Source organism: Paenibacillus sp. FSL H7-0756 (assembly GCF_038006765.1).
GTDB lineage: Bacteria > Bacillota > Bacilli > Paenibacillales > Paenibacillaceae > Paenibacillus_AQ.
In genome coordinates this window covers 2,249,186-2,306,856 of record NZ_JBBOVT010000001.1, presented here as the reverse complement: position 1 = coordinate 2,306,856, position 57,671 = coordinate 2,249,186, and the positions used below count along the sequence as shown (strand labels likewise).

54 protein-coding genes and 1 riboswitch (2 of these 55 running past the window's edge) are annotated in these 57,671 nt (G+C 55.5%); of the genes, 16 read left to right on the top strand and 38 right to left on the bottom strand.

Translation table 11 applies throughout. The features are described from left to right. On the bottom strand, window positions 1–633 hold the 5' portion of the coding sequence (locus NST04_RS10255; RefSeq protein WP_341182832.1) for an IS4 family transposase. The gene continues 498 nt to the left of window position 1, outside the view; the window shows 633 of its 1,131 coding nt (coding positions 1–633); its start codon is at window positions 631–633; its stop codon lies off the left edge, out of view. Window positions 634–1,072: 439 nt separating this feature from the next. Between NST04_RS10255 and efeO the strand changes: the two genes are divergently transcribed. The 4 genes from efeO to NST04_RS10235 all read left to right on the top strand — a co-directional run bounded on the left by efeO (window position 1,073) and on the right by NST04_RS10235 (window position 5,740). Then, window positions 1,073–1,987, top strand: a complete 915-nt coding sequence (gene efeO, locus NST04_RS10250) for an iron uptake system protein EfeO (protein ID WP_341184158.1) — start codon at window positions 1,073–1,075, stop codon at window positions 1,985–1,987. 4 nt (window positions 1,988–1,991) lie between these two features. After that, on the top strand, window positions 1,992–3,341 hold the full coding sequence (efeB, locus tag NST04_RS10245; RefSeq protein ID WP_341184157.1) for an iron uptake transporter deferrochelatase/peroxidase subunit: 1,350 nt from the start codon (window positions 1,992–1,994) through the stop codon (window positions 3,339–3,341). Window positions 3,342–3,418: 77 nt separating this feature from the next. Then, the gene (locus tag NST04_RS10240) at window positions 3,419–3,694 is read left to right on the top strand and encodes a hypothetical protein (RefSeq protein ID WP_341184156.1); all 276 of its coding nucleotides are present in this window, start codon (window positions 3,419–3,421) and stop codon (window positions 3,692–3,694) included. Window positions 3,695–3,913: 219 nt separating this feature from the next. After that, a complete protein-coding gene (locus NST04_RS10235) occupies window positions 3,914–5,740 on the top strand; it encodes an FTR1 family iron permease (protein ID WP_341185218.1) in 1,827 nt (608 codons plus the stop codon). A gap of 284 nt (window positions 5,741–6,024) precedes the next feature. On the opposite strand, the gene NST04_RS10230 is transcribed toward NST04_RS10235, so the two are convergent. Continuing rightward, complete coding sequence (locus NST04_RS10230; protein ID WP_341184155.1) at window positions 6,025–6,288, bottom strand: hypothetical protein; 264 nt, start codon at window positions 6,286–6,288, stop codon at window positions 6,025–6,027. 84 nt (window positions 6,289–6,372) lie between these two features. Between NST04_RS10230 and NST04_RS10225 the strand changes: the two genes are divergently transcribed. The 3 genes from NST04_RS10225 to nagA are packed head-to-tail and all read left to right on the top strand — an operon-like array spanning window position 6,373 to window position 9,160. Then, entirely contained in the window at window positions 6,373–7,251 is an 879-nt protein-coding gene (locus tag NST04_RS10225) for a MurR/RpiR family transcriptional regulator (RefSeq protein ID WP_341184154.1), read from the top strand. Then, window positions 7,251–7,979 carry a glucosamine-6-phosphate deaminase gene (nagB, locus tag NST04_RS10220; RefSeq protein WP_341184153.1) on the top strand — a complete coding sequence of 243 codons (729 nt, stop codon included), beginning with the start codon at window positions 7,251–7,253 and terminating at the stop codon, window positions 7,977–7,979. The genes NST04_RS10225 and nagB overlap by 1 nt, the downstream gene beginning before the upstream one ends. Further along, on the top strand, window positions 7,967–9,160 hold the full coding sequence (gene nagA / locus NST04_RS10215) for an N-acetylglucosamine-6-phosphate deacetylase (protein WP_341184152.1): 1,194 nt from the start codon (window positions 7,967–7,969) through the stop codon (window positions 9,158–9,160). The genes nagB and nagA overlap by 13 nt, the downstream gene beginning before the upstream one ends. A gap of 201 nt (window positions 9,161–9,361) precedes the next feature. On the opposite strand, the gene NST04_RS10210 is transcribed toward nagA, so the two are convergent. Next, on the bottom strand, window positions 9,362–10,105 hold the full coding sequence (locus tag NST04_RS10210) for a YhcN/YlaJ family sporulation lipoprotein (protein ID WP_341184151.1): 744 nt from the start codon (window positions 10,103–10,105) through the stop codon (window positions 9,362–9,364). Between the two features lie 191 nt (window positions 10,106–10,296). Here NST04_RS10210 and NST04_RS10205 point away from each other — a divergent pair, with 191 nt between their 5' ends. Then, a complete protein-coding gene (locus tag NST04_RS10205) occupies window positions 10,297–11,367 on the top strand; it encodes a glycosyltransferase family 4 protein (protein WP_341184150.1) in 1,071 nt (356 codons plus the stop codon). 110 nt (window positions 11,368–11,477) lie between these two features. On the opposite strand, the gene NST04_RS10200 is transcribed toward NST04_RS10205, so the two are convergent. From NST04_RS10200 to NST04_RS10150, 11 genes are all read right to left on the bottom strand, one after another. Beyond that, complete coding sequence (locus NST04_RS10200) at window positions 11,478–12,521, bottom strand: glycosyltransferase family 4 protein (protein ID WP_341184149.1); 1,044 nt, start codon at window positions 12,519–12,521, stop codon at window positions 11,478–11,480. Then, window positions 12,518–13,240 (bottom strand): glycosyltransferase family 2 protein, encoded by a 723-nt coding sequence (locus NST04_RS10195; RefSeq protein ID WP_341184148.1) that lies wholly within the window; start codon window positions 13,238–13,240, stop codon window positions 12,518–12,520. Before NST04_RS10195 ends, NST04_RS10200 begins: the two co-directional genes overlap by 4 nt. 25 nt (window positions 13,241–13,265) lie before the next feature. Beyond that, the gene (locus NST04_RS10190; RefSeq protein ID WP_341184147.1) at window positions 13,266–13,841 is read right to left on the bottom strand and encodes a class I SAM-dependent methyltransferase; all 576 of its coding nucleotides are present in this window, start codon (window positions 13,839–13,841) and stop codon (window positions 13,266–13,268) included. Between the two features lie 71 nt (window positions 13,842–13,912). Further along, window positions 13,913–14,629, bottom strand: a complete 717-nt coding sequence (locus tag NST04_RS10185; RefSeq protein ID WP_341184146.1) for a glycosyltransferase — start codon at window positions 14,627–14,629, stop codon at window positions 13,913–13,915. Then, window positions 14,626–15,624, bottom strand: coding sequence for an NAD-dependent epimerase/dehydratase family protein (locus NST04_RS10180; RefSeq protein WP_341184145.1), 999 nt, complete (start codon window positions 15,622–15,624; stop codon window positions 14,626–14,628). Before NST04_RS10180 ends, NST04_RS10185 begins: the two co-directional genes overlap by 4 nt. Beyond that, the gene (locus NST04_RS10175; RefSeq protein ID WP_341184144.1) at window positions 15,621–16,460 is read right to left on the bottom strand and encodes a dTDP-4-dehydrorhamnose reductase family protein; all 840 of its coding nucleotides are present in this window, start codon (window positions 16,458–16,460) and stop codon (window positions 15,621–15,623) included. Before NST04_RS10175 ends, NST04_RS10180 begins: the two co-directional genes overlap by 4 nt. Beyond that, window positions 16,457–17,443, bottom strand: coding sequence for a polysaccharide biosynthesis protein (locus tag NST04_RS10170; RefSeq protein WP_341184143.1), 987 nt, complete (start codon window positions 17,441–17,443; stop codon window positions 16,457–16,459). The genes NST04_RS10175 and NST04_RS10170 overlap by 4 nt, the downstream gene beginning before the upstream one ends. Then, window positions 17,433–18,527, bottom strand: coding sequence for a non-hydrolyzing UDP-N-acetylglucosamine 2-epimerase (gene wecB / locus NST04_RS10165; protein ID WP_341184142.1), 1,095 nt, complete (start codon window positions 18,525–18,527; stop codon window positions 17,433–17,435). The genes NST04_RS10170 and wecB overlap by 11 nt, the downstream gene beginning before the upstream one ends. A 51-nt stretch (window positions 18,528–18,578) precedes the next feature. Further along, a complete protein-coding gene (locus NST04_RS10160) occupies window positions 18,579–20,114 on the bottom strand; it encodes a glycosyltransferase family 4 protein (protein ID WP_341184141.1) in 1,536 nt (511 codons plus the stop codon). Window positions 20,115–20,310: 196 nt separating this feature from the next. After that, entirely contained in the window at window positions 20,311–21,444 is a 1,134-nt protein-coding gene (locus NST04_RS10155) for a CgeB family protein (RefSeq protein ID WP_341184140.1), read from the bottom strand. Window positions 21,445–21,476: 32 nt separating this feature from the next. Continuing rightward, window positions 21,477–22,574 (bottom strand): CgeB family protein, encoded by a 1,098-nt coding sequence (locus tag NST04_RS10150; RefSeq protein ID WP_445667883.1) that lies wholly within the window; start codon window positions 22,572–22,574, stop codon window positions 21,477–21,479. A gap of 378 nt (window positions 22,575–22,952) precedes the next feature. Between NST04_RS10150 and NST04_RS10145 the strand changes: the two genes are divergently transcribed. Continuing rightward, entirely contained in the window at window positions 22,953–23,720 is a 768-nt protein-coding gene (locus NST04_RS10145) for an AAA family ATPase (protein ID WP_445667882.1), read from the top strand. A gap of 81 nt (window positions 23,721–23,801) precedes the next feature. Here NST04_RS10145 and NST04_RS10140 read toward each other — a convergent pair whose 3' ends face one another. The 9 genes from NST04_RS10140 to NST04_RS10100 all read right to left on the bottom strand — a co-directional run bounded on the left by NST04_RS10140 (window position 23,802) and on the right by NST04_RS10100 (window position 31,472). After that, window positions 23,802–23,975, bottom strand: a complete 174-nt coding sequence (locus NST04_RS10140) for an aspartyl-phosphate phosphatase Spo0E family protein (protein WP_341017000.1) — start codon at window positions 23,973–23,975, stop codon at window positions 23,802–23,804. Window positions 23,976–24,091: 116 nt separating this feature from the next. Beyond that, a complete protein-coding gene (gene wsfD / locus NST04_RS10135; RefSeq protein ID WP_341184138.1) occupies window positions 24,092–25,504 on the bottom strand; it encodes a glycan biosynthesis hexose transferase WsfD in 1,413 nt (470 codons plus the stop codon). 9 nt (window positions 25,505–25,513) lie between these two features. Further along, window positions 25,514–27,415, bottom strand: coding sequence for an LTA synthase family protein (locus NST04_RS10130; RefSeq protein ID WP_341184137.1), 1,902 nt, complete (start codon window positions 27,413–27,415; stop codon window positions 25,514–25,516). Between the two features lie 310 nt (window positions 27,416–27,725). Beyond that, a complete protein-coding gene (locus tag NST04_RS10125) occupies window positions 27,726–29,063 on the bottom strand; it encodes a 5'-deoxyadenosine deaminase (protein WP_341184136.1) in 1,338 nt (445 codons plus the stop codon). Window positions 29,064–29,125: 62 nt separating this feature from the next. Then, window positions 29,126–29,224: riboswitch (purine riboswitch) on the bottom strand. A gap of 156 nt (window positions 29,225–29,380) precedes the next feature. Next, window positions 29,381–29,908 carry a GNAT family N-acetyltransferase gene (locus NST04_RS10120; RefSeq protein WP_341184135.1) on the bottom strand — a complete coding sequence of 176 codons (528 nt, stop codon included), beginning with the start codon at window positions 29,906–29,908 and terminating at the stop codon, window positions 29,381–29,383. A 196-nt stretch (window positions 29,909–30,104) separates the two neighbouring features. After that, window positions 30,105–30,506: a hypothetical protein gene (locus NST04_RS10115; protein WP_341150401.1), complete on the bottom strand. Its 402-nt coding sequence runs from the start codon at window positions 30,504–30,506 to the stop codon at window positions 30,105–30,107. 19 nt (window positions 30,507–30,525) lie between these two features. Beyond that, entirely contained in the window at window positions 30,526–30,813 is a 288-nt protein-coding gene (locus NST04_RS10110) for a hypothetical protein (protein ID WP_341184134.1), read from the bottom strand. Next, on the bottom strand, window positions 30,810–31,145 hold the full coding sequence (locus tag NST04_RS10105; RefSeq protein WP_341184133.1) for a restriction endonuclease subunit S: 336 nt from the start codon (window positions 31,143–31,145) through the stop codon (window positions 30,810–30,812). Before NST04_RS10105 ends, NST04_RS10110 begins: the two co-directional genes overlap by 4 nt. A gap of 33 nt (window positions 31,146–31,178) precedes the next feature. Then, the gene (locus NST04_RS10100) at window positions 31,179–31,472 is read right to left on the bottom strand and encodes a nucleoside-diphosphate sugar epimerase (RefSeq protein ID WP_081751236.1); all 294 of its coding nucleotides are present in this window, start codon (window positions 31,470–31,472) and stop codon (window positions 31,179–31,181) included. A gap of 268 nt (window positions 31,473–31,740) precedes the next feature. Between NST04_RS10100 and NST04_RS10095 the strand changes: the two genes are divergently transcribed. Then, a complete protein-coding gene (locus tag NST04_RS10095) occupies window positions 31,741–32,265 on the top strand; it encodes a GNAT family N-acetyltransferase (RefSeq protein ID WP_341184131.1) in 525 nt (174 codons plus the stop codon). Between the two features lie 795 nt (window positions 32,266–33,060). Here NST04_RS10095 and NST04_RS10090 read toward each other — a convergent pair. From NST04_RS10090 to NST04_RS10070, 5 genes are all read right to left on the bottom strand, one after another. Next, entirely contained in the window at window positions 33,061–33,792 is a 732-nt protein-coding gene (locus tag NST04_RS10090) for a sugar phosphate nucleotidyltransferase (RefSeq protein WP_339220012.1), read from the bottom strand. A gap of 47 nt (window positions 33,793–33,839) precedes the next feature. Continuing rightward, window positions 33,840–34,577 (bottom strand): glycosyltransferase family 2 protein, encoded by a 738-nt coding sequence (locus tag NST04_RS10085; protein ID WP_341184130.1) that lies wholly within the window; start codon window positions 34,575–34,577, stop codon window positions 33,840–33,842. Then, window positions 34,574–35,566, bottom strand: a complete 993-nt coding sequence (locus NST04_RS10080) for a glycosyltransferase family 2 protein (protein WP_341184129.1) — start codon at window positions 35,564–35,566, stop codon at window positions 34,574–34,576. Before NST04_RS10080 ends, NST04_RS10085 begins: the two co-directional genes overlap by 4 nt. Continuing rightward, a complete protein-coding gene (locus tag NST04_RS10075) occupies window positions 35,563–36,408 on the bottom strand; it encodes a glycosyltransferase family 2 protein (protein ID WP_341184128.1) in 846 nt (281 codons plus the stop codon). The genes NST04_RS10080 and NST04_RS10075 overlap by 4 nt, the downstream gene beginning before the upstream one ends. A 901-nt stretch (window positions 36,409–37,309) precedes the next feature. After that, window positions 37,310–42,244: a WIAG-tail domain gene (locus NST04_RS10070; RefSeq protein ID WP_341184127.1), complete on the bottom strand. Its 4,935-nt coding sequence runs from the start codon at window positions 42,242–42,244 to the stop codon at window positions 37,310–37,312. A 220-nt stretch (window positions 42,245–42,464) separates the two neighbouring features. Between NST04_RS10070 and NST04_RS10065 the strand changes: the two genes are divergently transcribed. Next, window positions 42,465–43,562, top strand: coding sequence for a YheC/YheD family endospore coat-associated protein (locus NST04_RS10065; RefSeq protein ID WP_341184126.1), 1,098 nt, complete (start codon window positions 42,465–42,467; stop codon window positions 43,560–43,562). 91 nt (window positions 43,563–43,653) lie between these two features. Further along, a complete protein-coding gene (asd, locus tag NST04_RS10060; protein WP_341184125.1) occupies window positions 43,654–44,445 on the top strand; it encodes an archaetidylserine decarboxylase in 792 nt (263 codons plus the stop codon). Between the two features lie 146 nt (window positions 44,446–44,591). Here the strand turns inward: asd and NST04_RS10055 are convergent, their stop codons facing one another. The 5 genes from NST04_RS10055 to NST04_RS10035 form a co-directional block, all read right to left on the bottom strand. Then, a complete protein-coding gene (locus tag NST04_RS10055; protein WP_341184124.1) occupies window positions 44,592–45,098 on the bottom strand; it encodes a DUF2569 domain-containing protein in 507 nt (168 codons plus the stop codon). Window positions 45,099–45,156: 58 nt separating this feature from the next. Then, the gene (locus tag NST04_RS10050; protein WP_341184123.1) at window positions 45,157–46,002 is read right to left on the bottom strand and encodes an imm11 family protein; all 846 of its coding nucleotides are present in this window, start codon (window positions 46,000–46,002) and stop codon (window positions 45,157–45,159) included. Between the two features lie 61 nt (window positions 46,003–46,063). Beyond that, window positions 46,064–46,894: an imm11 family protein gene (locus tag NST04_RS10045; RefSeq protein WP_341184122.1), complete on the bottom strand. Its 831-nt coding sequence runs from the start codon at window positions 46,892–46,894 to the stop codon at window positions 46,064–46,066. A 149-nt stretch (window positions 46,895–47,043) separates the two neighbouring features. Further along, on the bottom strand, window positions 47,044–47,793 hold the full coding sequence (gene gpmA / locus NST04_RS10040) for a 2,3-diphosphoglycerate-dependent phosphoglycerate mutase (protein WP_341184121.1): 750 nt from the start codon (window positions 47,791–47,793) through the stop codon (window positions 47,044–47,046). Between the two features lie 426 nt (window positions 47,794–48,219). Then, window positions 48,220–49,005, bottom strand: a complete 786-nt coding sequence (locus NST04_RS10035; protein WP_341184120.1) for an AraC family transcriptional regulator — start codon at window positions 49,003–49,005, stop codon at window positions 48,220–48,222. A gap of 223 nt (window positions 49,006–49,228) precedes the next feature. On the opposite strand from NST04_RS10035, the gene NST04_RS10030 reads away from it, so the two are divergent. Together NST04_RS10030 and NST04_RS10025 are read left to right on the top strand one after the other, a co-directional pair. Next, a complete protein-coding gene (locus NST04_RS10030) occupies window positions 49,229–50,530 on the top strand; it encodes an aminotransferase class I/II-fold pyridoxal phosphate-dependent enzyme (RefSeq protein ID WP_341184119.1) in 1,302 nt (433 codons plus the stop codon). 155 nt (window positions 50,531–50,685) lie between these two features. After that, window positions 50,686–50,799: a YjcZ family sporulation protein gene (locus NST04_RS10025; RefSeq protein ID WP_209875980.1), complete on the top strand. Its 114-nt coding sequence runs from the start codon at window positions 50,686–50,688 to the stop codon at window positions 50,797–50,799. Between the two features lie 213 nt (window positions 50,800–51,012). Here NST04_RS10025 and NST04_RS10020 read toward each other — a convergent pair whose 3' ends face one another. The 5 genes from NST04_RS10020 to NST04_RS10000 form a co-directional block, all read right to left on the bottom strand. Further along, complete coding sequence (locus tag NST04_RS10020) at window positions 51,013–52,233, bottom strand: ABC transporter permease (protein WP_341184118.1); 1,221 nt, start codon at window positions 52,231–52,233, stop codon at window positions 51,013–51,015. A 1-nt stretch (window position 52,234) separates the two neighbouring features. After that, the gene (locus NST04_RS10015; RefSeq protein WP_036701580.1) at window positions 52,235–52,981 is read right to left on the bottom strand and encodes an ABC transporter ATP-binding protein; all 747 of its coding nucleotides are present in this window, start codon (window positions 52,979–52,981) and stop codon (window positions 52,235–52,237) included. Further along, entirely contained in the window at window positions 52,978–54,465 is a 1,488-nt protein-coding gene (locus NST04_RS10010; protein ID WP_341184117.1) for a DEAD/DEAH box helicase, read from the bottom strand. Before NST04_RS10010 ends, NST04_RS10015 begins: the two co-directional genes overlap by 4 nt. 174 nt (window positions 54,466–54,639) lie before the next feature. After that, window positions 54,640–55,416 carry an SDR family NAD(P)-dependent oxidoreductase gene (locus NST04_RS10005; protein ID WP_341184116.1) on the bottom strand — a complete coding sequence of 259 codons (777 nt, stop codon included), beginning with the start codon at window positions 55,414–55,416 and terminating at the stop codon, window positions 54,640–54,642. Between the two features lie 28 nt (window positions 55,417–55,444). Continuing rightward, complete coding sequence (locus NST04_RS10000; protein ID WP_036701585.1) at window positions 55,445–55,900, bottom strand: chemotaxis protein CheX; 456 nt, start codon at window positions 55,898–55,900, stop codon at window positions 55,445–55,447. A 386-nt stretch (window positions 55,901–56,286) separates the two neighbouring features. On the opposite strand from NST04_RS10000, the gene NST04_RS09995 reads away from it, so the two are divergent. Then, window positions 56,287–57,189 (top strand): LysR family transcriptional regulator, encoded by a 903-nt coding sequence (locus NST04_RS09995; protein WP_036701586.1) that lies wholly within the window; start codon window positions 56,287–56,289, stop codon window positions 57,187–57,189. A 45-nt stretch (window positions 57,190–57,234) separates the two neighbouring features. Further along, window positions 57,235–57,671, top strand: partial view of a histidinol-phosphatase gene (locus tag NST04_RS09990; RefSeq protein ID WP_341184115.1) — the 5' portion only. Its footprint extends 373 nt past the window's final position; 437 of the gene's 810 nt are visible here — the first part of the coding sequence; its start codon is at window positions 57,235–57,237; its stop codon lies off the right edge, out of view.

Genomic DNA, 57,671 nt, shown 5'->3' with positions numbered 1-57,671 from the left:
ATGGAGGTTGTCTTTCAGACGAATCACAAAGGACTGACCTTGCTGCACATATTGATCCAATCGACCGATTTTGCCATACGCCCGATCCTGAACTAAAAGGTAGTCCTTATCGGCCAAGACTTCTCCAAATGGAGCGTCATTACGCCGGGCAATCGATTCGACCACCTTCACGGGTGAATGCTGTCCCTGCGAAAAAGCAACGTGCAGTTTAATGCCACCTCTAAATTTTTTATACGGAGCCCAAGACATGCGGGAGTTGGCTGCCGTAACCGTCGTAGAGTCAATCAGCAGCAGATCTTTAGGCAGATTCAGGTGCCGCCGGGTTTGCCGGTTACATTTCTGGACGAGCATTTGAAACAAACGCTTGAAGATATCGTAAGGCACTTCACCGGCTTTGCCCGAAAGGGTGGAGTAATGAACCTTGGGCAAACCGTAGTTCGAGCCCACCCGAGCACTTTGACGAAAGCCATCCCATTGGTGGTAGCAGGCTTGGACAAAGTAGTCGAACAACACACCGACGGTCATTTTGGTTCCCGTATCCTCGTAGTCCTTGGTTTGCCCGCTTACCTTTTGGACTTCTTCCGAAGTTAATACTTGTTTGAACACGGCCAAGAATGGGGTATATTTATTCATGAGGTCGCCTCATTTCGGTTTGGTTTGGTCGTACTTACCATTACCCGAAATGGCGGCCTTTTTTGTCCCTTTTTATGGGAAATCAACACGCTTATAGGTATTACAACTTTGATTCAATAATAGCCGGATGTCCGAGAGGAATGTTGTATAAAAAACAGGAATTTACAAGACTCTCTCCTAAAAACAGAGAAATTGCTGTCTTTTCTACAACAAAACTTGATTTGGACCATGGTTATGAGTAGAGTGTTGCATTTTGTACAGGAATTCAGATAATATCTGCGTCTTCTGGTTAGCCGGAGGCGTTTTTTGTTATTTCATTTGTGCGAATCGGCATGAATATGATAATTATCACATTTTCATTGACAGGTAAAGGTTCGAGAATTATGATAAGTCCATTATTGATAATGATTATCATTAACAGAAGGAGTGTCCATAATCCATGAAGATTAGTCATGCCGTACCTGCGGGTCTGCTTGCAGCGTCCCTCCTGTTCGCCGGATGTGCGGGCAAGGACAACAGTAATAACAATGGCAACGGCGGGAATAACTCCGGAAATAATGCCGCAGCTGGGACCGGGGGCGGGGCCGCCGGCACACCTTCAGCCACCACAGCCCCGGACGGAACAGCGGCCGACTTCACCACTGCCATCGACGAATACCGCAAATACGTCATTGAACAATGCGATGCGTTCGTCAAGCAGACCGAAGGCTTCACGGATGCCGTCAAGGCGGGCAAGCTGGAAGAAGCCAAGGCGCTGTATGCTCCGGCACGTATGCATTATGAGCGGATCGAGCCGATCGCCGAAGCGCTCGGAGATCTGGACCCGAACATTGATGCCCGTGAGAATGATGTAGATGCCGCGCAGTGGCGCGGTTTTCATAAGATTGAACAGGCACTCTGGCAGAATCATACAACGGAGGGCATGATGGATGTCGCGGACCGCCTGCTGAAGGATGCACAGCTGCTGCGTGCCAAGGTGGAAACGGCCGGAATCGATGCCAATCTGCTCGTTACCGGGGCGGTTGAGCTGCTGAATGAGGTCTCCTCCTCCAAAGTAACGGGGGAAGAGGAGCGTTATTCCCATACGGATTTGTATGATTTTGTGGCGAATGTGGAGGGGGCCCAGAAGATCTATGAGCTGCTGAAGCCGGAGCTGGCCAAAAAAGACCCTGCCCTTGAGCAAACCATCGGCGAGCGGTTCACCGCCTTAATGAATGAGCTGGCGCCGTTCAAATCAGGAGAAGGTTACGTCTCTTACGAAACGCTCAAACCGGAGGAGGTCCGCAGGTTAAGCCAGAACCTCGACGCCTTGGCTGAGCCGCTATCCAACATGGGAACGATTCTGGGAGTGTGACGATATGAACAAGAAAGATAAGAATTCCCGGAATCAGGCTGACGCGGAACACGGGATTCCTGCACCGGAGACTAAGCTGTTCAACACCAAATTCAGCCGCCGCGATATGCTGCGGCTGACCGGTGCCTCGGGTCTCGGGCTGCTGCTGGGCGGAGGCGGTGTAGGCGGCATTATGGCGGCACGCCAGGCAGCAGGGCGGGCGGTCCCTGCCGCCGCAGCCTTTGGGCAGAATGAAGAACAAGCGGATACGATCCCTTTCTACGGCAAGCACCAGGCGGGGATTCTTACGCCTGCACAGAATTTTCTGTGCTTCGCTTCATTTGATGTGACGACGACCAGCTTCGGTGATGTACAGAAGCTTATGCAGGCCTGGACTACAGCTGCTGCCGCGCTTACTTCCGGTACGATGATCGGCTCAACGAACGACAAGCCCAATCTCCCGCCTACCGATACCGGCGAGGCGGATGGCCTCACCCCCTCTAAGTGTACCCTTACCTTCGGGGCTGGTCCGGCCCTGTTCGACAGCCGGTTCGGGCTGGCCGGGAAGCGGCCCGCTTCCTTCACTGAGCTTCCGTCCTTCCCAGGAGACAGCCTGGAGCCGCAGTGGTGCGGCGGTGATCTCTGTGTTCAGGCCTGTGCGGACGATATGCAGGTGGCGTTCCATGCCATCCGCAATCTGGCCCGCATCGCCCGGGGTACGGCGGTGCTGCGCTGGACCCAGGAAGGCTTCCAGCGCAGCGGCAGCGCCGATCCGTCAGGCGGCACCCCGCGTAATCTGCTTGGCTTCAAGGATGGCACGGGGAATCCGGACGTCACCGATGGCGCGCAGATGCGGAATATTGTCTGGAGCGGCAGCGCCGATGGCCCGGCCTGGATGAACGGGGGCACGTATCTTGCGGTGCGGCGCGTACGGTTCCGTATTGAGGTCTGGGACCGCTCCTCGCTGAGCGATCAGGAAGCCACCTTCGGGCGGCACCGGCAGAGCGGCGCACCGATCGGAGCGCGGGATGAATTCGCCGAGCTGAATCTGGAGGCAGCCGATGCCGCCGGCAAGCCGCTTATTCCGCCGGATTCCCATTCCGCTCTCGCCCACGGGGACGGCTCGGTCAAAATGCTGCGCCGCTCCTACTCCTATTCCAGCGGTATGGATCTCAAGACCGGACAGCTGGATGCCGGACTGGTATTCATCAGCTTCCAGAAGGACCTGATGAAGCAGTTCGTCAGCATCCAGCAGCGCCTCTCCAAAAATGACCGGCTGAATGAATATATGGTTCACACCGGCAGCGCTGTGTTCGCCTGCTTCCCGGGTGTACGCGAAGGCGGCTATATCGGGGAGCTGCTGCTCGAGGGATGAAATGCCTAGGCTGTGGCAGATAACGCTGAGGTAGCAGGAGTTCTGAGGCCGGAAGCGCAGCGGCGTTTCGGGCACCGGTGCTGCGGCGTTTCGGTGGACCGGAGCTGCGGCGTTTCGGGCACCGGTGCTGCGGCGTTTCGGGCACCGGAGCTGCGGCGTTTCGGGCACCGGAGCTGCGGCGTTTCGGGCACCGGAGCTGCGGCGTTTCGGGCACCGGAGCTGCGGCGTTTCGGGCACCGGAGCTGCGGCGTTTCGGAGACCGGAGCTGCGGCGATTCGGGGACCGGAGCTGCGGCGATTCGGGGACCGGAGCTGCGGCGTTTCGGTGGACCGGAGAGGACGACAGGTAGCTGATCGTTGCGGACTGAGAGGCCTTTATTTTCTCTTTTCGAGCATATTCAGCTACACGAGCGGACTGCACGGCGCTTATTTCCGCTACGGCGGGCGTTTTCCTCCCAATTATTTGTACATAAGCTCCACTGAGTCCGTTCAACTTGCAGAAACGTTAATATGGCTAAAATAAGCGCAGCTGAGTCCGTTGCAAGTGACCCCTCCTCGCTAAACTTGAAGGGAATGATCCCGATGATGATCACGGTTACACAGAGTCTATGGCAGCAGATCAGGTCAGCGCTGCTGTTCCTCTGCCTGCTTGTGCTGCTGCCCGGCGCGCCGGCTTCTGCGTCAGGCGCTCCGCTGGATGAGCTGCTGCCGCCTGTAGGCAGCGCGCTGGTCGAGGCCGGCCAGAGCCGCTGGGAGGCGGCGGCGGCCGATGTTGAAGCGTTCGCGGCGCTGTGGCGCAGCGCGAACGAGAGCAAGCCGGACCCGGCACTCGCCGGTCCGGCTGCCGAGGTGGACGCCGCGCTGGCCGCTGCGGCGGAAGCCCTGGCGGGCGGCGGCGGAGCGCCCGCCAAGGCGGCCCTGTCCACGCTCGCCCGCAGCGTGGACGCTTATGTTACCGCCGCCGCAGGCGAAGGCGGCGGTGAGACGGGCGCCGCCGGACGCGCAGCGGCGGCGAAGCTGCTGCCCGCGGCGGAGCGCACGCGGGATGCGGCGCGCAGCGCCGACTGGGCCGCGGCGGCGGAAGCCTACCGCGCCGTGGTCAACGGCTGGACGCCGGCGGAACGCAGCATCCGGGCGGACAATCCCGCCGTCTACGGCTTGCTGGAGACGAAGATGAGCCTGCTGCGCATTGCGCTGCAGGCAGAGCCGGTCCGCGGAGAGGCCGCGCAGGCGGAAGCGGAAGCACTGGTGACGCTGCTGTCCGGCTACAGTGAAGGCAAAGCCGTCGATACCGGTGGCGCGCCAGCGGAGCCGGCTTCCATTGAAGGGCTGATCCGCTATCTGGAGCAAGCTTCCGCTGCCGGTCAGGCCGGCGACAGCGCAGCAGCCGCTGATATCATGGAGCAGTTCATCACTGCCTGGCCTTCGGCCGAAGGCCAGGTCCAGTTGGCCTCCCCCAAGGTCTATGCCAGCATCGAGAATGAGAGCACCGCCGTCACCGGTTATCTGCTCTCCAGCCCTCCGAAGCTGGACCAGGCGCTATCGCTTATGGACATGATGCTCTCTGAGCTGACGCCGCTGTCCGGGGAACGGACATACACCGCGTGGGATGCGGCACTCATTCTGCTGCGCGAGGGGCTGGAGGCGATTCTTGTACTCGCCGCCCTGCTTGCCTATCTGCGCCGTGAAGCAGTACCGGCGGCCCGCCGCTGGGTATGGTCCGGCGCGGCGGCAGGTCTGGCGGCAAGCATCGGCCTCGCCGTATTACTGACCTATTCCCTCTCCCAAGCCGCCTCCGGCGGCGCGCGCGAGCTGATTGAAGGCATCACCGGCCTCGTCGCCGTGGTGATGATGCTCACCGTCGGCCGCTGGCTGCACGGGAGATCCAGCACGGCAGCCTGGAATAAATATGTGGACACCCAGATGCAGGGCGCCCTGGCCAAAGGCAATCTGTGGTATCTGTTCTTCATCGCTGCGCTGGCCATTTTGCGCGAAGGGGCCGAGACTACGATTTTCTATGCAGGGATGGCACCGGCCATTGACACTTCTCAGCTGCTGCTCGGGATTGGCAGTGCCCTGGTGGTTCTGATCATCCTCGGCTATGCCATGATTGTACTGAGTGCCAAATTGCCGGTTGCCGCCTTCTTCCGCGCTGCTACAGTGCTGATCTACTATCTGGTGTTCCGCTTCCTCGGTGAGAGCCTTCACGCCTTGCAGATCGCCGGCAAGCTGCCCGCCCATAACGGGCACAGTCTGCCTTCCATCGGCTGGCTTGGCATGTATCCGACCTGGGAGACCACCATCCCGCAGCTGCTGATGCTCGCCTTCATCCTATGGGAGCTGCTGCGCGGCAGACGTACTGCCAACAGAACGAAGGCCGCAAACGGGATCACTAAGTAAACATATTAATTATGTAAAAGCTGCAATCTGTGCGTGTGCCCTTAAACACGCAGATTGCAGCTTTTTGTATCTCCTGCCACTTGGTTGGCTGTATTCCCTCCGCCAATGCATGAAGCAGAAATGAATAGATGGATAAACGTCACTTACTAAAAGAGTAGAATCCTTTTTATGGATGATAGATGGAAAAACAGCATTTATTTTTGCCGCAATCAGCTTAAAATGGAATTTGAGCAAAACTAAGCAGCAAAAATCCAATTATTTTTCACAAAAAACTGAATGATGAGTTAACAATTAACAAAAATCCAACTGTTTCCTCTTACAATAATCCTTCCTCCATTCCCCCACTCCCCTGCTGCAAATCCGCCACCTCCATCTTCCTTAATTCTGCCCCAGACCAGCCTTAAACCAAACTGCCTATTGCAACCTTCCGCAATTTGTTTTATCCTAATTATGAAAATAATTTTCTTTATTAACGTAAATATTATGTAAAATAATTTCAAAAGCGGCTTAGGCCAAAACTTAATTAGGCCAAAACTTAACCTGTCCATTTCCGCATGTCCATTTCTACATTTTCATTCGGGTAAGTAGAGAAAGCTACATGAATCTGAATCTATAGTAAAGAAGGTGAGCGCTTGTCTCCCATTCTGCATGTTCTGGAGCATGACAAGCCCAAGCTGTCGCAAATGGAACGCAAGCTGGCTGAGCGCATTCTGGCCTCGCCCGGGGAAATTGTCCATATGGGCATCACGGAGCTGGCGGAGGAATGCGGCATCAGCACGGCGACGATTACGCGGTTCTGCAAAGCGCTGCACTTCAAGGGTTATCCCGATTTCAAGCTCAAGCTGGCAGCTGAGCTGGCGCATAGCGACGGCTCGCCGGAGACCGGCAGCTCCTCTTATCAGGACATCGTGGCCGGCAATCCGCTGCAATTCATTGTAGAGGCCATGCAGGCCAACCACCTGGCCTCGATCCGGGACACTACCTCGCTGCTGGATCTGGGACGGCTGCAGCAGGTCATTGATCTGCTGTGCCGGGCGCGGCGGGTCGATCTGTACGGGATGGCTACGTCGTCCATCGTGGCCCAGGATTTCTATCAGAAGCTGATCCGCATTGGCGTGAACTGCACCGCTTTTGCCGATTCCCATATGCAGATCACTTCCGCTTCCTCGCTCTCTTCCGGCGATGTGGCCTTCGCAGTCTCTTATTCGGGGGAGACCCCGGAGACGGTCGATGCCTTAACCTGTGCAGCCGCAAGCGGCGCAGCTACGGTGTCGTTAACCTCATACGGAAGCAGTACTTTGGCTACACTCGCTGATTTTCCGCTGTTCTCCTCGTCTCTTGAGCAGGGCATGCGGCGCGGCGATATGGCGTCACGGATCGCACAGCTGCATATTATCGATATTCTGTTCACCGGCATGGTCAGTACCCGGTTCGGGGATTTCATCCCCAAGCTTGAGCAATCTTATCGGAACGTCCAACATTACCGTCATAAACGGGGAGGTCAAATCTAATGAATATTTTGAAATTTCAGCATGAAGAAGATTTCGCAGCCACAGGAGCTAACCTGATCGCCAGTCTGCTGCAGAGTAATCCCAGAGCCGTTCTTGGTCTGGCTACCGGAAGCTCGCCTGTCGGGGTGTACGAGAAGCTGGTGGAGATGCACCGCAAGGGCAATGTCAGCTTCGCCAAAGCCTCTTCCTTCAACCTGGACGAATATGTCGGACTGCCGGTGGACCATCCTCAGAGCTACCGGAGCTTCATGAATGAGCATCTGTTCAATCATATCGATATCGACCTGGCCCGCACCCATGTACCTAACGGAAATGCTCCCGACCTTGCGGCCGAATGCCGTGCGTATGACAAGCTGCTGGAGGATAACGGTCCGGTGGATCTGCAGATCCTCGGCATCGGCAGCAACGGCCATATCGGCTTCAACGAGCCGGATGCCAGCCTGAGCAGCGGAACCCATGTGGTCGATCTGCTGGAAGAGACCCTGGAAGCCAATGCCCGCTTCTTCGACCGTGTAGAGGATGTTCCGCGTCAGGCGGTAACGATGGGCATCGGCGGGATTCTCAAAGCGAAGCAGATTGTACTGCTTGTCCGCGGGGAAGAGAAGGCGGAAGCGGTTAAAAATGCGCTGGAGGGTCCAATCACCACCCAGTGTCCCGCCTCGCTGCTGCAGAGCCATCCGAATGTGGTCGTCCTGCTGGATGAAGGAGCTGCCAAATGGCTGAAATAAACGGTACGCGCGGAGAATTGTTGTACGGCAAAGTGCTGACTCCTGACGGAATTATTGAGCAGGGTGTAGTTGCCGTAGCGGAAGGCTTGATCCAATATGCCGGAGAAGCTTCCTGGCTGCCCGCAGCTTATGAGGGCTGGCAGACAACCACCCGGGAGGCGCAAGGTCTGCTGATCCCCGGATTCGTCGATGTGCATGTGCACGGCGGAGCCGGACATGACTTCATGTACAGCGATGCAGATGCTCTTGACACCATCACACGGTTCCACGCCTCACACGGGACGACCTCTATGCTGGCTACAACCATGACGGCTGCCAAGGCAGACATCGATCAGGTGCTGGCTGAGGTGGATGCTTATCGTTCCCGTGAAGGCGGCATGCCTTATGCAAGGCTGGCAGGTGTACATCTGGAGGGACCGTTCATCAGCGTACGATGGCCTGGAGCGCAGAATCCTGAGCACATCGTGCCAGCTAATATAGAGTGGCTGGAGGAATGGGAGGGCAAGTATCCGGGAATGATCCGTCAGGTCACCCTGGCTCCCGAGCGTGAAGCTGCCCTGGAAGCGATCCAGTGGCTGCGCAAGCATGGCATTACGGCTGCGCTTGGCCACACAGATGCCACATTCGAGCAGGTGATTACCGCTGCCGATGCCGGCCTGAACCAGGCAGTGCACATGTTCAATGCCATGACACCGCTGCATCACCGCAAGCCGGGAACGGCCGGTGCCGTCCTGTTCGATCCCCGGATCAGAGCCGAGGTCATTGCCGACGGAATCCATGTTCATCCGGCAGCCATCAGCCTGATTACCCGGCTCAAGAACAATCACAATCTGCTGCTGATCACAGATGCCATGTCAGCAACCGGACTCAGCGACGGAGAATATGCGATCGGTGATCTGCCTGTGATTGTCAAGGACGGCATAGCCACGCTGAAGGAGCATCCTGAATCACTGGCCGGCAGCACACTGACGATGATTAGCGGGTTCCGTTATCTGGTGCAGGAGGTCGGTCTCAGCCTGCTGGAAGCCTCACAGGCTGCCAGCCTTAATCCGGCGCTGTCACTCGGCATGCAGCGGTCTATCGGAACGCTTGAAGCAGGGAAGCGCGGCGATATTCTGCAGCTGGACCAAGATCTGAATCTGCGCGGCGTATGGATCGGCGGACGCAAGCTGGAAGCCTAACTCCAGGGCAGTAAGCCACATTTTCATTATCCCTATAAACGCAAACAATGCAGTCACCGTACCCGGCCTTCGGGGTGCGGCGGCTGCATTGTTTGCGTCTGTCTTCATTTACTGGTGTCCGCCCTGTGCCCTTCATCTGAATAAGCCTCATATTCCTCTGGAATACTATCTTCATTCAAGGCACTATGCAGCAGCGTCTGCTTACTGTCCGCTGCGGGCAGGGAAAATCCGTTCCGCCATGATACGGAATTCATTCGCGAAGCCTCTGAGCGGGTGCCCAGCACGGAATTCCCGGGCATAATAATCGGCCCGTTCCACGAAATCCGGGTTCGCCGAGACATACACATTTCCGACGTATGTGTTTCCTTTTTTAACCTCTGCGGCGATTTTATTCTTGATTCCCCCGGGAAGCGTGTCTGTATCATCCCCCATATTGCTTCTGGACATAATCCCGTTATTGCCGTTCCCCGGATAATCATCGGGAGCCGCCATGCCTGTACCGCCAACGGTTCCGGTGCCTGTCAGACTTCCCGGAATGCCCGCCATGGAGCCTCCTGTCCCTGTCATCCCGGGAACACCCGCAGCAGTTCCTCTTCCTGTATCTTTCCCGCGGGTGGTACTCCGGGTGTGTACCCCGCCCGAAGCATTCTCCAGCATTACAGCGACATATGCGCTTCGGCCGACCATAATAACGTTAGCGGAACGGACTTCCGGCATGGCCGCTACACGGTCAGCCAATTCCTTGCTCATCTCCATGCTGCCGAAGTCATCGTCACGCTTCATGTCCCGTGTGGAGTTCACGTGGATTCGCCCGTCTGTCCCCCGCACACTTTTCGTCTGCATATTGCCATTATCTGACGAATGGCCGGCACTGCAGCCGGTCATACTTAAGGCGCCGGCCAGCAAGGCAGCAGACACGGACAAGCCGAATTTCGATCGCAACATTCCTTCATCTCCCTTCACAGAATAATGTAGTGCAGCGTAACAAGCCTTAGCATGGCTCCTCCGCTGCCGGGCTATCCAGAAAGGATTTGGCAATGCCGCCCCCCACAGTCACACGCAAGAGAAATCAGGCGTATCTTATATAACAGCAGACTGTGTTTCTCCGCAGGCAGTCCAGATCAGGAGGGGTAAGCTTGAAAATTCTATTTACGTTTTATGTACCAAGCGGCGGGGTGGAGACCCTGAACAGGCTGCGGTGTGAGAGTCTTCAAAAGAACGGCATCGAATGCCATGTACTCTATCTCATGCCGGGGTCCGGCACCAACAATAGTGTAAGCTTCCCGGTATTTATCACTTCGCAGGATGAAGATATCAGGGCTATACTGAATACTAATCATTATGACGCCATCATCGTAACCTCCGATTACCTGCTGCTGGAACGTCTGCGCCGGCTGGGGTATGGCGGTATCCTGATCTATGAATCCCAGGGTTTGGGAACACGAAGCGAAGCCCGAAATATAATTATTGAATCCGTGCCTTATCTGCAATCCTTCTGCAATGCCGTGCTGATTCCCCCCACCGATCATTTACTGGAGCTGTTTATCGAGATCTGCCCCTGGCTCCAGCGCTATATTATTCCGAACCTTGTGGATGTACAAGAATTCAGGTATATCCCCGCCGAGGCGCCCGTTGATCCTGTCATCGCCTGGGTAGGGCGGCTGGAATCCAACAAGAACTGGAGCGAGTACCTGAAGATTGCCCACCATATCCGCAAAGCGAAACCTAACCTGCATCTCTGGATGTTCCATGATCCGGCCCTGGCCTCCGATGACCAAAAGGAGGCGTTCAATGCTGAGCTGCATTCCCTTGGCCTGAATGACCGGCTGATTGTGTTCACGAATGTGCCTAACCAGATGATGCCTGTCTATTATTCATCGATTGCCGCTTCAGGAGGCTTCCTGCTGTCCAGCTCTGTCACAGAAGGCTTCGGATATGCCGTAGCTGAGGCTGTCTGCTGCTCCTGTCCTGTACTCAGTACGGATTCCGACGGGGTCAGATCCTTCATTACCCATAATATTACCGGCAAATTCTATCCGCTTGGCAATGTGGAGGCTGCTGTGAACGAAGGACTGGAGCTGATGAATAACATCCCGCTGCGCGAAGCCATCTGCTATCAGGGCCGCCAGCACATGGTTACGCATTTCGGATTCGATCAGTATGCGCATTCCTTCCGCGAGATGATGAATTCCTTCTCTATCTTCTAACTATTGCTAGCTTCTTATCCCCCTGTCTTCCGGCAAAAAAACCTTCAATTCCAGACGTTAACCTGGGTTGAAGGTTTCTGTGTTTTGTTTTGGCGCTCTGCCCGGAGGCATCACATCCCTTGTCTGGACACCATCTCAAACAGCTCAGCCTGGAAAATCTGCACGCTTCTCTCCCATGTAAACTTCAGGGAATCCTGCTCTCCCCTGGCGGCCAGACGCCGGCGAAGCTCCCCGTCGTTAATGAGCGTCACAATATCCGCAGCAAGACGGTTCTCATGACGGTATGACATCAGGCAGTTCTGCCCGTGTGCACAGTATTCGAGGTTCCCCCCTGAATACACGGTAACCAGAGCAGCACCGCAGCGCATCGCTTCCAGCCCCGGCAGTGAACCGGCATCATTGGTACTTGCGCTGACAAAAATATCCGTCTCATTGTAATGATAAGCCAGTTCATCATCATTGGCGGGTGTCCGCAGCTGATAGCGCCCGGAGCTAAGTAAGGCCTGCAGACTCCTTGAAGCGGCATATTCAGCAGGGGGAGTCATGATATAGATCTCCACCTCAGGATGAAGCCGCTTGACCATATCAAGCTGTTGAATCAGGTATTCCTGTTCCCTGTGGCCGGAGAATCCGCCTTCTGGGCGCCGCATAATAGCCGAGACGATCAGCGGCTTGCCTGGATTGTCGCGAAAATGCGTATTATGGAAATCCGGGTCAACACCGACCGGAACAATTCTCCCTTTAATACCATGATTGATCCGTATGACCTCCTGCTGCCAGCGCGACAGTACAAGCAGGTTGCGGGTAATGCCATAGGAGGCGAACGACTGATTATTATCCGGCAGGAAATTCGGCTCATAGCATAAGGCCAGCCGGATATGCAGTCCTTTGCCCAGACGGCTGGCCCGTTCGGCAACCGGAACGGTTGTATAATAATTGGAGATAATGACATCCCCGTAAGGGAAATGATCTTCCCTAAGGACCGGAGCGGGCACAGGGATAATCGGACATTTCATCTCATATTCCACAACACCTAAGCTGGGCATAAGAATAACGACCTCATGCCCTATTAAAGTCAGGGCGTTCGCAAGCTCTGCTATCATCCGCTGCGCACCGCCTCTGGATAAGGTCAGAACCGGAAAGGTCAGTCTCAATTCCTTCTCTCCTTTCTCAGCAGCTCCGTCAATTCACCCCTGTGCATGAACTGCACCTTGGCAATTTCCCGGTTCTGCGCTTCGTTGTGCAGGACCGAGCCCATCTCATTATGAATGCGGTAATACAGCATCGGCTCTTCTATATAAGACCACTCATAGTGAGGCAGAATCCGCAGCCACATATCATAATCCTGTGTATACAGGAGCGTCTCATTAAACATACCGACCCTGGAGAGGATCTCCATATCTAAGAGCACCGTACTGCCGTTCACCGGACAGCCGGACATCATGGTCTGTATGAGGGCCGGCCTGCTCAAGGCCGGCATCCGGACAATATCCTGAATCCGTTGCCCGTACTCATTAATATAGTAGTAAGCCGTATGATTGAAGGAGGTTCCTGAGCTGCGGATGGCTTCTATCTGCCGTCTGATTTTATCGGGATGAAACAGATCATCCGCGCTTAACCAGGCAAAATAAGCTCCGCTTGCCACCTCGATTCCTTTATTGAGGGCCGAGCCGGTCCCTCCGTTGGTTTTGCGGACATATATAATCCGGCTTCTATAGGCGTCAAGCTTCTCCGTATGGAGCGTTGAACCGTCATCCACCACGATCAGTTCAATATCTGTATAGCTCTGGGCCAGCACGCTTTCGACCGCCAGATGTACGTATGGGCAATTATAGAACGGAATTACCACCGAGACCTTGGTCTTCTGATTCATGCCCCGGCCTCCTCCCTGAGTTCATTTATACAGTCTTGCAGGCGAGCAGGGCGTCCAGCGGAGCGTGATTCTCACCGAAAGCTTCCCGGAATGAAGGATTCTCCGCATGGTGAAAGCCCTTCAGTACAGTTACAGCGTAGCCCAGCTTCAGAAAGTCCTCAGGCTCCCAGCCGCTCCAGTGTTTCTGGTAATACTCTCCATGCAGATTGAAATGGTCCTTCCCCTCCTGCGGGAAGAAACCCCGCGGTGTAAATACAACGACACGGTTCGCAGCGATGAGCTCCGCCTTACGCAGCAGCTCCATGCCTTCACTCATCGAGAAATGCTCCAGCGAATCGATCAGAGTAACCGCAGAGAAGGTTCCCGGCAGGAACAGCTTATCGATATGACCGGCATCGGCATGAACCGGAATGATATGGGGGGCCTTGTATTTGCGGTGCAGCAGATAAGGCCTGTGGATATCCAGCCCCAGCACCACAGTGGCTTCATACCGCTCCAGCAGCGTACCGGTACCGCTGCCGATATCCAGTATACTTTCGGAGAATTTCAGCTGCTCCAGCAGGACCGGCAGGAAGTCTTTCACTTCGATTTCCCGGTACATATGCTCTCCCTCCTAAGCGTTAATTGCCTGACCTTGGGCTGTGCTGCAGTGCCGGCTGTGCGCTCCGGCAGTTAGCCGCCCATGGAGGCAATCAGGGCACTTAACGGAGCGTGATAACGGGCACTGGTTGCTGCTGCTTCAGCCATAATGACATCGTAGTGTCTAAGCGTGCCCATTCCCTCATGCCGGCGGTAAGCCGTCAAGGACTGGTTCAGCATCACCGGTGCATAACCGTTCAGAATCGCCCGGTACCACAGATCATAATCATGGGTATACGGAAGGGCTTCATCGAACATCCCGATGGCACCGAAGATCTCCCGCTTGAACATCACCGTACAGCCGTTGATGGGATTGCCGTACAGGAAGCAGCGCAGATATTCAAGCTGGTTCGGGAATACGGCCGCAGCATTCAGCTCCATAGCCTGCGAGTTTCCGTTAATGTAGTTGAAGTTGGTGTACGAGATCAGCAAACGGTTCTGTTCCATGAACAGAACCTGATTATTGATCTTGTCACGATAGAACATATCATCCGAGCTGAGCCAGACTACATAATCTCCCGTGGCATGCGCAATACCATGGTTAAGTGCCGAAGCGGTGCCGCCGTTGGCCTTGCCCAGATAGTGAATGTAGGGCAGATAAGGGGTAATCCGCTCTGCATGCATAGTTGAACCGTCATCTACTACGATAATCTCATAGGGCTGCCAGGATTGAGATATGGCGCTCTGCAGTGCCTGCTCAATATAAGGACAATTGTAAAAAGGAATAACTACGGATACTCTGGGCTTCATAACAACTCTCCTTCCTTACCGGCTCTTGTATAGCGGATAATATCCGCCAGTGAACGGTCCAGCGCAATCTCCGGCTTCCAGCCGGAAATAGCAGCATAGTCCCCCGATTCTTCAGGCGTTCCCTTAGTATCAGCAGATTCAAATGAAGGCTTCGCCGGAACGGCAGATGACAGGGAAGGATTGCCCCGGCTGTGCTCCTCCTGCGGGCCCCAGTCCACCCTTACCGGAGCCGCAGCATGAGTCAGCAGCTTCGCTGCAATCTCTCCCAGTTCCCGCTCCGTCCCGGAATCGATACGGTAGATCCTGCCGGTCTCTCCCGAATCCAGAATGAAGCCATACGCCCTGACCGCATCACGCACATCCAGAAAATCACGCAGCGCATGGCGTGAGGAGAGCCGAAAGGCAGCAGGTGCAGCCGATCCGGTTACGGCGGCTGCTTCACTGCGCACAATATGCTGTGCCAGCAGGGAACAGAAGCCGGTAGACGGACCAGGCCCAATCAGGTTCGAGGGCTCCGCCATCAGCACAGGCTGTGCAAACAACCTTCCCCAAGCCAGCGATACCAGCTCTTCCAGCGTCTTACTGAGGCTGTAGGGGTGAGGCGGGTCTGCCGCACCCGGTCTGTACTTAAGCCGGGAGCCGGCCACCAGAATACGGCTGGCCGGCTGGACACGCAGCGCCTCAAGCAAATATAGAGTAGCCATTACATTGGTTTCCATATAGAGCAGCGGGTCCCGCCAGGACTCCGGGACCGAATTCTTGCCTGCCAGGTGCAGCACCTGATCCGGCTTCACCGCTCCAATCATTGCCGCTACAGCCCTACGGTCCCCCAGGTCACAGACAACCTGCTGAACCCCCTCCGGGAACAACTCCGCTTCTGGCTTGCGGCGGACTACAGCAGTCACCTCCGCTCCTCCGGCGGCAAAATAGGCCACGGCATGCCTGCCGGTAAAGCCGGAAGCTCCGGTAATAAGGAGACGCCGCCGCCCGCTCATGTCGGCAGCTCTGAGCTGCGCATAAAATCGGCAAGCTCGCTAAGCATCCGGGGATAGGACGGCAGCTCAATCGTAACATCGCTTCTCGTACTGATCAGCGTCCGGTCTTGAACTGGCGTCTGCTGCGGGATGATCTCAACATCCTCTTTATGAAATGCCGTCTGCATCATCTGCAGCAGCTGATATTTGCTTACGGGCTGCGGGTGGGCCAGATGAATCAGCCCGGAGAGATCCGAGTCCAGCAAGGAGTCAACGGCTTTGGCCAGCTCCAGGGTAGTGACTCCATTCCACATCACGCATTCATATCCGGTTACCCGGCCCTTCTGGGCCAGGAACCATTCCATGAGGCCGATTCCGCCAGAACGGATCTCAGGCCCGATAATGGAGGTGCGGATCGTAAGATGTCCGGGATCACGCACTTCTCCAAGACTCTTGGTAAGGGCGTAGACCGAGGTTCCATCCGCGGCATCCTCCTCGGTGTATCCGCCGCGTGTTCCTTCGAACACGCAGTCGGAGCTGATGTGGATGAGCCGGGCATGAATCTGGTCCGCTGCCCGCCGCAGGCGGTGGGGCAGGAATCCGTTGACATGATACGCGCCAATCCGGTCCCGTTCGGCGAATTGATTGAGTACCCCCATCGCATTAATAATGCAATGGGGGGAGACGATTTCAACCAGCTTTTCTACACCGGCGATGTCGTCGGCGTCTACATACAACCCTCCAAGATCCTTCTTATCCCGGGTTGTATGGAAGATGTGGTGCTTGCCCTGGCGGCGAAAATACTCCGCCAGCATATGACCTGCCATACCATTTCCGCCGAGAATAAGGAGCTTCACTGGAGGAACCCTCCCCGGATCAGAATATCCTTGATTTCAGCCTGCTCCATCAGATGATTCTCCGAGCTGAAGCTGCTGAAGGACACATGGGGGTAATGACGGTAATGCTCCTTCAGCTCCGGCATATCGAGCGTAGGCAGAATAACCAGGTACTGCTCATCGTAGACCACCGTAGTCAGGCTCTCGAAATCGCTCATCAGGATCTCATGGATTTTCTCACCCGGGCGGATGCCGGTCTCAATCATACTGACATCCGTCCGCCCGGAAGCTTCGATCAGCACATCGGCCAAATCCACGATCCGGCAGGTCGGCATGGTCATGACGAAGATTTCGCCGCCGATACTGACATCGGAAGCCTTGAACAGCAGGGTAATGGCATCGCGCAGGGTGAAAAAGAACCGGGTCATGTTCATGTCTGTAATCTTTACCTGTCCCTTGTCCTTGATCTGCTTCATGAACAGGTGGACCACACTGCCGTTCGTCCCCAGCACATTGCCTCCGCGCACGGTAACAAACTTGGTGCCTGAGCCGATCAGATTGGCATAGACGAACAGCTTCTCGCCGATGGCCTTGGTCATGCCATAGAAGTTCGACGGATTAGCTGCCTTGTCGGTAGAGATGTAGATCGCCTTCTCCACATTGTTGGCAATCGCCGCTTCAATGACATTTTGTGTGCCGACCACATTCGTCTTGAGTGCCTCGTACGGCTGGTCTTCGCAGACAGGCACGTGCTTGAGTGCAGCCAGATGGAAGACATAATCCACACCGCGGCAGGCAGCCACCAGCGCATCCTTGTCACGGATATCACCGATGATGAAGCTGAGACGCTGATCTTCAAATTCACGGCTCATGGCTACCTGTGCAGACTCACTGCGGGAGAATACGATGATTTCTTTGGGATGCTGCGGCAGCAGCTGCCGGATCAGCTCATGCCCCCAGGAACCGGTACCGCCTGTAACCAGAATCCGTTTATTATTGAACATGCAGGTTCCCTCCAAGCAGAAATTTAACTACCTTTACCGAGACACCTTGGGCCAGATACCCTTCCGGCGCCTCCCAATCAGGCTTAAGCGACGTCATCAGCACGGTGCAGCGCAGAATGCTGTTCTGTTCTACCCCGGACACTACATTACTTCCGCAATCGACGGTCTCCGGGCGTTCTGTTGTCCGGCGTATGGTCACCGTAGGTACTCCCATCAGGCAACATTCTTCTTGAACGGTGCCGCTGTCGGTAATGGCGCACAGGGCATAACGTTCCAGATGAACAAAGTCAAAAAATCCGAAGGGTTCGTGAAACTCCACCAGCGGGTTCATAGTCAGCGGGAACTGCTCCGTAAGCTTGGAGCGTGTACGGGGATGAATGCTGCAGATCAGGCGGAGCCCCAACTGCTCAGCCACCAGGTTCAGCCCGGACATAATCTGGAGCAGTGACTCCGGATCATCGACATTCTCGGCCCGGTGGGCAGTCACCAGCAGATACCGGCCGGCTTCAAGCTTCAGCCGGGACAGGATGTCGCTGGCAGCGATTCGCTCTTCGTAATGCGTAATCACCTCATGGATGGGATTACCGGTTAGCACGATACGCTGGCTGGGGAACCCTTCGCTGAGCAGATGTCTTTTACTCTGCTGGGTATACGGCATATTTATGGTGGAGACGGCATCTATGACACGGCGGTTTTTCTCCTCCGGCACTTTCAGATCGTAACAGCGGTTGCCTGCTTCCATATGCACCACAGGGATGCCCATCCGCTCGGCCAGAATGGCACACAGCGCACTGTTGGTATCACCCAGCAGCAGCACGCGGTCCGGCTGCTCCTGAAGCAGAATGCTCTCCAGGCTGCCGAACATGGCGGCCAGCTGGCCCCCGAGTCCGGCCTGCTTATCCTGCAGCACGTAGTCCGGTGCGCGGAGTCCCAGCTCGGCGAAGAATACCCCGCTGAGGCTGGCCGTGAAATTCTGTCCCGTATGCACCAGCACATGCCGATCCGCATGCCGGTCCAGCAGCGGAATGATGACGCTAAGGCGGATGATCTCGGGCCGTGTGCCCAAAATCGTCATGATCTTCATGGGTTCACTCCCCTTTGATTATGGCCTGCCCTCAGGAACCGGGCAGGCTGCTCAAGATGCCTTACGCCGCCGCTTGCTCCGGCGGCTTCCGGCATGGCCCGCGCGGCGCTTCTTGCCGCCGCTGGCCCGCCTGCGCGCGGAGCTTGCCGCGCGCTTCTTGCGGCGCGGGCTCTTTCCCGCCGCGCTGCTCCGGGACTTGGCGCGGCGCAGCCTGCCGCGCCGCAGCTTCGCGGCCCGCAGCCGTGCGGCGCGGCGCCCGGACTTCCCCCGCGTCGGCGCTGCCGCGGGGGCGCTCTTCCCGCCCGCCGGCGCAGCTGCGGGCAGGGCTTCCAAGCCGCCGCTGAGCTGCGGCGGCTGGAGGCAGTAGCGGAGATGCCACCTCTCCGCTAAGCCTTGCAGCCGGGCGCGGTAAGCCGCCGGGCCGTAGACGGCCTCGATGTGCTCCCGCGCCTGCCGGCCAATGCCGGCCGCCATCGCCTGGTCGGCCAGCAGCGCGTTCACCCGTGCGGCCAGCGCATCGATGTCTCCCGCTGGCACGAGCAGCTCGCCGCAGCCTGCGGCGTTCAGGATCTCCCGCAGGCCGCCGGAATCATAAGCGACGACCGGCTTGCTGAAGGCATAGCCCTCCAGGGCCGTCATGCCGAAGCCTTCCCGGATCAGGCTGGGGACAACGAGCAGATCCATCGCGCAGTAAGCGGCCGGCAGACATTCTTCATATCCGACAAACCGGAAGCGTGAGGTCAGTCCCTCCAGCTTCACCTTGCGGACACAGCGCTCATAGTAGCTTTTATCCCCGGGAGTCCCCACTACGAGGTAGCGGGCAGCCGGATGCTGCTCATGCACCAGAACCGCCATCTTGACGAAATGCTCCAGCCCCTTCTCCTTATTAATGAAGGAAGAGACATAGCCGATCAGCGGGTCCCCCGGAGCAATCTTCAGCTCACTCCGCCGTTCCCCGCGCAGCTTGCTCCAAGCCTCGAACATCAAATCCCCGTCACTCCATGACGGAGGCAGCTGGGTCACCTTGCTATCGCGGATCTCCTCGGGGAAGCACGCTGCCGCTGTCTGTGAAATCGCCAGAATCTCATCGCTGTGGTTGTGGATCAGCTCTACGCTGACCGGGGTGAACTCGTTGTCTGTGATGGTCTCCGAGATCTTCCAGATCACCGGTATGCCCAGTGTCTTCGCCGCGATTGGCGGCAGGGCATGCACACAGGTGCTGGTGATCACGAACGACGGACGGAGCTCCGCAAGCCAGTGCGTCAGCTCGTGATACTCCCGGCCCTCCTGCAGCTTGCGGATATCTGCCGGAAGACCGGCATAAGGGGTATACACTCCATAGACCAGCGGAATAGACATCAGCCGGACCTGAAGGCCGTAGCTCCGGGCCAGCTGTGTCAGCTTCCCGTCCTGCGGAGCTACGAGGATACAATTGAAGTAAGGAGACAGCTCCCGGCTGAAGAATAACAGCAACTTCTCCGCACCCGTAATACTGCGCGTGTTGGAGACATGGGAAAAGAGGACGATCGTCGCTTTGTCGGCCATGGTGTCTCGGCGCTCCCCTGCGAAGGGCTGTGGAGCAGCCATTCACCTCCTAATTTTGAATGCACACAATCTGCTATCACTCAGCAGTGCTCCTGCTTGGGACGGGTATATTAGCTGACAGGCTAACATCTCTGCCCGGTACTCCAGTATATTGAGGGGGCACAGATGCCGGCACGACACCTGTCCCCTGTGATACGCACATTTTGCTGACAGCCTGTTCTACGATTGCCCTGCTGGCTTACCCGTAAATAATAGTGAGCAGCTGACCCAGACGTCTGGCATACGTATGATCCCTCAGCGTGCGTTCGAAGGCGCGGAGAGACATCTCCCGGCGCTCTTCCTCGTGCGTCAGATAGTACTGGATTTTGTCCATCAGCTCGCGGGGGCTGGAGTAGGTGTCGATCTCTTCGCCCACCTTGTAGAAGGAGCCGAGATCGTCACGGGCATCGCAGAGCTGCAGCGTGCCGCTGGCAGCAATCTCGAACGTACGCGGATTCGGCGATACGGCCGGAATATACAGCGTGTTATTGTTGACGGCATCGTCGATATGCGAGCGGTGAAGGTTGATCACAATTTTCGAGCCGCTGTAAGTTACAGCCGTCTCCTGAGGGGACATCCACTTGCCGATCTCAATCCGGTCGCCATAGAGCGGAGCTTCCGGCAACCGGTCCCACCAGATTCCGTTAATGACCGTGTTGTAGCTCATCAGCTCCGGCATAATATCGCGGAAGAAATTAATCCGGTTCCAGTACGCGGACCCGATGAAGCTGACATCCCGGCTGACCGGCGACCGTCCGGTAGTCGGACGGTAATGCTCACGGTGCGCGGCAAAAGGCAGATAGTGGACCTCCGTGCAGCCCAGGCCGCGGTAGATCTCTACGCAATTACGCTCCAGTGTGAATACAAAGTCATAATGGGCCACAATCTTCATTGTGAAGTCCGTGTAATACGGATCATCGGTCAGCCAGATTGCGGTCTTGATGCCCTGGCCGCGCAGAATAGCCACCTGCTCCAGCGGCAAATCCAGACCATCCAGCACCAGCACGAGATCCGGACGCTGGGCGGCTGCCAGCTCCACCAGATTCTGGCGCACATCGGTAATCGTGACCTGGACCGTCTGCCGCTGCAGAGCGAAGAGCACTGCATCATCCAGCGGAGAATACGGGTATCCCTTGCCTGAAGCCACGTACATCACATGGATATTCCTTACCGGCTGCGGCTCCTCCGGGCGTCCGTCCAGCACAGCCAGCCGTCCCCGCAGATAACCTTCGTCATAACCGCCTTTGAAGCCGGTCAGGCGGCCCCGCAGCTTCTCTTCCTCCGCAGGGGTTCTCGGCAATGGCGGGGCAGGCATAATAAATTCATTGTTCATGAGTATTCGCTCCTTTTGATCCATAATGAAATTCACCCTCTTGAAGTAAGAACACCCAGTAAATGAGGCAGACGCGAAGTAAAGGTATGCCGGCGCAGCGTGGTCTGCAGTGCCCGCAACGCATACCCGCGGCGCTCCTTCTCGTGCTTCAGGTAATAATCAATTTTGCGCTTCAGCTCATCGGCAGAAGCGAAGGTCTCCAGATCGCGGCCCGGCTTGTAGTGGATATCCAGATCCTGCCGGATATCGGTCAGCTGCATCGTCCCGCAGGCGCTGATCTCATAGGTCCGGGGATTAATGGAGAGGGACGGCAGCTGGAACGTATTCCGGTTGTCCATCCCTCCTTCCCAGGGCCGGTGGATATTGATGACCAGCTTGGCGCCGCTGTAATAATTGGCGGTCTCCTCCGGCGGGATGAAGCCCTCTCTGATGTACGGAGACAGCTCCTCGAAGTGGGCTAGCCGCTCCCAGAACCCCCCGGCGATCAGCACCTTCTTCCCCCGCAGGAAGGGGACCAGCTCATCGAACAGCTCCGTACGGTTGCGGAAGGCATTGCCGATGAACACGACATCATAGTGATATTGCGGTCCGGTGTGGCGCGGATAGAACATCTGGGGGTTGACGCACAGCGGAAGGTAGTGCACAGACGCCGTCCCCAGCGAACGGTAGAATTCCACACAGCCCAGCTCATGCGTGAATACATAATCGTAATGCCGGCAGATGACGGATGTGTCCTCGGTGAAATAAGGATCATCCACGAACCAGATCGCCGCCGGGATACCCAGCTGCCGTATTGCCGTAATTTGCTCCAAATGATTCTCCGGAAATACATGCAGCCCGTTCATCACCAGCACCGCCTCCGGCAATTCGCGCGCTGCCACCTCCAGCATAGTTTCCGGAGGACAGATGATCAGCTCGCTTACCAGCAGCCGCAGTGCTTCTGCGACTCCCGCATCGATAGCCTGAAACCCCTGGGGAACATACATCAGTTTTAACGGCTGGCGTTCCCCCACTTCAGGGGTATTCAGGCGCTTCACGGCTTCGCACAGGCCGAGATGGTACCCTTGCAGATAACCATCCCGGTAATCCCGTGGAAGCCCGCCTCTCTTTTTTGTTTTCACGGCCTTCACCCTGCCCCGTTAGATTCTCAAGACAGTAGTACTATATGCGGAGTCAGCATCCGCCTCATGGACATCTGTCTGTGTCGCGGCGAAATTGGCATATGCCCCCCGTCTTTCGCCCGCTTGGCCCGAACCTCTGCAGATTCCGTCCACTCTTGTCCATGCAGAGGCAGGGTCTGCACACCGGCGCCTATTCAAATCCTTTGCGGGGGCCCCATAACAGCCCCACAAAGTGAGGCAACACTCCGCAGCCTATTCAAGTACTTTGCGGGGGCCCCATAACAGCCCCACAAAGTGAGGCCATACTCTGAAGCTTACTCAAGTACTTTGCGGGGGCCCCAAGAATCATCTACAATTAGGGAAAACCTACTGAGGAGGCACTAAGATATGAGTTCAATCTATGGCCCTATGCTGTATCTGCGCCATGTCGAGCTGCTGCGGGATGCAGTCCCTTCCTTCGGGAGCTATCCGTTTCATCTGCCGGTGGTACGAACCTTGGAACGGCTTGCTTTTCAGAAACAGGTCACTTTTCTTGTGGGGGAGAACGGTAGCGGGAAGTCTACCTTGCTGGAAGGCATTGCTGCTGCCTGGGGGTTCAATCCGGAAGGGGGGACGCTGAATTTCTCATTCCATACCCGTGCCTCGCATTCAAGCCTTCATGAATACCTGCGGATTGCCAGAGGGGTACGGCGGCCGAAGGACGGCTTTTTCCTGCGTGCGGAGAGCTATTACAATGTGGCTTCTTATATCGATAAGCTGGATGAGGAGCCGGGCATGGGGAACCGGATTAAAGATTCTTATGGAGGAAGCTCGCTGCATGAGCAGTCGCATGGAGAATCCTTCTTCTCCACGTTCGTTCACCGCTTCAGCGGGCAGGGCATCTATATTCTGGACGAGCCCGAGGCCGCTTTGTCTCCCCTGCGGCAGATGTCACTGCTGGCGCGGATGCATGAGCTGGCGGAGCAGAATTCCCAGTTCATCATCGCCACCCACTCCCCAATCCTGATGTCCTATCCGGGTGCGGATATTCTCCTGCTGCAGGGAGAGAGCATCACGCCTGTTGCGCTGGAGGACACAGAGCATTACACGGTCACCCGCGCCTTCATGATGAACCGGGAGAAGATGCTCCGCGAGCTGCTGGGCGATGATTTTTGACCCCTGAATATTAAAAAAAGACACTCCGCGGCGTTAACCGTCAAAGTGTCTCTTGTATTGGTATAGCTGCTCAGTAATTCTCTAATAAAGCTGATCATCCTTCTCCGTATTACAATCACTGTATTCATTCAGGAGCGCATCCAGCTTCACCGATTGGCGGAGTACCCGGACATCCTGCATCCCGTACTCCAAGGCCAGTTTGTTCAGTTCCTGTCTTGCCTGTTCAATCTTATCCTTATATTCTTCATTCCCCATAGCGGCCCCCTTGTAGGATGAGGCTGTATCAAGCCATTTCCACTCTTTTACTAAAGTTCCAAACACATTGTATTCTATAATCCGCTAGGGGTCAATTAAGGGTTTGACATGACAGGTTATTTCAGCAGCCTCGTCAGCTTATGCAGCGTCCAGCCCAGCATCGCCACCGCCATCATATCGAAGCAGACATTGAACAGGAACAGATGCTTGCCGATATCCGCACGGCCGTCACCGAGGATCGGAACCAGGAACGAGAACAGCCCGATCAGTCCCAGCAGCATCATCATTTCTCCGGCGATCCGCCCCGCTACCTCCTTCGTACGGAAGTATTGATAGAACACTCCGGCGTAATACACTAGATAGAAAATAACCAGGAATTCGAGAGAATGAGGCAGATGCTTGTTCTTAAGCTCGCTCCAGCCGCTGTACATTCCTGCTACCGCGCCCGCAGGCTTACCCTCGCTTTTCTCATAGCTTCCCAGATAGTAGGGACGGATGGACATGCTGTTAGCAGCTGCATACTTCATATTCTCTATTAACCGGCCGGGATGTTTCATATAAAAGAAAAGCACATCCTTATGCGATACACGGTCATAGAAATCCGGAACCAGCGATGGATCATCCTGCTTGATCGCCGTATCTGTCTGGAAATAGTTGGTCCCCGCCAGTACCTCCAGGCGCTCCGGCAGCCCCAGGTCGCGCAGATCACCGCGCACATCCGGTGATTCATTCAGAATGCCGAAGAACACCGTCTGATACAGGTTGATATGCTTAAGCTCCTTCGGCGCTGTCACGTACATAATCACTGATACCAGCGCTGTAGCCACCCCAAGCCCAAGTGCCAGCTTGCGCCAGTTGCCTGTTCCATGCAGCGTCCGCAGGCGCAGGAAGATCAGCGCAAAAGCGAGGCCGACGGGGGCATTCTGGATTTTGGAGCAGATCAGGAACAGCACGGCCACGAAGAACAGCGTAAGTCCTTTGGAGGACGGCTGCTCTTGGAAGATAAGCCTCAGGCCCAGCGCGAACGTAAGCAGCATGAAGACCATCGACACGGGTTCGCCGAACAGGGAGTTGAAATAAGCCAGATAGCCGATATCGTAGAACACAAACAGCATTCCCGCGCCCAGCAGCAGGCCCGTGGCATAGGAGCTTTTCACGCCCAGCTTGACGATCATCCACGTGGCAGCCAGCAGCAGCACTCCATATACAATTGCCAGAAGACGGATATCGAAGTAACTGCCGTGAAATAAGCCCGCAAGCAGCCTTGGCACCAGCACCAGCAGAATTTGCGAGGACGGGTAGAAGCCCTTGAACAGATCATCATAGGCAAATTTAGAATGACTATAGCTGAAGAAACGGTCAGCATAATCCTCCCCGGCATCAAAATAATTCAGTCCGACCGTATTCATCATCCGCAGGAAATCGCCGTTATCGGCAACGCCGGTGAAGGGCCGCACGAACAGCAGATAGAGGATCAGCACAGCGCCGGCCAGCGAGATGAGAACCTCGGGTTTCCATAGTCTTTTCATAACATCCTCCTAACGCTGCGGAAGCAGCTTCACATATTCATCAGATAAGCCCATCAGCTTCAGGATGTAGTCGTAATCGCTCTGATAGGCACTGAAATCCTTAACCGGCTCATGCGTATCCAGCGAGACCGCCTCACCATCCGCGAAGCTTTTACCGGGGACGAACAACACTTCATCATTGAAAAAAGAGCCTGTCGGCAAATAATAGCGCATGCCCACCACGTTGCGGTCCAGATTCAGCAGATCATGACCAAATGCCGTGAACCCCTCATCCTTCAGCGATACCCCGAGCAGATTGGCTACCGTCGGCAGCACATCCAGCTGTCCGCCGGTACGCTCCACAACCTGTCCCTGCTTCATGCCGGGCACGTGGATCACGAGCGGAATGTTGAACCGGCTGATCCGGTCGTCATATTTGATGCCAAGCGTCTCCTCCACCTGCTCCGCCGGGACATCCTTCGGCTGCAGGCCGAAATGGTCACCGTACAGCACCAGCACAGTATCCTCCCACATGCCCTGTTGCTTCAATCCGTCAATCAGCGTGCCTATCGCATAATCCGTATAGTTCACCGCGCTCAGATAATCACCCAGCATCGTGCCCTGGAGCTTGTCCGGTATCTGAATGCGGCGGAAGCTGTCCGGCACCTTGAACGGATGATGGCTGGAGGCCGTCACCAGTTGGGCATAGAAAGGCGTGCCCTTCTGATGCAGCACTGCCAGCTTCTCCACGGCAGTAGCATAGAGCTGCTCATCGGAGGCTCCGAAGGAATTAAAATGGTCATTCTTGAAGGAGCCCTTGTCATAGTAGCCGTTGAAGCCAAGCGCAGGATAGAGCTCATTCCGGTTCCAGAAGCCCACCTTGTTCACATGGAACGTGTAAGCCTCATACCCCTTATCCCGCAAAAGCCGCGGCAGTCCCGGCAGCTCCCGGTCCCCGAAGCCTGTGGACATGGCAAGCGAAGCGATCGGATAGATCGAGGTGTTGCTCATGAATTCCGCATCCGAGGTATTGCCCGGACCTACCTGCTGATACACATGCGGGAAATAGAAACCCTCTGCGGCCAGGCCATTCAGCACCGGGGTCAGCTCCTGACCCTCCAGTGACTGATGCAGCGGGAAATTCTGAAACGCCTCCAGTTGGATGATGATGACGTTTTTCCCCTTTTGCGATCCGAAATGTTCCGGCTGTCCGCCAGTCACAGTCTTGTATGGATAGCTGGCCTCCAGTGCCTGCACCTTGGCTATCGTCTCCTGAATATCGCCGGTACCGATCAGGCCGTTATCTTCCCGGGCCTTGATCGTTGCCACCACCTCATAATTCAGGAATCCGGCCGTCTCCGCCTGGACCAGTTCATTGGTAATTCCCCTAGCCGAATGAATCGAGTACGCTGACAGCGAGCCGCCGCCAATGATTGCCACCAGCAGCATCACCCGATAGATGCTCCGGGAACTGCGTGCAGGCTGACTGTCCCTCTGCCACCGTTGTTCAGGCCCTCTCTTCCATCTGCGGAAGAGCGAATAGATCATCACTATCAGCAGTTCGGCAAAAAACAGATAATCGACCCACTCAATCGTAGATTCTACACTCTCTTTTACCTGAAACACCTGGTTCAGCTCATAGAGCGCCAGATAGGTAGGCACCGACCCAAAGTGATTGAAGTACACACTGGCCGCGAACAGCAGCAGCGACAATAGGCCATTGAAGCTCCAGAAGACCGCTTTCCTCATCCGCTCAGGCGTAATTACAGCCAGCACACCGAGCAGCAGGAGTACCGGCGCCAGATCCGCAGCGATCCACTCCCAGGCAATCCGGTCAAAGAACAGCCCTCTCAGCAGCAGCAGCTTCAGCCACAGCAATCCCGCCACGATATAGAAATGAGCCTGCGCAGACGCAGGTTTGCCCTCTCTCATTGCAATCCCCTCTTACTCTCTTCATTAATAGTGGTGTAAAATTAATTCCTTGTTTCTGTAAAAAGCTCACGTTGCTCTAGTATAGCAATACTTGTAGAGGGAATCAAAAGAGGGCCACCCTATTAAACAACTGGGCAAGAGAAAAGGTTCATTACATTCATTATCCCTCCAGGGACAAAAAAAGCAGAGGCGCAAAGTCCCCTGCAAGGCTACAATTTAAATCTAACATGCTTCTGGTTCGGGCCGCAATCATGCCTCCGGTCACTATAGTCAGTTTGTCTGGGACAACTGGCGTTGAAGCCTCTTCCGCTTAGGATAGCCGCGCGCTGCCCAGCAGTCTTTTGATGGAATGGTTCGCTTCTTGAAGCACGACTTCCTTGTCAATGGTCTTCAGCTGCCCTGTGTGCATGAGTATCTCACCGTCAACCATCGTCGTCTCCACATCGGCACGGGTAGCCGAGTAGACGATCCGCGAGATCGGGTCCACATCATAAGAGGGGAAGGTATGGAAATTATAGAGATTAAGGATGGCCAGATCCGCCTTCTTGCCGACCTCGATGCTGCCGATCTGATCCTCCATCCCCACCGCCTTCGCGCCTCCGATGGTCGCCATCCGAAAGACGCTCCGGGCATCCATCGTAGTCGGGCCATGCGCGGGCTTCTGGATGACTGCCGCCAGACGCATCTCGTTGAACATATCCAGATTATTGTTGCAGGGCGCGCCGTCTGCACCCAGGCTGAGATGAATATGGTCATGAAGCATGCCCGGCGTATCGGCGATGCCGGAGGCCAGCTTGAGATTCGAGCCCGGGCAGTGGCTGACATGAACCCCGCGGTCCCGCAGAATCCGCTTCTCCTGCTCATCCAGCCAGACACAGTGAGCCAGAATCAGACGTTCGTTAGCCAGCCCCAGGTGATCCAGATAGACGACATTGCGCATACCGGTCATCGCCTGCACAAGCTCGATCTCGCCCAGATTCTCGGAAGCATGGGTATGCACCTTCACCCCGTAACGGGCCGAGAGGCTCTCCACCTCCCGCAGCAGCTGCTCCGTACAAGAAATAACAAACCGCGGGGAAAAAGCATACTGAATCCGGCCGTTCGCATATCCGTTCCATTTCTCCAGCAGATCCACACTCTCCTGCAGCGAAGCCGCCGTCTCCTCCTGCAGAGCCGCCGGTGCATCGGGGTTCTTCCGGTCCATCATAACCTTCCCTGACAGGGCGCGGATACCGCTCTTCGCAATCGCCTGAAAGGCATAATCCGTATGATGTACTGTCTCCATATCCACGATGGTCGTTGTGCCGCTGGTGATTAATTCCCCAATGCCCAGCATGGCTGAATAGTACAGGGACTCCTCGTCATGCGCCGCCTCCAGCGGCCAGATCCGTTTGCGCAGCCAGTCCATCAGCTCCAGATCATCCCCTTTGCCGCGGAACAGCGTCTGGCACAGATGAATATGCGTCTGGATGAAGCCGGGGATAACCGTCCGGTTCTTGGCGTCGATGACAAGCTCAGCCCCCTTCACTTCAAGGCCGGTGCCAATCTCCACAATCAGATCACCCTGGATGCGGATATCACCGTATATAATGTCTTCCTGCTTGTTCATTGTAATAATCTCCGCATGCTTGATCAGGATATTCGCCATTGTCTTCTCCCCCTAGTCTTGTTGATGTCCGGCTGATCACTAACACAAAAAGGCCACAACAATATGCCTCAGCATATTTTCGTAGCCAGAAATTTACGGTTCCCGGTAGAGACCCTTAAACCAATTATTAAGGATATACGAAAAGGACTATTCCATTGCTTATGAATAATCCCATCATAGTCCAAAGACAGCTTTTCTGTCAACAATAGTTATTAAAGTTAACATTATAATTAGTAAAAGTGAGTTTCGGGCACCACCCAACATTTTCACACTAGAAAATCAGGATAAAATGTAATGTTTCCTCACTTCAATAGAAATTAGCTCTCCATATTCTCTGTCAGCACCTTCTCAAACACCGGAAAAGCGGCGGTACGGCCAGGAAAACGAATCTCGCCTCTCTGCACATACCCGAGTGAAGGATACAGCTTAAGCGCCCTGTCATTCTTCGCATATGTATCGAGCCGGATACTTCTATACCCGCTGCTGCGGGCGAATTCCTCGGCAAAGGCGTTCAACCGCCGGGCAATCCCTTTACCCTGAATCTCGGGATGTACCGCAAGCCGGTGCATAATCAGATGCGGCCCCTGCTGCTGCTCCCATTCGATGCCTGCATATTGCTCTGCCTGGTTCTCATCCAGCACAAGAATTCCGGCAATCGCCTCATGCTCCAGGCAGACAAATAAGGTTCCCTTACCGATATCTTCACTAATGACTTCACGGTTAGGGTACCCTTCATCCCATTGATCGCTTCCGCCTGCCTGCATAACTTGTACACATTTGGCAATCAGATTCATGATCTCCTGGATCTCCTCACTCCGCGCTCTTCGTATCTCATTCCCCATCATGTGCGTTCCCCGCTTTCCTGCCCGAATAGTGAACCCGGTAAAGATTCTGTTAAGAAGTCTACCATATCCGGCCGGAAATTCCGATAGCCTGCCTTATCCAAAGTTCCCCATGTGCTATAGCTATAGGGGCGGCGCAATATGCGCCAGCCCCTGTAGCCGCTGTATCGGCCTGCACGCTGCTATGCCTGCGGCTCTGTCAGCCAAGCTCCAGCTTATGCCCGTCCTCGAAGCCCTTGGCGAAACCTGCGTCGAACCCCACGTTGTATGCTTCGGTGTAGCCCTGCTGATAGGCGTCTCCCGGCGGCAGTTCCGGCGGGACGCCCAGATCCGGGGGGAGCGGAATCACCTGAGGCTCTAGAGGGGGCTCGATAGCCGGGATGACCTGTACCGGCCTAACCACTCGGGATTTGCGGAGCAGCCGTCTGCGTAGTCTTCTTTTTCTGCGCAGCTGCAGGGATTTCTTCCCCGGCTTGCCAAGCAGCCCCTTGCGCGATTTGCGGCCGGGACCTTTGCGTATCCGTGTCTTCCGCGACAGCAGCGGTCTGCGTCTGCGTCCCTTGCCCGTGGAACCAAGCTTGCCCTGTCTCTTTCTCTTCATCTTCTACGCCTCCTGTACTTCATCTACTCCTGGCGGTCCCCTCTGAGCAGTCCTTGCTCAGCCAGGGGGCTGCAGGCACTCCTTCTTTGGGCTCATGCAGTGAAATACCGGATATCATCCGGCACATTGAACTCTGGTACCCGCTAAGAATCCTGATATTGTCGCTCAGCTTGCGGGCTGTCAGCTCCGATTGCCCCGTCACTTCAGCAATACTCTCGAGGATGGCTGCGAGCGCTGCCTGGCTGCGGGCGATCGAGCGGATCATCTCCAGCTTGACGGCATGTTCGGAGAGCAGCCCGCCGCTCATTTGCTGTCGTCCCCGAAGCTGAAGCCCTCGCCATCCCCGCCGAAATCGCCGCCCTCGTCTTCTCCGCTGCCCAGCACCGCCTTCAGGTTGCTGTACAGCCCGTTCTCCAGCTTCGTCAGCCCCTCTACCATCTCTACGATTACCTCATGAATAGAGATGGATTCCTTCAGCTGGTCTTCGTGGGAGTCGAATGCTCTAGCGTGGATGTGATGATGGGTCCACTGCTTCACTTTTTCCGCTTCCACCGCTTTGGCCTCGAGAATCATCGCGATGTTCCACTGGATGACAGCGGTCGACTCCAGCATTTGCAGATATGCCTTTTCTCTGCTCATCCTCCGCCTCCTTGCTCAGGTTACACGTTATCCTTACTCTTCTTCCTGACCGTTTAATTCCTTGATGACCCTGCCCACTCCCTCCGCCATCGCCTCTTCGAGATCGGCAAGTGCATTGAGGTAAGCAATGATGTTTTTGTTGACTTGGCCTGAGCTTTCCACCAGCCCACTGAATCCGCCGAAATCAGGGTCCGCATCCGGCAGATCGTGAACTATTTGCGACATACGGACGGCTACGTGGCGTTCGGCGTCAAGAATCCGTGCCATTTGTTCGTGCGTATGGGCCATGTGCTGCAGGACTTTTGTAATTTTACTCTGCACCTTCATGTCTCCTTTGCTCAAACGCCCTGCTACAGCATATGCGGCATCCGCCTTGACGGTGCCGGAGAAGCGCCGCAAGTTGGGCTGGAACATGTCGTAAGATGACCATTAATTTCAACGTTCAAATCCCCGTGTCCGCTTCCGCTTCAAGGTATGGGGAAGGCTGCCAGCTGGAGCATATTGACAAGAAACGTAACAGCAGACTATGCTTGGCTGAAAATACATCTAAATGATGTATGTCCGCTTATGTACCGATTAGAACTGGAGGTAATCTATGAAACTAACAGGCGAACACCTGGACCTATCCCCCTTGGGCGCTTCAGAGCTGGCGTTAGCCTTAGCTGATTATGCCGGGCTGGAGCAGGCGCTGGGCTTGAACGTGACGGCAACCGCAACCCTGCTTGACGATGAAGAGATGCGCTATGCGATGCGGGTCAGGCACGCCAAGGTGCTTCAGGATGAAGAGAACTACTGCTGGCTGACCATGTGGGCCATCATCCACCGTGAACAACAGCAGCTCATCGGCTTCCTGATTCTCAAAGGCCGCCCGAACGAACACGGGGAAGTCATCGTTGGTTATGTCCTGGACGAGAGATACCGGGGGCAAGGCTATGCCACAGAAGCGCTGCGGCAGATCACAGCCTGGATCTTCAGCCATCCCGGCGCATACTGGATCATTGCAGATACCGAAAAGGATAACTTCGCCTCCCACCGCGTCCTGCAACATTTGGGTGCGGAACTGTACCGCGAGACCGAGGATTTGTTCTGGTGGAGAATCGCCCGGCCAGCTAATGGCTGATGGCGATGAACTGAAGGCGTTGAGCTGAGGGCGTTGAGTTGAAGGTTGCTAGCTGGGGCGATATGCTGCGAACGATATGCTGGTGGCTGCATGCTGGGGAGATAAGTTGAAGACGTTAAGCTGAAGCTGCTAGCTTGGGCGATGAGCTGGCTGCTGTACTGCCCATCGGGGCAGCTCGAACGACTTTGGACCCTTGCGCCCGCTTGCGGCTGAATTCAGGGGCATTTGTGCCCCTCATTTCCGCCCAACCCCGACTTTCGCCGCATTCAAGTGTATTTGTACACTTCATTTCAGCCGTCAGCCCATCCCCGGCAAATTCTAAGGGATTTATCCCTTTCATTCCAGCTGCCAGCCCACTTCCGGCGAATTCAGAGGGATTTATCCCTTTCATTCCAGCCTCCAGCCCACTTCCAGCGAATTCAGAGGGATTTATCCCTCTCATTTCAGCCTCCAGCCCACTTCCAGCGAATTCAGAGGGATTTATCCCTCTCATTTCAGCCTCCAGCCCACTTTTGGCGAATTCTAAGGGATTTATCCCTTTAGTTACCTTTGACCACTCAAGTTTCCTACCCTCCTCAGTCTCTTCCTATGTAGACCAACTAATTACTCTTCCTCCCTCCCCCTTCTCTCTCTACCTCGCCTTCCCCACCTCTCCGCCGCCCTACATTAATCGCCCCCACCAAGCGGGGACGGCTTTGCCGCCTTGTAAATGACGGTACCGGTTCGGCGAAAAATAGAAAGATAATGTATAGTGTGAAACATATAAATTCTTCTATTTCAAAAAAACGCCGCCCCTCAGGGCAGCGTATCTCTCAGCTTATCTCCGGCTTCGCGCAGAGACTGGAAGGTTCCCGCGTCACTCCACCAGCCTTGCAGCACATCATAGCTCAGCTTGCGCTCTACGGCATACAGGTTGTTCACATCGGTAATCTCCAGCTCGCCCCTTCTGGAAGGCGAAATCCGGCGGATGATATCGAATACAGCTTCATCGTACATATATATGCCTGTAACACAGAATTTCGTCTTCGGCTGCTCCGGCTTCTCTTCAATGTAAGCAATCAGGGAGGCATCGGCGCTGTCAAACACCGGAACCCCGTATCTGCGCGCATCCTCGACAGGCTTCAGAAGCACCTTCGCGGTCCCCGCCGGCTGCTGCAGATAACTCTTCACATAAGGCTCCAGACTATCCATGAACAAATTATCCCCCAGCAGCACGACAAACCGTTCCCCCGGCAGGATGAATCCTTCCGCCAGCTCCAGCGCTTCCGCGATGCCGCCTGCCGCCTCCTGGATTTTGTAAGTCAGGGAGACGCCGAATTCCGCGCCGCTGCCCAAAAAGTCAGTGTACTGTCCTGCGGACTGTTTGCTGATGACCAGGAGAATATCGGTGATCCCCCCCTGGCGCAGCCGCTCAATCCCGTAGCACACCATAGGGTATTTGCCGACCGGAAGCAAATGTTTGTTCATCAGCCGGGTGAGCGGGTATAGCCTTGTTCCTGTTCCGCCTGCCAGTATGACTCCTTTCACTTACGTTCCTCCTCTTTCTCTACGTCTTTTGCCTTCGGCCAGGGGCCTCAGATGAACTGCGACGGGTCCACTTGCCATTTCTCCATAAAAATCCTGCGGTTGCGCTCCACCAGCTCCTGCAATGAGGCGGAATAGACCTCCTTGAAGCTGGCGCTGCCTTCATGATGAACCAGGCAATCTCCGGCAATCAGCAGCCGGTATCCCTGCAGCCGGGCGCGGTAGCAGTAATCGTCATCCTCATAATGGCCCGGCGAGAAGCGTTCATCGAGCAGGCCGATCGCGTCCATAAGCTGTCTTTTGAATAAAAAGCACAGACCTACAAGCCTTCGGGTCTCCTGCCACTTCGCGGCATCCGGGATATTGGTCCGGAGCGCCTCAGCATGGAAGCCTGCAATATCGGCATAGCCGGTCTGTACCTGCTGCCGTCCGCTGGCATAATTCGTCACCGGTCCGACAATTCCTATATCAGGGGCACTGTACAAGGCGCTCTTCAGATTATCCAGCCAGCCATGCGACACAATGACGTCATTGTTCAGCAGCAGCAGCTCCTCCCCCGCAGCCAGCTGCAGCCCGATATTGCAGGCCAGCGGAAAACCGCGGTTCTCCGGGAGGGAGATGAACTTCAGCTTGCTGGCGCGGCAGTAGGCTTCGGTACCATCATCCGAGGCATTGTCCACTACAATAATCTCAAAGGCAGACCGGGTATGCGCTCTGATCGATTCGACGCAGGAGCGCAGCAGCCCGAGCCTGTTATACGTAGGAATAATAATGCTCGTCATTGTCATAGCGCGTTCCTCCAGGCGGCAATCTGCCGGCGGTGCTCCAGCAGGTTCTCGGCCGAGAGCTGTCCGCTGCTCTGCTGGTGGGCAATCACGCAGACCAGAGCTTCCGCATGATCACCGGCAATCAGCTGCTCCATGGCATTGCCGGCTCCCGTGTTGCCCTGACGCAGCCGGTTCTGCTTAATTACATTCACCCCTCCGGCCTTTTCCACCCGCAAGCGGCCCATTATGGAGAGCGCCAGCGCCCGGGGCGGCACCATCAGCTCGCGGTAGCCGATTCTCTCCAGCGCCCGGCGGGATAAGGCATGCGGAACGGCTGTCATGGAGCTTGCTCCAAGATCCGGGCGGCCCAGAACCTGATTCAGGTAAAGCTTGCAGCGGGTAACCGCATCACTTAGCCCGAATGGAGGGAGCAGCGGATCAAGGTCGTTGAGCGCCACATCCACCCCCCGGTCCACCGCAGCCACAAAGGAAGACAGCTGCCCGGCGGAGATTACCATATCACCATCCAGAAACAACAGGATATCTCCCCGGCTGAGCTTGGCGCCCAGCGAACGTCCCACATCATGTCCGGCAGATTCCGGAATGTACACTATGCTCGCCTGAGCGCATAACCGGGTCCGCTGAAAACTGCGGTCGCTGCAGCCGTTCAGCACCACAATAATCTCCTGCGGCTTCAGGCGTTCCACCTGCTCCAGCAGCTTCGGCAATGTCTGCTCCTCATTCCGGGCCGAGATAATCACTGACAGTGAGCCCTTTGGTGCCGGCAGCGGCAGGACCCGCCGCCCGGAAGCGGGCTTCCGCTTGGAGCGGGAGCGGCCCAGCCCAGCCCCCGCAGACTTGCTGCGGCGCTGCGCAGACCGCTGCTTAGCTGCGCCTTTCCGCACTGCTGTGCCGCGTCCGGAGCTGCGCCCTTTAGAGCCGCTGCTTCCGGTTGCAGTCCGCCCCGCCGAAGACCGGCCGCTGACGGATACTTCCTGCCGTTCCATCATCTCACCATCTCCCTTCGCCGGGTGCCGTCCCCGAAGCCCGCCCGGCCGCCCTTGCGTTCCAGCACCAGGGCTACAGCATCCAGGTGGTCTCTGAGGATAGCCTCCTGCAAAGGATCGCTGCCGCTATGCTTCCGGCGGACCGCGTTCATCCTGCCTACAGGCACGTTATGCACCGCCGTCACAACCAGACCCTCCAGCACCGCCTGCGCATGGGCGAGCGGCGGTCTCGACAGCAGGCCGCTGCCCAGGACCTCCAGCGCCCTCCGGCTAATCGCATGAGGAACGGCAGTCAAGGAGCAGCCCTTCAGCTCAGACCTTCCAAGCAGAAGATTCAGCACATGCTTGGATAACACCACCGGATGCGGAACTCTGCTGCGGACCGGACCGGAATAATCATTCAGGGCCAGATCCGCTCCACCGCTGACCGCGGTCACGAAGGGACGCAGCTGCGAGGCGGGGATTACCAGATCCCCATCCGTGAACAGCAGAATCGTTCCCTTCGCCGCCGCAGCACCCACGCTTCGCCCGACATCATGCCCGAGCGGCTGTTCATATACCATTACGTTCGCTCCGCAGGAGCGCGCAATCTCTGCGGTCTGATCCGCAGAACCGTTAACAATCACAATAACCTCACAGCGGGGATGAACGCCTCTGGCTCCGGCGATTACCGCAGCAATCGTCGCCGCCTCATTCATAGCCGGAATAATGACCGACACCTCAGGCTGCGGATGATTCACCGCAGGCGGCGGTATAGCAGGCCGCACCGGCCGTGCCTCCGGCCGCCGTGCTGTCCGGGTTGCCCGCCGCCCCGTGCGGCGGGCAGATGTTCCTTTTCTTTTCATGCTCATCCACCTTCCTTCACAGGGCTGCTCCCGGGCTGAGGGTTACACCATAGTCTATGTATCCCGCCACCCCCGGTAACGGCAAGTGTCTCCCCGAGCGCAGATAATTGGACAAATGCCGCTATGCGCCTCCACCCGGTAATAAGCCGATAAGGGAGCGTATGCACGAGCTGGAATACATCCGTCCACCAGCAAATCGAATATATCAGTCGCTTCAGAGTTGGTCGGAACAGATCCGCACAGAGCAGCTACAATGCCCCCCAGGTTTCCCTGCTTGTCCCATCCATCAGCAGATTCCGCCACCTGCCTCGGAGGAAGGGCAAGCTAAACCAGTACAGCATCAGAGTTAATATTATGAATATGATCATTATCGGACCTTAACGAGCCAGCGCCTCATTCCCACAGCAGTCACTTGGATGCTGTAAGCGCCGGAACGATAGCAACTGCATTTTGTACAATAGAAGGCGGCAAAAACGGCTTCGAAATAGAATCTACTGTATTCCGTACAATTGAATGTTGAACAAAGGCCATTTTCCATCCAAAACACAACATTCCACTGTATGAAGTACAATAGAATCTAATTTTGCAGTCGGATATGCGTTTTCTATTGCAGGAAATACAATCAAACTGCTTCATAAACCGATGATTGGCGCAGTTATGCGCCTTTTTCCAACTCCACCTGTCCTTCCTCTCACAACTACTGCTCCACAGACAAATAGAGATAGCAGCCGTTTCAGCGAGAAATAGAAGGATAATGTATAGCGTAAAACTTATAAATTCTTATATTACAAGGAAAGACGCAGCCAACGGCTGCGCCTCATACACTTCCAACCTGTCTACGATCTGAGCTTTTGTTACATCAATGAGGATTCGTGTTCCCAATACCCGATTAAAGTCTGAATCAATCAAAAGCACGATGCTCCACAGCAGGTTTGAGAAGCGGAGTGCCGAGCGCAATCCACGACAGCACGCCATAGAAATGCTGAGTCTCGCGCAGCCGTACGACCTCAATGGTTGCTCCTCCGCCCGTTCTGTTCTTCAGCGAAGCATGGAAGTACGGCTGGTTAGCCATGGCAACCAGCACATAGCCGGTATGACCGAAGCTCTCGTCAAAAGAAACCGTCACCTCTACACTCTCCGCCTCACCATTGAACATAAACGCCGTCATCCCGAACTGCTGCAAAACATCGCGGTTCCCGACACTCTGCACCGGATGGAAGGACAGATGCTCCGCATTGACTGATCCGGGAGCCAGATGCTCCCCGTTCACTGCACCCTGAGCAATATGATGGCTCTGGATGCTGTCTTCTTCCAGATGCCGGGACTGGACGGCAAAGGGAGCGATTTTCGAAGCCTTAACCGCCTCATCCTGCAGTTCAGTACTGCCTACCGCTCCTTCAGCCAGATGCCCGGTACCGATGCTGTGAAGAGCAAGCTTCTCTCCGTTTACACTATGGTCCGGGAGCAGCTCCGAGGTCAGCGTGCCCTCAGCCAGATGCTCACGCTGGATGCTGCCCTCACGGAGATGGCTGCTATCTACTGATCCGGGAGCCAGATGATCCCCGTTCACTGCACCCTGAGCAATATGATGGCTCTGGATGCTGTCTTCTTCCAGATGCCGGGACTGGACGGCAAAGGGAGCGATTTTCGAAGCCTTAACCGCTTCATCCTGCAGTTCAGTGCTGCCTACCGCTCCTCCAGCCAGATGGCCGGTGCCGACACTGTGAATCGCAAGCTTCGCTCCGTTCACACTATGGTCCGGGAGCAGCTCCGCGGTCAGCGCATCCCCGGCCAGATGCTCCAGGCCGATGCTGCCGGGACGGATATGGCGCCCGTCAACGATTCCGGGAGACAGATGGCCTCCGTAGATGCTGCCCGGAGCGAGATGATTAGGCCCCACTGCTCCTGGTGCCAGCTTGCTTCCGTCTATGCTGCCTTCTCCCAGCAGCTCAGAGGTCAGCGTCCCCTCGGCCAGATGCTCACGCTGGATGCTGCCCGCGCGGATATGGCTGCTATCCACTGAATCAGGGGCCAGATGATCCCCGCTCACCGCATTCTGAACAATGTGGTAGCTCTGTACGCTGTCTTCTTCCAAATGCCGGGACTGGATGGCAAAGGAAGAGATTTTGGCGCCATCCACCGCTTCATCTTGAAGCTCTGAGCTTCCCACTGCGCCTTCCGCCAGTTGCCTGGTTCCAATGCTGTGAGGAGCAACCTTCCCCCCTGTAATACTGCCGTCCTGCAAAAGCTCGGCGGTCCGGGCATCCTGAGCCAGATGCTCCAGGCTGATGCTGCCGGGACGGATATGACAGCTATCCACCGCTTCAGGCGCGAGGTGACCTCCATAAATGCTGCCGGAAGCCAGATGGATAGAGCCCACAGAACCCGCTGCCAGTTTGCTTCCTCTAATACTGCCATCCGGCAGGAGCTCCGCACTTCTCGTTTCCTCTGCCAGATGCGCCAGCCGGATAATCCCTGAGCTTAAATGACGCTCCTGAATTACTCCACCTGCAAGATGTTCTGCGTCCACACTCTGCGGCTGGAGATGCTGCGAACCCACTGCGCCTTCGGCCAGCTTGCTTCCACCTATGCTGCCATCCGGCAGTATCTCTGAGCTTCTCGTTTCCTCTGCCAGATGCGCCAGCCGGATAATTCCCGACCCCAAATGATGCTCCTGGATCACTCTACCTGCAAGATGCTCTCCGTTCACGCTCTGCGGCTGGAGATGCTGCGAATTCACTGCGCCTTCGGCCAGCTTGCTTCCACCTATACTGCCATCCGGCAGCAGGTCCGCGCTGCGCGTCTCTTCTGCCAGATGCGCCAGCCGGATAATTCCTGAGTCTAAATGATGCTCCTGAATCGCTCTACCTGCAAGATGCTCTCCGTGCACGCTCTGCGGCTGGAGATGCTGCGAATCCACTGCGCCTTCGGCCAGCTTGCTTCCACCTATACTGCCGTCCGGCAGCAGGTCTGCACTTCTCGTCTCCTCTGCCAGATGCGCCAGCCGGATAATTCCTGAGCCCAAATGACGTTCTTGAATCACTCCGCCCGCAAGATGCTCTGTTTCCACGCTCTGCGGCTGGAGATGCTGCGAATCCACTGCGCCTTCGGCCAGCTTGCTTCCACTTATGCTGCCATCCGGCAGCAGGTCCGCGCCCCGCGTATCGGGAGCCAGATGACTGAGCTGAATGCTGCCGGCGCGGATATGCCGGCTGCTTACTGCATCCGCAGCCAGATGGCCGCCATACACACTGCCCGCAGCCAGATGGAAGGCCCCTACCACTCCTGCCCCCAGCTTGCTGCCTGCGATGCTGCCATCCGGGAGAAGATCCGCACTGCGCGTCTCCTTGGCCAGATGGGCCAGCGTAATCTCCCCGGCACCAATATGCCGGGCTTCCACCGCTGCCTGGGCCAAATGAACACCCTGAACACTCGCTTCAGCCAAATGAACCGATTCTACAGCACCCGCTGCCAGCTTCTCCGCGCCAATGCTGCTGTCGGGCAGAAGCTCCGCACTGCGGACCTCCTCTGCCAGATGCGCCAGACGAATACCGCCATCTGCGAGATGCCGCCCTTCCACTGAGGCCTCAGCCAGCTGGATTCCGCCCACACTGCCGGGAGTGAGATGGCGGGAAGCCACCGCTTCCTCGGCCAGCTTCGTGCCGCTGATACTGCCATCCTGAATCTGGATGGAGGAGACAGAGCTTGGAATAAGATGCCCGTTGCCAACCGACATCGGCCGGATATGTGCACCGCCTACGCTGCCCGCTGCCAGATGTCTGCCTTGCACAGAGGCATCCTTAAGCGAATCCGGGCCGACTGCGCCTTCCGACAAATGCTCGCTCTGCACTGCTGAGGCTGCCAGCTTCTCCGCACTCACACTGCCGTCAGCCAGCTTAATGGAAGTGACAGCCAGATCACCGAGCTTATCCGTTGAGACACTCTCCGGCGATAGCTTCAGTGAAGTGACGGCATAGTCAGCCAAATGATGCGGCTGCACAATCGCCGCAGTCAGATGGGCCTCCTTGACGGCACCGGAGGACAGCTTATCTGCCGTTACTGAACCGGATTGCAGCGCGGATGAAGTCACACTGCTGTCTCCCAGATGCCGGCGTTCGATAGCGCCGGATGCCAGATGACCAGCATCAACAGCCTCTTCCTGCAGCACCCGTCCGCTGATGCTGCCGTCCGCCAGATGCTTCTCCTCCACGGCGCAGACCGCAATATGCTCTCCGCTGACCGCTTCTTTTGCAAGAATCGTACCTCCGACCGCGCCCATGGCCAGCTTGGCGGTAATGATGCTGCCGTCCGCCAGCTTGGCTGCGGTAATACTCTGGGGGCTAATATGTTCTCCTGTAACGGATTCATACCCCAGTTGTTCTTCCGTAACTGCCCCTTTGGCCAGATGGCCGGTCAGGACGGAATGCTCCTGCAGCTGGGCAGAGCCTACAGATTCTGCGGCCAGATGAGAATTATCCACGGCTTCGCGCTGCAGATGAGCCGAAGTGACCGCCTGCGTGGCAATCTGCGCACTGCGCACTGCAGATTTCGCAATATGGCGCGTCATTACGGCTTCATCGGCCAGCTTATGGGCGAGAATGCTCTGATCCGCGATTTTGGAAGAGGTGACCGCCTGCTCAATCAGCTGTGTAGTTCCTACCGCGCCGTCCGCCAGCTTCACAAAAGAAATGCTGCGGTCTGCCAGATGACGGCTGCCAACCTCACCTTCGGCGATATGGTCCGCATGGATGCTATCCGGGTTAATATGCTGGCTGCGGACAGCCTTCGCCGCGATCTGCCGGGACCCGGCAGCCCCATCTGCAAGATGCCCGCTCTCAATAATACCGGGCTGAAGCTGCTCCTTGCCGATCAGGCGCGCCGCCAGCTGTTCCCGTCCAATGGCACCCGGTGCCAGATGCTTCGCGGTAATGACGCCTTCCCCCACATGCCGGCTCTCGATCACCGCATCGCCCAGCTTGACACCGCTGATCTCGCCATCGGCAATTTTATCAGCGGACACCGCTTCGTCAGCCAGCTTAGAGCGGTCAATACTGCCGTTGCTGAGATGGCGGCTGTCAATGCTGCTGCTGAGAATCTTCTCACCGGTCACCGCCCCATCGTCCAGCAGCTCAGCCGTGATAATGAACTCACTAAGATGCCTGCTGCTGATCGCACCATCGGCAATATGTCCGCCACTGATCATCCGGTCTGCCAGCTTCTCGGGACCAATGCTGCCATCCTTCAGCTTCTCGCCGCCGATAGAGTGATCCAGCAGCTTGCCCCCGCTGATACTGCTCTCCGCCAGATGCTCACCGGTAACGGACTCCGGCGCTATCTTCGAGGAGGTAACCGCCCGGTCCGCAAGGTTGATGCTCTGCACCGCATAGTCCTGCAGCCAGGGTGTGCCAATGATGCCATGCTTTAGCCTGGACCCGTCAATGGTGCGTGGAGCAATCTTGGCACCGGTGACGGCGCCATCAGACAGATCATCGGTGTATACGGGCTGCAGGCGTTCTTTTTCCAGGGGAGCCGTTACCTCAGCTTCAAGCAGGACAGCACGATCCTCCTGCACGCGTACCACTTCCGTCACCGTTCCTTGATTCCCCTCCAGTGCAGGTACAGTCTGCCGAGGCGTCGCGGTCAATTCCAGCATCTCCACCCCGCTCACCTGCAGGGTAATATCTTCTGCCTCTGCCGATTCCACCGCTGCCGATTGTTGGGTTTTCTGTGTTTTGGGACTGCTGTCCAGCATGCTAAGTTCAGTCGTATCGGGATTATCCACGTAATAGAGCGGTCTTTTGGTACTGCGCTGCTGTTTTCGTTTGGGACCCTTCACAAGCAGTCTCCTCCTTCCATCTAATGTATCTTCTAGGCATCATATGCAGCAGCATAGGCGGATGACACCCTTCTCCTTACCAGTCATCCAATCTTCTCCTTTCAAAAAAGGGCATCTGCCGCCGCGCATCCGTCCAACCCTTACGGGCACGTACATACATACAATGACAGGAGACATAAAAACAGCCGGGAAGTACTTCAAGATAACAGGAGGAACGAACATGGGGCAAAAGCTTGTTGGGATACTGCTAAATGCCGCTATGCACGGGGGCGTTCCCCGGTTAAAAACCGGACAGGAATCTCTGGCCAACTACGAAGAGGCCGCCGCCGCATACGGATTAACCCCTTGCTTTGTGAAGCTGTCCGACATCGACGCGGCGTCCGGCTTCAGCAGTGTCTATATGAAGAAAGGTCCGCAAGGATACCGCAAACAAATCATTCCTACGCCGGAGGTCATCCACAACCGGGCAATCTATGATCCTGGCAGCACTGGCGTCGAGCGCCTGCTGCGGCAGGGAATTCAGGTCTATAACAGCTGCAACCGCTACGGCAAGGATCAGATTCACGGCCTGCTGGAGCGCAGCCGCGAACTGCAAGCATATCTGCCGGTCACTGCAAGCGGACTCTCCGGCCTGAGGGAGATGATGAGCCGCTACCCGGATTTGATCCTCAAGCCTTGCCGGGGCAGCGTGGGTAACGGTGTGATGCGGCTCACCCGCAGCGGTGAAGGGCGCTGGCTCTGGAGCTACTCTCTCTCCGGCTCAAGACGCAAGATTAGCAGAGCCGTTAATCCAGACGCCCTTCCCCGGGTCCTCCGCGCCCGGCTCTCTTCTGTGCCCTATCTGGTCCAGGAACGGATTCCGCTGGCCGAGATTAACGGACGCCCTTTTGACCTGCGTGTCACGGTACAGCGGGGCTGGGGCGGAGCGTGGCAGGTCACCGGCCTGTTCGCCAAGCTGGCTGCGCCCGGCGGTTTTGTATCGAACATTGCCAGAGGGGGCGAAGCCCTCAAGTCCTCTTTTGCCCTGGAGCAGGTATTCCCCGGAGATGAGGCAGCCAGAATCCGTATGTCCGTCCTCTCCCTCAGTCTCGCCATCGCCCGTGAACTGGAGAAGAGTCTGCCGGGGCTGGCCGATATCGGTCTGGACATCGGTGTCACGAAGCACGGACATCTGTATTTCATTGAATGCAACGGACGCGACCAGCGTTACGGCTTCCAAAAGGCTGGACTGCGCGGCGTATGGAAAGACAGCTACCGCCAGCCTATGGGCTATGCCAGATATCTGTACGAAGAAGCATTAAGAATGAACTCTTATTGATTTGTCTCCTATTCTATGTCAATATAATGCAGAGCGGGTGGAGTCCCTTGGCACGGGATTTTTACTGCTGCATGATGGAAGGGAGATGGGCATGGTTAAACAATTGCTGCGGCTGATGACCGAGCTATCCTCGCACAGATGGCTTTCCAGGTTGATGGGGGCTTTATCCCACAGCAGACTCAGCCGCCTTATGATTCCGGTATTTATTCGTTCCTATCAGATTCCTGCCGCCGAGGCGGAGAAGGCTGCCGGAGAATACCGTACACTGAATGAATTCTTCAGCCGCCGCCTGAAGCCGGGAATGCGCCCGGTGGCCAGCGGTGAGCATGCCGTAGCCAGTCCTGTAGACGCTATGATTACGGCAATGGGCGAAATCAACTGCGGCACAATAATGAATGTGAAGGGGCAGGATTATACGCTGGAGGATTTGCTTAATCACTCGCCACACCTCGAACTGTACAAGAAAGGCTATTATTTTGTCCTCTACTTAAGCCCTACCGATTATCACCGGATTCACTCCCCGTTAACCGGACAGCTGAGGGAGAGCGATTATATCCGCGGACGGGCTTATCCCGTGAATGATTTCGGCATGCGCCATATGAAGAGTGTCCTGAGCCGTAACGAACGGCTGATTACCTATATAGCCGGCAGCTATGGCGAGACCGCCGTGGTTAAGGTAGGCGCAATGAATGTGAGCAGTATCCGCTACACCGATGAGGCGGCCAAAGAATGGCAGCGCGGCGACGACCTGGCTTATTTCGAATTCGGTTCCACGGTAGTCCTGCTGCTGGAGAGCGGCACCTTCACCCCGCGCCCGGGGCTTACCCCGGACACGAAGGTGAAGATGGGCGAGCTGCTGGGAGAGATGCGGCGGCCGGTGTAACATTAGGCGCTTCCGGCCTGCGTAACAAGATTAATCTGCAGAATAACCCCCGCCCAAGGACACGAAGCCGCGTACCTTGGGCGGGGGTTATTTGCACTGTAATGAGGCTTCCGGGCGGGCTTAGACCCTGCGTTCGCCGGAGCTTTTTAACGGATAAAGGTGTACCTTACGCGCTCTGATTTCCGGAAGTAAGCTGTCCATATCGCACAGGTGAATAATGCTCTAATCAGATCACGCATACTGCTTCCATCCTGCAGCTCATTGGCAACAGGAATATTCATCACAAGCACATAATCAATGATCCCGATCAGCAGGTTGACGGAATACAGCAGGATCATCATGCGCGGCAGAAGTGCCTTTTTTTGATAAAACAAAATCAAAGTAAATATAGTAAGCAATAGCAGCACTCCGTTCGCAGCGGCTTCAAATATAATGGCCGGCGCCCAGAGCGGATGATACATCTTCCCTTGCGGGGATGCCAGAAGATCCCAATACTCCCGGCTGAAGCTTGGAATATTGTAGTTCACCAGCTGATACGATACTTGAATTAATGTTGCGAATAATCCGATCTGCACCAGCACCAGCCAGCCTCCGAGACCTGACGGGCGTAACGGTGGATATACATGTGGTTCTTTTTCAACCTCTGCTTCCAACTTTATTCCCCCTCTAATGCGGTGAAGAAGATATGAGGGCCGCTTTAACGAGTACATTTCATTCTTCCGGAAGCTTCGATTTTATTTGAGTGTAGTCAACTTCATGCCATAGGTAGCCTAGCAGGATGGGTGGAATATATGCAGGTCTACCCCATTCGTATTTCAAATCCACCATAAGTTCTCCCAGCCATAATTCCCCCTTTTCATCATATAGCATTCTCCATTTTCCACTGGCAACCGCTTTTCCCTGCTCCATAAGAATACGAGCCTCTTCATAAGAAAACTCTGTCCCTTTGCTATGCTCAATGGCTTGTAGTGCGGCTTCATATTTACGTTGTTGTACTTGCTCCATTTCTTCTGTGAACTCTGAATCATATACAACTGAGAAGTCCAAGCCTGGCAATTGATGTTCTTCAATAAGCTCTTTAAATAATTCTGTTACATATACTTTAGAGGTTGCTTGCTCTTTAATTTTGAATAAATAGGTCTGTTCAGGGATTTTAGTATAATCAAACACCAATTTATCAAAACCCATAAAATACTTTTCTTGTAGCCATTTTGCCTTTGACTTCTGCCAATCCACACAATCTAAAATATTGATTACATTAATCATAAAGATATCAAGCTCATCGTGAATGAGGGGTAGGAACTCAACCTCGGTGGATATATAAGGCATAAGTATATTCATCGCTTTATACGATACTATTGGTTTTTCATCTATGAGATATGGGAACTCATTAAATTTTCTTTTTTTATAAGTTTGAATTTTGACAGGCTCCCATTTCCCTAATAGCTTTTGACCTTGAAAGTCTTCACGAATAGTATGCAATGATAGTTCATTATAATTTTCTAAAAACAATGTTGTGGTAGTGGAATGCTTAACCTTCAGATCATAAACCTTCATTTTATGCACCTCATTATTTCAATTTTTCATCCGATTATTTGAAATAACAGATCATTTATACCTATGTATGCTTCATTTGGGTAAAACCAACCTCATGCCATGCGCAGCCAAAGAAGATTGGTGGAATATATACAGGTCTACCCCATTCGTGTTTCAAATCCGGCATAAGTTCTCCCAGCCATAATTCCCCCTTTTCATCATATAGCATTCTCCATTTTCCACTGGCAACCGCTTTTCCCTGCTCCATAAGAATACGAGCCTCTTCATAAGAAAACTCCGTCCCTTTGCTATGCTCAATGGCATCAAGGGCTGCTTGATAATTCTGTTTCTGTTCTTCTTCTTTTTCTGCAGTAAAAGCTGAATCGTAAACCTCTGAGAAATCCAAGCCCTTAAGGCCGTGGAGCTCCACTAGGTCTTTAAATGCTTCAGTTACAAACTCACAAACCTTAGCCGTTTCTTTAATTTTAAAAATATAGGTATTGTCCGGTATTTGGGAAAAATCAAAAACAAGTTTGTTAAATCCAGCAAAAGTGCCTAAACTTGTTAATTTGATTACAGATCTGTTGTAATCCACGCAATCAAGAATATTAGTTACATTAATCATTGAGAGCTCTAAAGATGGGTGAATCAATGGTAGAAATTCAACTTCTTTTTCAAGATAAGGTCCCAATATCCCCTTCGCCTTTCCTGATATTACTCGTTGACCACTTAAGTAACTAGGAAAGTCACTCTTCTTCTTCTTTTTTTTATTTGTAAACATGAGGGGTGGGGTCCAGAATAGTAGTTTGGATTCACCAGTGAAGTTAGTTTCAATTGGGTGCTCTGAATCAGTGGATTTATCAAGTGTTAAATCTAGATAGTTATCTGCACATCTTATTCTATATACTTTCATTTCGTCCTCCTATTTCAAAGCTATTTACTATATTGTATAAAATCCCCATAGCTGCTGGCTATTACATTTCCACTCTCCCTTAACACTCACACAAAACGCCAAGAAGCCCTGCAGCAAATTCTGCAGGGCTTATATCATATATAGCTAAACTACTCCGTAACCTTACTCTGGTTCGCCACCTCACGCGCCTTCTGCTGCACCTCTTCGGGTTCGCCGAGGTAGAAGCGGCTGAGCGGCTTCACATCGTCGTCGAGCTTGTAGACCAGCGGAACGCCGGTCGGGATATTGAGATCCAGCAGCGCGGTCTCGTCGATATCCTCCATGTACTTAATCAGGGCCCGCAGCGTATTGCCGTGCGCCGAGATCAGCACCCGCTCCTTCTTGCGGATCAGCGGGACAATCCGGTTGGCCCAGAAGTCGCCGACCCGGTGTACGGTATCCTCCAGGCTCTCCCCATGCGGAATGTCGCCCGGCCGCACTTCCTTGTAGCGGACATCGTGTCTCGCATACCGTGGATCATCCGACTCCAGCTGCGGAGGCCGGACCGAGAGGCTGCGCCGCCAGATATGGAGCTGTTCCTCACCGTATTTCAGGGCAGTCTCGCTCTTACTGAGGCCCTGCAGCGCCCCGTAATGGCGCTCATTCAGCTTCCATGACTTCTGCACCGGAATCCACAGCAGGTCCATCTCATCCAGAATATAGTTCAGCGTCTTGATCGAACGCTTCAGCACCGAAGCGAATGCAAGATCGAAGGTGTATCCGTTCTCCTTCAGCAGCCGGCCCGCTTTCTTGGCCTCCTCCACACCCTTCTCCGTCAGATCGGGATCACTCCAGCCCGTAAACAGATTCTGCCGGTTGTATTCACTCTCACCATGCCGTATCAGAACGATTTCGTACATAAGTATTCTCCTTCTCCCGTGTATGATTGGCTTCTCTTGCTTCTATTCTGTCACAGAGCAGTGTCCGCTTCAACTTCAGGCCTATCTTGCGGACTGGGGGGCCGCTATTTCAGCTATTCTGCCAGATCACGCAGGGCAAGCGGACTCAGATGTTCTTAAGTTTGCCTATTCCCCTCTATTTCAGCCCCAATCAGTCAGATAACGGCCCAAGAGTCCGCAACGGGAGGAATAAGTACCATTTTCGCAAAATAAGGCCCTTACGGTCCGCATGGCACACACAGCACACATAGCACGCATAGCACACATAGCACACATAGCACACATAGCACACATAGCACACATGGCACATCAAGCACACAAAGCATACACAGCACATCTAGCACCCGAGGTACCTATACTACACTCAGCACGATACTCCCCGCCGCTTCAGCGGATCTCCGAAGGGCTTTTCCCGGTATGCTGCTTGAATTGGCGGCTGAAAAAGAAGATGTCCCGGTAGCCAAGCGCATCCGCCACCTCCGTGACATTCATACCTGCGTACAGCAGCAGATGCTGGGCACGTTCGATCCGTGCGCGGATCACATAGGACTGGACCGAGGAGCCGGTGATCTCCTTGAACTTGATTGAGAAGTAACGCGGGGACAACCCCGCCCGGGCGGCCAGGTCCTCTACCCGGTGCGCGGCCCCGGGATGCTGGCTGACATAGTTGGCGACCTCGTGGATCACCTCCGCCAGCTGGTTGCTGACATGGCGCTCGACCGGCCTCGCCTGATCCTGCCGCAGCAGATGAATCATGAGCTGCTTCAGAATCAGACGGCCCTCCTCCTCCGCCGCATAGGTCTGCACCAGGAACAGCCGGACATAACGGGCGAGCAGATGCTCGAACTCCACCGTCTCGGTCAGCTCATGGTAAGGGGCCGGCAGCTCCGTGATCTCCTCCGTCACATCGAAGTGAATATATGTAATGACAAGCGGTTTCTGTGGATTATGTGTGGCACTGGTATAATCCCCCGGCCGGAACAGGAAGCAGCTTCCCTTCCCCACCTGATAGGGCACGCCGTTACGCACAACCGTACCCTCTCCACTCCAGACATAGAACAAGTCATAGTTTTGCAGCGGCTTCTCTCTTTTCTGCCATTTCCAGCCCGGTTCACAGACAATCTTCGCCAGGGCCGGGAGGATGACAAAAGAGGATGGCGATGCATGAAGCATATCGTTCCCTCCTATAGATGTAGCGTTAGCTTACTTTTCATAATACCTTGTCCGGTTCCTGTTTGTACATCTTCTGCATGCCGCAACGGAGCAGACCGCCGCCGGATTCCAAAACTATTTATCAAATCACCGCATTACTCAGTGACGGCGGCAATCCACGGTGTTATAATGTTAGGCAATGTTAACGTATATATCCCAGAAGAATACCGGAAGGATGAAACTGATGAATCCACTGGCTGGACAATTGAATGACAGCATCAAGGCAGGCAATGAACATGTATACGATATGCTCTCGAGTCTCGGTAAAGCGATCTATTTTCCCAAAGAGGGGATTCTGAGCCAATCCGCAGAGGCAACGGCTCATGCTAAAAAGTATAACGCCACCATCGGGATTGCTACCGAGAACGGGTTGCCGATGCACCTTGGCGTAATCCAGGATAAGCTCTCCGCCTACAGTCCCAAAGACCTGTACGGCTATGCGCCTCCAGCAGGCAAGCCGGAGCTTCGCTCCGTCTGGCGGGAGAAGATGCTGCGTGAGAATCCGTCGCTTGAAGGCAAGTCTTTCAGTAATCCAATCGTCACGAATGCGCTGACCCACGGGCTTAGCATCGTTGCCGATCTGTTCGCAGAGCAAGGGGATGCCGTCATTTATCCGGACAAAAACTGGGAGAACTACGAGCTGACCTTCGGCATCCGCCGGCTGACCGAAACCGTGAATTACCCGCTCTTCACGGAGGACATGAGCTTCAACAGCGAAGGGCTGCTGGATGCCCTGCTGGCCCAGAAGGACCGCGGCAAAGCCATCGTCCTGCTTAACTTCCCGAATAATCCAACCGGATATACGCCCGGCCTTGCAGAAGGCGAGGCTATTGTTGCCGCTATCCTGCGTGCCGCCGAAGCAGGCGTTAATGTGGTAGTGGTCAGCGATGATGCTTATTTCGGACTCTTTTTCGAGGATTCGCTTAAGGAATCCCTGTTCGGCAAGCTGGCGAATCTGCATCCGCGCGTGCTGGCGGTCAAGATTGACGGAGCCACCAAGGAAGAATTCGTCTGGGGCTTCCGCGTCGGCTTCATCACCTACGCTTCGGAGGACAAGGAGCTGCTGGCTGCGCTGGAACAAAAAACGCTCGGCATTATCCGGGCTACCATCTCCAGCGGCGCGCATCCATCGCAGACCTTCGTGCTCGACGCGCTGAAGGCACCGGAATTCGCTGCACAGAAGGAAGAGAAGTTCCAGATCATGAAAGGCCGGGCCAACAAAGTGAAGGCGCTGCTGGACAGCGGTAAATACGGCGATGATGTGTGGACCTATTATCCGTTCAACTCCGGGTACTTCATGTGCCTGAAGCTCTTCACCGTCTCTGCGGAAGATCTGCGGCTTCACCTGATTCACACCTACGGCCTGGGCACCATCGCCCTTGGCGAGAGCGACCTGCGCATTGCCTTCTCCTGTATCGAGGAGGATCAGCTGGAGGATCTGTTCGATCTCGTCTATGCAGGCATCCGTGATTTGGAGAAGGCCTGATCATCCGCCTTAGCATAACTGTGTCAGCCCCTGAAGGCGGGGGCTGATTTTTTTTGCCCGGTGCTATGGCATTGGCCTATACACGTTCTTCCCTCCGCACATACAATACGATGTACTCAAGTACAACACACTCACACGCGAAAGGGGAATGAACAATGAGCGAAGAAGTTAGAGGCGGATACGGATACGGCGGCGGGTTCACAAGCACTGGAGCCATTCTGGTTCTCTTTATCCTGCTGGTTATCATCAGCCGTTCACTCTTTGTCTAACAGGGAGTGAGTCCCCTGGAGGGAGCTGCGCGCTCTCTCCGATCCACGTGTTATAGCATTCCCTGCACCACCTGAGATGAAGAGGGAATTCCCTATTATACATTCTTTTCTTCTGAAAATGGCCTCAGACTCCGCATCCGCGAGAGCCTGAGGCCATTTGTTATAAGCACACCCGGCTTGCGGGTGACGCCTTGTCTGCTGCTGCAATCCGTTCTACAGGTCGTCTTCATCCGCACGCGCTTCCTTGCGGGTGGAGCTTACCTTGAACAGATACGCCAGCAGGAATCCGCAGGCGAAGGTAGACAGTACTTCCAGCGGCCGCTGCCCGGCCTGAAGCAGGAGCGGCAATCCGGTCAGCAGCGCCAGGACCAGATGGGCCCGGAAGACAAACTGGATCGTTCCCTTGCTCTTGCTGCCCTCCGGCAGCGGGTAGACGGTCAGCCAGAACGATTCGCTGTGCAGCTTGCGCAGCGCCGTCAGCTGAATGCCCATCAGAAAGAGGAAGAATATATAGATGCCGATGCCGAGATAGCTATCCTTCATCATCCACACCAGGAACATATCCAGCACCGCCATCCGCAGGACGATGCCGAAGACGTCACCACGGGCAAAGCTTTTGGTCAGGAGGAACCGGTAGGCGGAATCCCGCTGCCAGCTGAGCCCGCTGCCCCAACGCGTCAGATAACGGCGGGCATAGACCCGCTGCTCGCGTCCCGGAACATCGACGAACCAGCCGAGGACCATCAGCGCCCGGGTTCCCTGGTTCTTCTCCATAGTGATCAGGCGTTCCCACGGAACAGCATGCCGTCCGGGAACAGCCAGTGCGGCCACATAGGCTGCGGCCAGAATCAGGATGAAGATCAGGGCGCGCAGGGACGGCTGCCATAGCCATGCCCCAACCATTAGACCGCCGACCGCCCAGCGCAGCAGGTTATAGCCTGCCGCAGCGGGGCGGGAGAGCATCGCCGTCTCCCGCCATAACCCGTAGCTGGATAACAGCTTGACCAGAATGAGTACCAGCAGGGTAGCCAGCAGTCCCCGGGGTGACTCCTCGGTGCGTATGTACAGCGGCCATAATGTAATGAGGATAAAGGCCAGGCGCAGAATCTTCCATACATTGCCGCTGACCCAGGACGGGGCGAAATACTCCCTCATCCGGTGGCCCTGCGGCAGCAGGAAGATCGTATCCGGAGTCTGCAGATACGTCCGGAAGCTGCTGTGCACCGCCGCAGGCACCAACAGGACGAACATAATCCAGCGGATCGGTATGCCGGGCGGAATATCGCGCAGCAGCGCTGTGTACCAGGCGGAGAACATAATCAACACCAGCAGGAACACCATGGCTACCCCGCTCTGAATGATATATCCGGCATAAGGGATCAGGCTGCCTGTGAACCGGCTGCGCCGCTGCCGGCGCAGCTCCTTCAAATCCATATCATTTCCCTCCTTGAACCAGCTCATAGAACAGCTGCTCCAAATTCAAGCCCTGCCGCCCTGCCTTCGCGGTCATCTCGGCGAGGGTCCCTTCGGCAATCACCTTACCGCCGTGCAGCACGATGAACCGGTCACAATAGTTCTCAATCGTGGAGAGAATATGCGAGCTGAGCAGAATCGAAGCTCCGGACTTCTTCAGGTCCAGCATGAAATCGAGCAGCGAGCGGATACCCAGCGGGTCGAGGCCAAGGAACGGCTCGTCGATGACATACAGGGCCGGACGCGCTACGAACGCGCACATGATCATCACCTTCTGCTTCATGCCCTTGGACAGATGGGAGGACAAGGTATCCATCTTGTCCTCCATATTGAAGAGTGCTGCCAGCTGGCTGGTGCGTGATTCATAATCACTGCGTTCCACACCATACGCTCTGGCTGTGAATTCCACATGCTCACGAACCGTCATTTCCTCATAGAGGAGAGGGGATTCCGGCACGAAGGACAGCGCACTGTGGTAGCTCTCCGGATCGCTGCTGCGCGTCTTCCCCTGTACCGTGATCTCACCCTTATGCGGGGACATCAGCCCCAGGATATGCTTCATTGTGGTGCTCTTGCCCGCACCATTCAGTCCGATTAACCCAACCATCTCACCGGGCTGCACCTGCAGGCCGATGTCATGCAGCACCGGCTTGTTCAGGCTGTAGCCTCCGCTGAGGCCCGTAATTTCCAATACGGGAGCTGTATTCATTGACCGTCACCTCTCGGGGTTTTGTTCTTGAGCCATTTCGGGGCTCCCTTATTCTTGCGGTTCTTGTCCCGCTCCGCCTGGCTGCGGGCCTTGCCCCCGGGCCCCGCCGCACTGCGCGTGCCGGCGCTCACTCCCGGCCGGTGCTGCTCGCGCCGCACCGTAAGGCCACTGCCGCCAGCCGCTGTGCCCGGCTGCCCTGCCGGCGCGTCGCCGCCCGTCCCTCCGGCTGCTGTTCCAGCCGCCGAGGTCCGCACCTGCGGCTTGCCGGTGCGCGCTGCAATGCCGCCGCGCGGTTCAGCCCCTTCGCGGCGCTCCTTCGCGCCGCCGCTGCGCAGCTCGGCGCGTCCGCCTTCCGCCAGCGCCTTGCCGAAGGCCATCTCCCGCTCGTCCAGCTGGATATCCAGCTCGCGGGCGAATTTGCGCATGATGAACGTCTGCTGCTCCGTAACGATCGTTACGGATAAGCCGCGTTTACCCATGCGCCCGGTCCGTCCGGCACGGTGGACATAGTGCTCGGAGTCAAAGGCCGGATCGAAGCTGACGACAAGCGTCAGATTCTCAATGTCCAGGCCCCGCGCCGCTACGTCACTGGCGACCAGGACCTTAAGCTTGCCGTCCCGGAAGCGGGTCAGCACGTTTGCGCGCGTCACCTTGTCGGCGTCGCCGTACAGTGCTGCGGCTGGGAGCCCCAGGTGGTTTAGCTTCGCTGTCACCTCAGCGATGTCGTCCGTAGCGTTCACGAACACAATGGCCCGGTCCGGCTTATAGTGGCGGATGACCCGGCGCAGCATATCGATCTTGTTCCGCTCCTCGCACACCACATAGTGATGTTCCAGGCTCTGGGCAGTCATCATGCCGGGGTCGATGCCGACCTCCGCCGGATTCTTCATCTCCCGGTTCGCCAACAGACGGGTCTCCGGTCCAATCGTAGCCGACAGCATGACCAGCTGCCGCGTACGCAGCGCACTGCTGACGATCTTCGTCACTTCGCCCGCACCGCTAAGCTGGAACATCTGATCTGCCTCATCAAGAATAATTGTGCTCACCTCATGCATCTTGAGCTTGCGCAGCCCGATCAGCTCACGTATGCGTCCCGGGGTGCCTACCACCAGCTGCGGATGCTCCCGCAGCTTGTCAATCTGGCGCTTGATCGCCGCCCCGCCGATCAGCCCTATAGCCCGGATGCCACGGTGTGCCCCGTAGCGCTCCGCTTCACGCAGGATCTGCATCGCCAGCTCCTGCGTTGGGGCCAGCACCAGCTTTTGCACCGATTTCGAGTCCGGGTTAATCCCTTGCAGCAGCGGCAGCAGATAAGCCAGTGTCTTGCCTGTTCCTGTCTGGGATGCGGCCAGAACATCTCTTCCTTCCAGCAGAAGCGGAATCGTCTGCTCCTGTACAGGGGATGGTTCGGTGATGCCGAATTCAGACAATCGGGCAGCAAGGTCTTCCTGGATGCCGATAGCCGCAAAAGAAGCTTTATTCATAATAGGGTTTCATCCTTTTCACTTAAGATAATATGTTCATTATATGCCAAAAAGGCCTCTCCACCAAATGGAAGGCCATAAAATCTAAGTTGGGGCCGTATTTAAACGGTCATACCATCCTGTATACCAAAGGGGGACAAGTCGTTCACGCCACACATCAAAACTACAATTTATTCATTTTCTGTTCATCAGGTTATAGGTCAGCTTGTCTGCCAGCCGCGGGAACAGGCCATAGAGCCGGATGCCGAAGCCTGCCAGACCGGGCAGGTCCACTTCCTCTTTACCCTTATCCATCAGCTTAACGATCTTCGCGGACACATGCTGCGGCGTCATCATGATCCGGCTTACGCTTCGTTCATAGTTACCGGAAGGGTCGGCGGTCTTGAAGAATTCGGTGGCGATGGGTCCGGGGTTCACAGCCGAGACAATAATACCGCTCTTCCGCAGCTCCTGGCGGAGCGCATTGGTGAAGCCGAGAACGGCATGCTTGGTGGCCGTGTAGGACACTGAGCGTGCGGTTCCGATTTTGCCGGCCATGGAAGCCACGTTCACGATCTGACCGCTGCCGCGCGTAAGCATATGAGGAACGACAGCCTTGGTGCAGCGCACAATTCCCATATAGTTAACATCCATCATATCAGCGAACTCTTCAGACTCCATCTCTGTAAAAGCCGCAAACTTGCCGTAACCGGCATTATTAAGCAGAATGTCAATTCTGCCGTATTGCTCCAGGATCTCCGCAAAGGTATGCTTCACCGCCGCCTCATCGGTCACATCACAGATGAACAGCCCATGCTCCCCCTGGATGCCCGCCGCAACAGCCTGCAGCTTGTCTCTGGACCGGGCCAGAAGAACGGGAACCGCCTCTAGCCCGCTGAGCATCTGCGCCGTAAGCGCGCCAATTCCGCTCGAAGCTCCTGTAATTACCACAATCTTGCCTTGTAATGCCATGGAATAGATTCAACTCCCGATTATCCGCCTAAGAGATCATTACCTGAATATCAAGCTCCCCGATGCCTTCCATCACAAGAGGAATACTCAGCGCTTTGCGCGGCAGTATAGACATGCTCTCGGACTTCATCAGCTTCGGCGGGGTAATGTCTACCGACACCCCCTGATTGGAGAGAATAGTACTGGCATTGCCGCTGATCATATTGCCCAGCTCGGAAATGGCGCTCTGGCCCATCTCATCCATCTCTGTTATCACATAACCGCCCATCATGGCCGACACCATCTTAAGTGCTACCGGTTCGGCAATCCCGAAGATAATATTCCCGCTGAGCTGACCTGTCATTCCCACTTGAATCCATATATGATTATCGATCAGTTCAATATCCTTAATCCCCAGCATACCGGTGGACGGCGAGACTTGGATCACCTGTTCAATTACAATGCGCGCAGACTCTAAAAACGGATTGATTACTTCTGCTTTCATGAAAGTGCTGTCCCCCTCGACCAGTCTTTAGTCATATACCAAAAGTCCTAAGCAATAAAATTTATTATACTTCATATATCGGCATTATTCACCAAAAATTAATGGTCTTGTCGAATGATTTCTGAAGATAGTTTGGAGCCCAACATTGCCCTCCCGGGAGGAATCTCCTATAATTTAATCAATAAACGTAAGATCTGCGGCGTCACACCCTCCGAGTGCAGCACTCACAGCGACCCTTGTACCTATCTACTTTGTCAGAATCCGCGGCTTGCAGACTCTAATTCTGGAAGCTTGCATGTGCACATACGCCCTCCGGAAAGCTGCGGCTTTCCCTGTTTGTACAAATATACGGCGGCACCATCCGGTAGCCATAAGGGGGACAGTCCATGAATATCAGCCAGCTCGAAACACTGATCACCATCTCCAAAACCATGAGCTTCCGCAAGGCGGGAGAGCTGCTCAACCTGACGCAGCCGGCGGTCTCGGCCCAGATCAAAAGCCTGGAGGAAGAGTTCAAAACCCAGCTTGTTGACCGGAATCAGCCGGTGACGCTGACGGACAGGGGCAAGGTCTTCCTCGCCCACGCGGAACAGATTGTCGGAATCGTAGATGAGCTTAAGCAGCGCCTTGCCGATCTCGAAGAGAATCCCCAAGGGCATATTATTCTCGGTACGACCACCTCCATCGCCATCCAGATTCTCCCCCGGGTGCTCTCCTATTTCCAGGATCAGTTCCCTCATATCAAAACCTCGATCTCATCCATGTCCTCCTCCCAGATCTACCAGCAAGTCGAGAACGGGATTGTGGATGTCGGCATCGGCTACCTGATCGGCCGCAATCCGGGAATGACGACCTCGGTCCTGTATTATGATACTTTCGAACTGGTTGTCTCCCCCCGCCATCCGCTGGCCCAGGTCAAAACAGCCGGGATCGAGGCACTGGGCACCATCCCGCTCATCCTGCTCTCACCGGATACGGTCGGCCGGAAATTTGTCGACGAGGTGCTGGCGAGACACGGTATTCAGCCGCTGGTAATTATGGAGCTGACCAGCAGTGAGGAAGTGAAGCGGATGGTCGAGCTTGATCTGGGAGCGGCGGTCATCTCCAAGCAGTCTGTCACTGCCGAGGTCAGAAGCGGAACCCTGCGCATCGTCCCGATCATCGAGCTTGAGGTTACCCATCCTGTAGGTGTCATTACCAAGTCCGGCAAGTATGTCAACTCTGCGATGAGGCAGTTCCTGAGCGACCTCAAGGGAATGCCCGAGACCCAGTTCATCGGCTCAGAGTAACCTGCACCCTATTTAGCCATATTAGCCTAAGGAGATGTTCCCATTATGAAGTTCGACCTGCATACCCATCATTTCCGCTGCGGCCATGCTGACGGTACGATCCGGGATTATATTGAAGCCGGAATAGCGGCGGGGCTGGATGTTATCGGTATTTCCGATCATTCGCCTTACTTCGGAAGCCCGTCTGAGCAGGCTTTTCCGCGCATTGCCATGGCCAAGTCTGAGCTGGTCCACTATGTGGAGGAAGTATTGTCGCTGCAAAAAGAATACGAAGGCCGTATTGATGTCCTGCTCGGCATGGAATCCGACTTCTTTCCGGAGCATGCGGAGTTGTACCGCAAGACCTACGCCGCCTACCCGTTCGATTATGTAATCGGCTCCGTGCATCATGTTGAGGAGGTCAGTATCTTCAACCAGGGACGCTGGAAGGGGCTTGACCCCGCGCAGAGGCTTGCCTCCAAAAGCGAGTACTACCGGCTGAT

Excerpts from the sequence above, each read along its gene's own strand:
- NST04_RS10030 (WP_341184119.1), top strand. The coding sequence starts at position 49,229 with ATGAATCCACTGGCTGGACAATTGAATGACAGCATCAAGGCAGGCAAT.
- NST04_RS10235 (WP_341185218.1), top strand. The coding sequence starts at position 3,914 with ATGATCCCGATGATGATCACGGTTACACAGAGTCTATGGCAGCAGATC.
- NST04_RS10125 (WP_341184136.1), bottom strand. The coding sequence starts at position 29,063 with ATGGCGAATATCCTGATCAAGCATGCGGAGATTATTACAATGAACAAG.
- NST04_RS10065 (WP_341184126.1), top strand. The coding sequence starts at position 42,465 with ATGGGGCAAAAGCTTGTTGGGATACTGCTAAATGCCGCTATGCACGGG.
- wsfD (WP_341184138.1), bottom strand. The coding sequence starts at position 25,504 with ATGAAAAGACTATGGAAACCCGAGGTTCTCATCTCGCTGGCCGGCGCT.
- NST04_RS10005 (WP_341184116.1), bottom strand. The coding sequence starts at position 55,416 with ATGGCATTACAAGGCAAGATTGTGGTAATTACAGGAGCTTCGAGCGGA.
- NST04_RS10170 (WP_341184143.1), bottom strand. The coding sequence starts at position 17,443 with ATGTTCAATAATAAACGGATTCTGGTTACAGGCGGTACCGGTTCCTGG.
- NST04_RS10190 (WP_341184147.1), bottom strand. The coding sequence starts at position 13,841 with ATGTACCGGGAAATCGAAGTGAAAGACTTCCTGCCGGTCCTGCTGGAG.
- NST04_RS10050 (WP_341184123.1), bottom strand. The coding sequence starts at position 46,002 with ATGAAGGTTTATGATCTGAAGGTTAAGCATTCCACTACCACAACATTG.
- NST04_RS10145 (WP_445667882.1), top strand. The coding sequence starts at position 22,953 with ATGAGTTCAATCTATGGCCCTATGCTGTATCTGCGCCATGTCGAGCTG.
- NST04_RS10155 (WP_341184140.1), bottom strand. The coding sequence starts at position 21,444 with ATGAACAATGAATTTATTATGCCTGCCCCGCCATTGCCGAGAACCCCT.
- NST04_RS10075 (WP_341184128.1), bottom strand. The coding sequence starts at position 36,408 with ATGAAAAGAAAAGGAACATCTGCCCGCCGCACGGGGCGGCGGGCAACC.
- NST04_RS10015 (WP_036701580.1), bottom strand. The coding sequence starts at position 52,981 with ATGAATACAGCTCCCGTATTGGAAATTACGGGCCTCAGCGGAGGCTAC.
- NST04_RS10000 (WP_036701585.1), bottom strand. The coding sequence starts at position 55,900 with ATGAAAGCAGAAGTAATCAATCCGTTTTTAGAGTCTGCGCGCATTGTA.
- NST04_RS10230 (WP_341184155.1), bottom strand. The coding sequence starts at position 6,288 with ATGGACAGGTTAAGTTTTGGCCTAATTAAGTTTTGGCCTAAGCCGCTT.
- wecB (WP_341184142.1), bottom strand. The coding sequence starts at position 18,527 with ATGAAGATCATGACGATTTTGGGCACACGGCCCGAGATCATCCGCCTT.
- NST04_RS10035 (WP_341184120.1), bottom strand. The coding sequence starts at position 49,005 with ATGCTTCATGCATCGCCATCCTCTTTTGTCATCCTCCCGGCCCTGGCG.
- NST04_RS10130 (WP_341184137.1), bottom strand. The coding sequence starts at position 27,415 with ATGAGAGAGGGCAAACCTGCGTCTGCGCAGGCTCATTTCTATATCGTG.
- gpmA (WP_341184121.1), bottom strand. The coding sequence starts at position 47,793 with ATGTACGAAATCGTTCTGATACGGCATGGTGAGAGTGAATACAACCGG.
- nagA (WP_341184152.1), top strand. The coding sequence starts at position 7,967 with ATGGCTGAAATAAACGGTACGCGCGGAGAATTGTTGTACGGCAAAGTG.
- NST04_RS10160 (WP_341184141.1), bottom strand. The coding sequence starts at position 20,114 with ATGGCTGCTCCACAGCCCTTCGCAGGGGAGCGCCGAGACACCATGGCC.
- NST04_RS10195 (WP_341184148.1), bottom strand. The coding sequence starts at position 13,240 with ATGAATCAGAAGACCAAGGTCTCGGTGGTAATTCCGTTCTATAATTGC.
- NST04_RS10210 (WP_341184151.1), bottom strand. The coding sequence starts at position 10,105 with ATGTTGCGATCGAAATTCGGCTTGTCCGTGTCTGCTGCCTTGCTGGCC.
- NST04_RS10105 (WP_341184133.1), bottom strand. The coding sequence starts at position 31,145 with ATGAGCAGAGAAAAGGCATATCTGCAAATGCTGGAGTCGACCGCTGTC.
- NST04_RS10010 (WP_341184117.1), bottom strand. The coding sequence starts at position 54,465 with ATGAATAAAGCTTCTTTTGCGGCTATCGGCATCCAGGAAGACCTTGCT.
- NST04_RS10120 (WP_341184135.1), bottom strand. The coding sequence starts at position 29,908 with ATGATGGGGAATGAGATACGAAGAGCGCGGAGTGAGGAGATCCAGGAG.
- NST04_RS10140 (WP_341017000.1), bottom strand. The coding sequence starts at position 23,975 with ATGGGGAATGAAGAATATAAGGATAAGATTGAACAGGCAAGACAGGAA.
- NST04_RS10180 (WP_341184145.1), bottom strand. The coding sequence starts at position 15,624 with ATGAGCGGGCGGCGGCGTCTCCTTATTACCGGAGCTTCCGGCTTTACC.
- NST04_RS10100 (WP_081751236.1), bottom strand. The coding sequence starts at position 31,472 with ATGAAGGTGCAGAGTAAAATTACAAAAGTCCTGCAGCACATGGCCCAT.
- NST04_RS09995 (WP_036701586.1), top strand. The coding sequence starts at position 56,287 with ATGAATATCAGCCAGCTCGAAACACTGATCACCATCTCCAAAACCATG.
- nagB (WP_341184153.1), top strand. The coding sequence starts at position 7,251 with ATGAATATTTTGAAATTTCAGCATGAAGAAGATTTCGCAGCCACAGGA.
- efeB (WP_341184157.1), top strand. The coding sequence starts at position 1,992 with ATGAACAAGAAAGATAAGAATTCCCGGAATCAGGCTGACGCGGAACAC.
- NST04_RS10185 (WP_341184146.1), bottom strand. The coding sequence starts at position 14,629 with ATGAAGCCCAGAGTATCCGTAGTTATTCCTTTTTACAATTGTCCTTAT.
- NST04_RS10095 (WP_341184131.1), top strand. The coding sequence starts at position 31,741 with ATGAAACTAACAGGCGAACACCTGGACCTATCCCCCTTGGGCGCTTCA.
- NST04_RS10020 (WP_341184118.1), bottom strand. The coding sequence starts at position 52,233 with ATGGATTTGAAGGAGCTGCGCCGGCAGCGGCGCAGCCGGTTCACAGGC.
- NST04_RS10110 (WP_341184134.1), bottom strand. The coding sequence starts at position 30,813 with ATGAGCGGCGGGCTGCTCTCCGAACATGCCGTCAAGCTGGAGATGATC.
- NST04_RS10085 (WP_341184130.1), bottom strand. The coding sequence starts at position 34,577 with ATGACAATGACGAGCATTATTATTCCTACGTATAACAGGCTCGGGCTG.
- efeO (WP_341184158.1), top strand. The coding sequence starts at position 1,073 with ATGAAGATTAGTCATGCCGTACCTGCGGGTCTGCTTGCAGCGTCCCTC.
- NST04_RS10115 (WP_341150401.1), bottom strand. The coding sequence starts at position 30,506 with ATGAAGAGAAAGAGACAGGGCAAGCTTGGTTCCACGGGCAAGGGACGC.
- NST04_RS10045 (WP_341184122.1), bottom strand. The coding sequence starts at position 46,894 with ATGAAAGTATATAGAATAAGATGTGCAGATAACTATCTAGATTTAACA.
- NST04_RS10080 (WP_341184129.1), bottom strand. The coding sequence starts at position 35,566 with ATGATGGAACGGCAGGAAGTATCCGTCAGCGGCCGGTCTTCGGCGGGG.
- asd (WP_341184125.1), top strand. The coding sequence starts at position 43,654 with ATGGTTAAACAATTGCTGCGGCTGATGACCGAGCTATCCTCGCACAGA.
- NST04_RS10025 (WP_209875980.1), top strand. The coding sequence starts at position 50,686 with ATGAGCGAAGAAGTTAGAGGCGGATACGGATACGGCGGCGGGTTCACA.